The organism is Pseudomonas sp. FW305-3-2-15-C-LB1 (assembly GCF_058787615.1).
In genome coordinates this window covers 1-50,644 of the sequence record NZ_JBYSZX010000025.1, presented here as the reverse complement: position 1 = coordinate 50,644, position 50,644 = coordinate 1, and the positions used below count along the sequence as shown (strand labels likewise).

Annotated in this window: 46 protein-coding genes and 1 pseudogene; 27 read left to right on the top strand and 20 right to left on the bottom strand. The window is 62.0% G+C overall.

Going from position 1 to position 50,644, the window contains the following annotated elements; genetic code table 11:
- From AC3WP7_RS28645 to AC3WP7_RS28635, 3 genes and pseudogenes are all read left to right on the top strand, one after another.
- A pseudogene (locus AC3WP7_RS28645) lies at positions 1–699 on the top strand (amino acid permease); the annotation flags it as partial.
- Between the two features lie 78 nt (positions 700–777).
- Positions 778–2,202 (top strand): aldehyde dehydrogenase family protein, encoded by a 1,425-nt coding sequence (locus tag AC3WP7_RS28640; protein WP_102592165.1) that lies wholly within the window; start codon positions 778–780, stop codon positions 2,200–2,202.
- 3 nt (positions 2,203–2,205) lie between these two features.
- On the top strand, positions 2,206–3,519 hold the full coding sequence (locus tag AC3WP7_RS28635) for an alginate export family protein (RefSeq protein WP_172963323.1): 1,314 nt from the start codon (positions 2,206–2,208) through the stop codon (positions 3,517–3,519).
- A 27-nt stretch (positions 3,520–3,546) separates the two neighbouring features.
- On the opposite strand, the gene AC3WP7_RS28630 is transcribed toward AC3WP7_RS28635, so the two are convergent.
- A complete protein-coding gene (locus AC3WP7_RS28630) occupies positions 3,547–4,305 on the bottom strand; it encodes an IclR family transcriptional regulator (RefSeq protein WP_071491536.1) in 759 nt (252 codons plus the stop codon).
- Positions 4,306–4,517: 212 nt separating this feature from the next.
- Between AC3WP7_RS28630 and AC3WP7_RS28625 the strand changes: the two genes are divergently transcribed.
- The 9 genes from AC3WP7_RS28625 to AC3WP7_RS28585 all read left to right on the top strand — a co-directional run bounded on the left by AC3WP7_RS28625 (position 4,518) and on the right by AC3WP7_RS28585 (position 13,981).
- Positions 4,518–6,059: an acetolactate synthase large subunit gene (locus AC3WP7_RS28625; RefSeq protein WP_093127886.1), complete on the top strand. Its 1,542-nt coding sequence runs from the start codon at positions 4,518–4,520 to the stop codon at positions 6,057–6,059.
- 11 nt (positions 6,060–6,070) lie between these two features.
- Entirely contained in the window at positions 6,071–7,561 is a 1,491-nt protein-coding gene (locus AC3WP7_RS28620; protein ID WP_092246166.1) for an aldehyde dehydrogenase family protein, read from the top strand.
- Between the two features lie 27 nt (positions 7,562–7,588).
- The gene (locus AC3WP7_RS28615) at positions 7,589–8,383 is read left to right on the top strand and encodes an SDR family NAD(P)-dependent oxidoreductase (RefSeq protein ID WP_071491533.1); all 795 of its coding nucleotides are present in this window, start codon (positions 7,589–7,591) and stop codon (positions 8,381–8,383) included.
- A gap of 12 nt (positions 8,384–8,395) precedes the next feature.
- The gene (locus AC3WP7_RS28610; RefSeq protein ID WP_071491532.1) at positions 8,396–9,436 is read left to right on the top strand and encodes a beta propeller repeat protein; all 1,041 of its coding nucleotides are present in this window, start codon (positions 8,396–8,398) and stop codon (positions 9,434–9,436) included.
- 11 nt (positions 9,437–9,447) lie between these two features.
- Positions 9,448–9,906 carry a VOC family protein gene (locus AC3WP7_RS28605; protein ID WP_071491531.1) on the top strand — a complete coding sequence of 153 codons (459 nt, stop codon included), beginning with the start codon at positions 9,448–9,450 and terminating at the stop codon, positions 9,904–9,906.
- Positions 9,907–9,916: 10 nt separating this feature from the next.
- The gene (locus tag AC3WP7_RS28600; protein ID WP_071491530.1) at positions 9,917–10,519 is read left to right on the top strand and encodes an amino acid synthesis family protein; all 603 of its coding nucleotides are present in this window, start codon (positions 9,917–9,919) and stop codon (positions 10,517–10,519) included.
- A gap of 62 nt (positions 10,520–10,581) precedes the next feature.
- Positions 10,582–12,189, top strand: a complete 1,608-nt coding sequence (locus tag AC3WP7_RS28595; protein ID WP_093127892.1) for a bifunctional 3-(3-hydroxy-phenyl)propionate/3-hydroxycinnamic acid hydroxylase — start codon at positions 10,582–10,584, stop codon at positions 12,187–12,189.
- Positions 12,186–12,965, top strand: a complete 780-nt coding sequence (locus AC3WP7_RS28590; protein ID WP_102592166.1) for a 2-keto-4-pentenoate hydratase — start codon at positions 12,186–12,188, stop codon at positions 12,963–12,965. Before AC3WP7_RS28595 ends, AC3WP7_RS28590 begins: the two co-directional genes overlap by 4 nt.
- A gap of 74 nt (positions 12,966–13,039) precedes the next feature.
- The gene (locus AC3WP7_RS28585) at positions 13,040–13,981 is read left to right on the top strand and encodes a helix-turn-helix domain-containing protein (protein WP_102592167.1); all 942 of its coding nucleotides are present in this window, start codon (positions 13,040–13,042) and stop codon (positions 13,979–13,981) included.
- 11 nt (positions 13,982–13,992) lie between these two features.
- Here AC3WP7_RS28585 and AC3WP7_RS28580 read toward each other — a convergent pair whose 3' ends face one another.
- On the bottom strand, positions 13,993–14,808 hold the full coding sequence (locus AC3WP7_RS28580) for a helix-turn-helix domain-containing protein (protein ID WP_071491526.1): 816 nt from the start codon (positions 14,806–14,808) through the stop codon (positions 13,993–13,995).
- A gap of 187 nt (positions 14,809–14,995) precedes the next feature.
- Between AC3WP7_RS28580 and AC3WP7_RS28575 the strand changes: the two genes are divergently transcribed.
- The 4 genes from AC3WP7_RS28575 to AC3WP7_RS28560 are packed head-to-tail and all read left to right on the top strand — an operon-like array spanning position 14,996 to position 18,789.
- On the top strand, positions 14,996–16,135 hold the full coding sequence (locus tag AC3WP7_RS28575) for an ornithine cyclodeaminase family protein (protein WP_092246154.1): 1,140 nt from the start codon (positions 14,996–14,998) through the stop codon (positions 16,133–16,135).
- Positions 16,136–16,169: 34 nt separating this feature from the next.
- Positions 16,170–16,592: a RidA family protein gene (locus AC3WP7_RS28570; RefSeq protein WP_092246152.1), complete on the top strand. Its 423-nt coding sequence runs from the start codon at positions 16,170–16,172 to the stop codon at positions 16,590–16,592.
- 43 nt (positions 16,593–16,635) lie between these two features.
- Positions 16,636–17,928, top strand: a complete 1,293-nt coding sequence (locus tag AC3WP7_RS28565; RefSeq protein ID WP_102592168.1) for an NAD(P)/FAD-dependent oxidoreductase — start codon at positions 16,636–16,638, stop codon at positions 17,926–17,928.
- Between the two features lie 12 nt (positions 17,929–17,940).
- Positions 17,941–18,789: an alpha/beta fold hydrolase gene (locus tag AC3WP7_RS28560; protein WP_093513769.1), complete on the top strand. Its 849-nt coding sequence runs from the start codon at positions 17,941–17,943 to the stop codon at positions 18,787–18,789.
- 68 nt (positions 18,790–18,857) lie between these two features.
- On the opposite strand, the gene AC3WP7_RS28555 is transcribed toward AC3WP7_RS28560, so the two are convergent.
- On the bottom strand, positions 18,858–19,634 hold the full coding sequence (locus AC3WP7_RS28555; protein WP_172963322.1) for a hypothetical protein: 777 nt from the start codon (positions 19,632–19,634) through the stop codon (positions 18,858–18,860).
- 139 nt (positions 19,635–19,773) lie between these two features.
- On the opposite strand from AC3WP7_RS28555, the gene AC3WP7_RS28550 reads away from it, so the two are divergent.
- Positions 19,774–20,445, top strand: a complete 672-nt coding sequence (locus AC3WP7_RS28550; protein WP_093127919.1) for a TetR/AcrR family transcriptional regulator — start codon at positions 19,774–19,776, stop codon at positions 20,443–20,445.
- Here AC3WP7_RS28550 and AC3WP7_RS28545 read toward each other — a convergent pair.
- The 9 genes from AC3WP7_RS28545 to AC3WP7_RS28505 all read right to left on the bottom strand — a co-directional run bounded on the left by AC3WP7_RS28545 (position 20,442) and on the right by AC3WP7_RS28505 (position 28,339).
- Positions 20,442–22,478: an NADH:flavin oxidoreductase gene (locus AC3WP7_RS28545; RefSeq protein WP_102592170.1), complete on the bottom strand. Its 2,037-nt coding sequence runs from the start codon at positions 22,476–22,478 to the stop codon at positions 20,442–20,444. The two genes, AC3WP7_RS28550 and AC3WP7_RS28545, sit on opposite strands and share 4 nt — an antisense overlap.
- A gap of 232 nt (positions 22,479–22,710) precedes the next feature.
- Complete coding sequence (locus tag AC3WP7_RS28540; RefSeq protein ID WP_071491518.1) at positions 22,711–23,013, bottom strand: hypothetical protein; 303 nt, start codon at positions 23,011–23,013, stop codon at positions 22,711–22,713.
- Positions 23,014–23,234: 221 nt separating this feature from the next.
- Complete coding sequence (locus tag AC3WP7_RS28535; protein ID WP_092246130.1) at positions 23,235–24,296, bottom strand: ATP-binding protein; 1,062 nt, start codon at positions 24,294–24,296, stop codon at positions 23,235–23,237.
- Positions 24,293–25,042: a response regulator gene (locus tag AC3WP7_RS28530; protein WP_071491516.1), complete on the bottom strand. Its 750-nt coding sequence runs from the start codon at positions 25,040–25,042 to the stop codon at positions 24,293–24,295. Before AC3WP7_RS28530 ends, AC3WP7_RS28535 begins: the two co-directional genes overlap by 4 nt.
- A 63-nt stretch (positions 25,043–25,105) precedes the next feature.
- On the bottom strand, positions 25,106–25,891 hold the full coding sequence (flgG, locus tag AC3WP7_RS28525; RefSeq protein ID WP_092246122.1) for a flagellar basal-body rod protein FlgG: 786 nt from the start codon (positions 25,889–25,891) through the stop codon (positions 25,106–25,108).
- Between the two features lie 126 nt (positions 25,892–26,017).
- On the bottom strand, positions 26,018–27,121 hold the full coding sequence (locus tag AC3WP7_RS28520) for a serine hydrolase domain-containing protein (protein WP_102592171.1): 1,104 nt from the start codon (positions 27,119–27,121) through the stop codon (positions 26,018–26,020).
- Positions 27,122–27,231: 110 nt separating this feature from the next.
- Positions 27,232–27,675, bottom strand: a complete 444-nt coding sequence (locus AC3WP7_RS28515; RefSeq protein ID WP_071491513.1) for a GNAT family N-acetyltransferase — start codon at positions 27,673–27,675, stop codon at positions 27,232–27,234.
- 4 nt (positions 27,676–27,679) lie between these two features.
- Positions 27,680–28,054 (bottom strand): BrnA antitoxin family protein, encoded by a 375-nt coding sequence (locus AC3WP7_RS28510; protein ID WP_058427066.1) that lies wholly within the window; start codon positions 28,052–28,054, stop codon positions 27,680–27,682.
- A gap of 3 nt (positions 28,055–28,057) precedes the next feature.
- Complete coding sequence (locus tag AC3WP7_RS28505) at positions 28,058–28,339, bottom strand: BrnT family toxin (RefSeq protein WP_058427065.1); 282 nt, start codon at positions 28,337–28,339, stop codon at positions 28,058–28,060.
- A gap of 347 nt (positions 28,340–28,686) precedes the next feature.
- On the opposite strand from AC3WP7_RS28505, the gene gabP reads away from it, so the two are divergent.
- On the top strand, positions 28,687–30,096 hold the full coding sequence (gene gabP / locus AC3WP7_RS28500; RefSeq protein WP_093513763.1) for a GABA permease: 1,410 nt from the start codon (positions 28,687–28,689) through the stop codon (positions 30,094–30,096).
- Entirely contained in the window at positions 30,093–31,169 is a 1,077-nt protein-coding gene (gbdR, locus tag AC3WP7_RS28495; RefSeq protein ID WP_092246113.1) for a choline metabolism transcriptional regulator GbdR, read from the top strand. The genes gabP and gbdR overlap by 4 nt, the downstream gene beginning before the upstream one ends.
- 2 nt (positions 31,170–31,171) lie before the next feature.
- On the opposite strand, the gene AC3WP7_RS28490 is transcribed toward gbdR, so the two are convergent.
- From AC3WP7_RS28490 to AC3WP7_RS28480, 3 genes are read right to left on the bottom strand one after another with little or no spacing between them, the layout of a single operon-like run.
- Positions 31,172–32,515: a c-type cytochrome gene (locus AC3WP7_RS28490; RefSeq protein ID WP_102592172.1), complete on the bottom strand. Its 1,344-nt coding sequence runs from the start codon at positions 32,513–32,515 to the stop codon at positions 31,172–31,174.
- Between the two features lie 16 nt (positions 32,516–32,531).
- On the bottom strand, positions 32,532–34,751 hold the full coding sequence (locus AC3WP7_RS28485) for a xanthine dehydrogenase family protein molybdopterin-binding subunit (protein WP_093127955.1): 2,220 nt from the start codon (positions 34,749–34,751) through the stop codon (positions 32,532–32,534).
- Positions 34,751–35,206 carry a (2Fe-2S)-binding protein gene (locus tag AC3WP7_RS28480; protein ID WP_058427060.1) on the bottom strand — a complete coding sequence of 152 codons (456 nt, stop codon included), beginning with the start codon at positions 35,204–35,206 and terminating at the stop codon, positions 34,751–34,753. Before AC3WP7_RS28480 ends, AC3WP7_RS28485 begins: the two co-directional genes overlap by 1 nt.
- A 315-nt stretch (positions 35,207–35,521) precedes the next feature.
- Here AC3WP7_RS28480 and AC3WP7_RS28475 point away from each other — a divergent pair, with 315 nt between their 5' ends.
- The gene (locus AC3WP7_RS28475) at positions 35,522–37,483 is read left to right on the top strand and encodes a methyl-accepting chemotaxis protein (protein WP_102592173.1); all 1,962 of its coding nucleotides are present in this window, start codon (positions 35,522–35,524) and stop codon (positions 37,481–37,483) included.
- Positions 37,484–37,540: 57 nt separating this feature from the next.
- Here the strand turns inward: AC3WP7_RS28475 and AC3WP7_RS28470 are convergent, their stop codons facing one another.
- Positions 37,541–39,223, bottom strand: coding sequence for an AMP-binding protein (locus AC3WP7_RS28470; protein ID WP_093513758.1), 1,683 nt, complete (start codon positions 39,221–39,223; stop codon positions 37,541–37,543).
- A gap of 262 nt (positions 39,224–39,485) precedes the next feature.
- Here AC3WP7_RS28470 and AC3WP7_RS28465 point away from each other — a divergent pair, with 262 nt between their 5' ends.
- Positions 39,486–40,262 carry an ABC transporter substrate-binding protein gene (locus tag AC3WP7_RS28465; RefSeq protein WP_092246099.1) on the top strand — a complete coding sequence of 259 codons (777 nt, stop codon included), beginning with the start codon at positions 39,486–39,488 and terminating at the stop codon, positions 40,260–40,262.
- A gap of 188 nt (positions 40,263–40,450) precedes the next feature.
- Here the strand turns inward: AC3WP7_RS28465 and AC3WP7_RS28460 are convergent, their stop codons facing one another.
- From AC3WP7_RS28460 to AC3WP7_RS28445, 4 genes are all read right to left on the bottom strand, one after another.
- The gene (locus AC3WP7_RS28460) at positions 40,451–41,077 is read right to left on the bottom strand and encodes a helix-turn-helix transcriptional regulator (protein WP_102630097.1); all 627 of its coding nucleotides are present in this window, start codon (positions 41,075–41,077) and stop codon (positions 40,451–40,453) included.
- Positions 41,077–42,210 (bottom strand): NAD(P)/FAD-dependent oxidoreductase, encoded by a 1,134-nt coding sequence (locus AC3WP7_RS28455; RefSeq protein ID WP_102592175.1) that lies wholly within the window; start codon positions 42,208–42,210, stop codon positions 41,077–41,079. Before AC3WP7_RS28455 ends, AC3WP7_RS28460 begins: the two co-directional genes overlap by 1 nt.
- Positions 42,207–43,151: an ornithine cyclodeaminase family protein gene (locus AC3WP7_RS28450; RefSeq protein ID WP_102592176.1), complete on the bottom strand. Its 945-nt coding sequence runs from the start codon at positions 43,149–43,151 to the stop codon at positions 42,207–42,209. Before AC3WP7_RS28450 ends, AC3WP7_RS28455 begins: the two co-directional genes overlap by 4 nt.
- Positions 43,152–43,219: 68 nt before the next feature.
- Positions 43,220–44,158 carry a LysR family transcriptional regulator gene (locus AC3WP7_RS28445; RefSeq protein ID WP_092246090.1) on the bottom strand — a complete coding sequence of 313 codons (939 nt, stop codon included), beginning with the start codon at positions 44,156–44,158 and terminating at the stop codon, positions 43,220–43,222.
- Between the two features lie 109 nt (positions 44,159–44,267).
- Between AC3WP7_RS28445 and AC3WP7_RS28440 the strand changes: the two genes are divergently transcribed.
- From AC3WP7_RS28440 to AC3WP7_RS28415, 6 genes are all read left to right on the top strand, one after another.
- The gene (locus tag AC3WP7_RS28440) at positions 44,268–45,767 is read left to right on the top strand and encodes a CoA-acylating methylmalonate-semialdehyde dehydrogenase (protein WP_092246087.1); all 1,500 of its coding nucleotides are present in this window, start codon (positions 44,268–44,270) and stop codon (positions 45,765–45,767) included.
- 243 nt (positions 45,768–46,010) lie between these two features.
- Positions 46,011–46,949 carry a pectate lyase family protein gene (locus AC3WP7_RS28435; RefSeq protein ID WP_102592177.1) on the top strand — a complete coding sequence of 313 codons (939 nt, stop codon included), beginning with the start codon at positions 46,011–46,013 and terminating at the stop codon, positions 46,947–46,949.
- Positions 46,950–47,200: 251 nt separating this feature from the next.
- Positions 47,201–48,451 carry a glycoside hydrolase family 68 protein gene (locus AC3WP7_RS28430; protein WP_102592178.1) on the top strand — a complete coding sequence of 417 codons (1,251 nt, stop codon included), beginning with the start codon at positions 47,201–47,203 and terminating at the stop codon, positions 48,449–48,451.
- Between the two features lie 409 nt (positions 48,452–48,860).
- Positions 48,861–49,724, top strand: coding sequence for an iron-containing redox enzyme family protein (locus AC3WP7_RS28425; protein WP_102592179.1), 864 nt, complete (start codon positions 48,861–48,863; stop codon positions 49,722–49,724).
- A gap of 18 nt (positions 49,725–49,742) precedes the next feature.
- Positions 49,743–49,910 (top strand): rubredoxin, encoded by a 168-nt coding sequence (locus AC3WP7_RS28420; RefSeq protein WP_081049337.1) that lies wholly within the window; start codon positions 49,743–49,745, stop codon positions 49,908–49,910.
- Entirely contained in the window at positions 49,911–50,504 is a 594-nt protein-coding gene (locus tag AC3WP7_RS28415; RefSeq protein WP_092246078.1) for a LysE family translocator, read from the top strand.
- Positions 50,505–50,644: the final 140 nt, after the last annotated feature.

Below are 50,644 nucleotides of genomic sequence, written 5' to 3'. Positions count from 1 at the left end.
TACGCGTTGTCGGTATGGTCGATGGTGGTGGGCGTCGGCGCGGACAAGATCGTGCCGCTGTTGCAGTCCTTGCAGGACCCGACGACCTTTATCTACGGCATGTCCGACCATTTTGTCGGCCCGCAGCTGACCCAGGTCATCCGCGTGCTGTTCATGGTGAGTATCTATGCCGGGCTGCTGGCGTTCCACAACGCCGCCGCGCGTTACTTCTATGCGATTGGCCGCGATGGGTTGCTGCACAGCCTGCTGGGCACCACCCATCGCGTACACCAGAGCCCGCACATGGGCTCGGCCTTGCAGAGCCTGATCGCAGCAGTGGTGGTGCTGATTTTTGCCGCCATGGATGCCGATCCGATCCTGCAACTGTTCGCCTGGCTGTCCAACCTGGCGACGCTGTGCGTCATCCTGCTGATGGCGCTGACGTCGGTGGCGGTGTGCGTGTACTTCCAGCGTCATCCCGAACTGAACGTCGGGCTCTGGCGTGGGCGTATCCTCCCCGTTTTCTCCAGCCTGGCCCTGGTGTCGGTGCTGGTGCTGGCGGTGGTGCACTTCGACGTGCTGACCGGGGCCAGCAAGCTCCTGTCCTATGGCCTGTGCGCGATCATCCCCGTGGCCCTGATCATCGGGGTTTACCTCGCCGCACGCTTGCGCAAACTCTCGCCGCAGCGCTTCCACGCGTTGGGCAGCCACAAGCTCTGAGCCACACCCGATCATCCAGATAAAACCGGCCTGCCGTTCTTCGGCCAGGCCCGCCAGCGTGTGAAAGGAAGGTTGCAAATGCACAACTACAAGATGCTTATCAACGGGGCCCTGGTGGCCGGTGAGCAGGGGCGGTTCGAAGTGGTCAACCCGGCCACCGGGGCGGTGTTCGCCCACTGCCCGGCAGGTTCTTTGGGGCAACTCGACCAGGCGGTGGAGGCCGCGCAGGCGGCGTTCAAAAGCTGGCGCCACAGCAGCCACGCCGACCGCAGCGCACGCCTGCTGGCAATTGCGGCGGATATCGAACGGGAGGCCGATGCACTGGCCCGGCTGATCGTGCAGGAACAAGGCAAACCGCTGGAACTGGCGTTTTCCGAAGTCATGGGCGCGGCCGCCTGGACCCGCTACGCGGCGGGGCAAGACATTGCCGTGGAGCTGGTGGAAGACACCCCCACCCAACGCATCGAGTTGCACCGCAAACCCTTGGGCATAGTGGCCTCGATCACGCCGTGGAACTGGCCGTTCATGATCGCCGTGTGGCACATCATGCCGGCATTGCGGGCCGGTAATTGCGTGATCAGCAAACCGTCGAGCCTGACGCCGCTGAGCACCCTGGGCCTGGTCGACATCATCGCCCGCCATGTGCCCCACGGCGTGATCAATTGCGTGACGGGCGAGCAAGGCTTCGGCAGCGCGATCACGGCGCATCCAGGCATCCAGAAGATTGTCTTCACCGGCTCCACCGCCACCGGCCAAAGCGTGATGCGCGGCGCTGCCAGTAACCTCAAGCGCCTGACCCTGGAGCTGGGCGGCAACGACGCGGCGATCATCCTGCCGGGCACGCCGGTGCAAGAGGTGGCCGAGGCGATCTTCCAGGCGGCGTTTCTCAACATGGGGCAGACCTGCGCCGCCCTCAAGCGCCTGTATATCCACGAGTCGCAATACCAGGCCTTCGCCGAGGCGCTGACGCAGATCGCGGCGCGCCAGGTGGTGGGGGATGGCCTGGAGGCCGGGGTCACCTTCGGTCCGGTGCAGAACCTGGAACAGCTGGCGCTGGTGGAAGCCCTGGTCGAGGACGCACGGGCCAACGGCGGGCGGGTGCTGTGCGGCGGCGCACGCCTGGATCACCCCGGTTTTTTCTACCCGCCCACCCTGGTGGCCGACGTCACCGACGGTCAGCGCCTGGTCGACGAAGAACAGTTCGGCCCCGTGCTACCGCTGATCGCCTACCGCGACGTGGAAGACGTGCTGCGGCGCGCCAATGCCGGTGACATGGGCCTGGGCGGCTCGGTGTGGGGGCCGGATGTCAAACAGGCCCAGCTCCTGGCCAGCCGCCTGGAGAGTGGGGTGGCGTGGGTCAACTGCCATGCGCAGATCCAGCCGAACACGCCGTTTGGCGGCAGCAAGATGTCCGGGTTTGGCGTCGAGTTCGGCCTGGAAGGCCTGCTGGAGTTCACCGGTCAGCAATTGCTGTTTGTTCGCAAGCCAGCACAAGGAGCCTGAGCCATGCACCCTCCACTTATCGGCCCCGCGCTGGCGTGCACCCTGGTGCTTTGCGCCTTCCCGTCCGCGCATGCCTATGAGCTGTACAGCGATGACAGTCGTCACCTCAACGCCGACATGACCGCGGTGTTCGGGCAATTCAACAGCCGCAAGAACTACGACGGCACTCCCGGCGGTTCTACCTGGCGCGAGGGTTTTATCAAGTATGGCTTGAGTGGCGACCAGGCCCTCGCCGGCAACGGCACCGCGTACGGTGCCTTTGCACTGCTCAGTTCCGCTACCTGGGGCGATGGCGACCCGGCAGGCAACACCCTGGGCACCGAGCGCACCACCAAGATTGAAGACGCGTACCTCGGCTGGCGGTCCGACGATCTGTTCCCGGCGCTGGGCAAGAACGGCGTGGATATTTCCGCTGGGCGCCAGGTGGTCAAGCTGGGTCGTGGGTTCCTGATCAACGATGACGGGCCGAACCTGGGCAAGGGCCCCGCCGATGGCAAGCTGAACCGCGGGGGGGCGTTCTACCTGGCGGCGCGGCATGCGTTCGACCAGACCGCGTATGTGCGCCTGGGTGGGCAGGACGGCCTGCATGGCAGCCTGCTGTGGTTGAAGTCCGACAACCGCGCCCAGGCCGAAACCGAACTGGCCGCCGGTACGCTGGACTACACCGCCCAGCCGGGGACGATCGGGCTGACCTGGATCCACGGCATCAACGTGAACGATCAATGGGCCAGTGACTTCCAGCGCCAGCGCAAGGGCATGAATGTCTACAGCGTGCGCGGTGAGGGCGATGCGGGCGTCAAGAACGTCAGCCTGGCATTCGAGTACGCCTGGCAGGACAAGGACGCCGGCCCGCAAAACGCCTGGTACGGCGAGGCAGGCTACACCTTTGCCGATAGCGCCTGGTCGCCCAAACTCACGTACCGTTATGCGCGCTACTCACAGAAGTGGGACTCGTTGTTCACCGGCCAGAGCCTGGGGTACGGCACCTGGCTGCAAGGCGAAGTCGCCAGCAACTACTCGGGGCCGTTCAACAGCAATACACGGGTCCAGCATGTCGGGTTGAAGGCGACCCCGCTGGAAACCCTGAGCCTTGGCGCGCTGTTCTTCGATTTCGACACCGTGCGCAAGCGCGATGCAATCAACCTCACTGCCCGGGAACTGGACCTGTATGCCGAATGGGCGGTCAACCCGCACCTGATCGTCACCCCGCTGGTCGGCCTGTACAAGCCCGAGAAGGACGCGACCACGGGCGGTAATCAGGTGGGGGGCAATGGCACCAATGTGTACAGCCAGGTGACCGTGGCCGTACCGTTCTGAGCATGGCTGGGTACGGCGTTGGGATACCTATGCCGTTCTGGTGGTAGGCGGGTTGCGCATGTTGTCGGCGATCCGTCGCGTGGTGTCCATGACCATCTCGATCACGGTTTCCTGGCGCAGCAGCTTGAAGCTTTGCGTGCTGCCGACGGCCGACAGGCTGCCGACCACTTCGTCCAGGTCGGTCTGGATGATGGGCGCGGCGATACCGGTCAGGCCCAGGTTGAGCTCATCGTGGGTCAGGCAGTAGCCGTCCTTGCGGATCTTTTTCGCGGCCTTGTTGAACCCCGCCCAGTCGTAGGGGCTGGCGGGGTCGTTGGCCAGGTGCTCGTCGAACAGGCGTTGCAGGCGACGGCCTTTCTGGTAGGCGATCAACACCTTCGACTGCGCGCCGCGAAAGAACGGCAACGGTTGCCCACGCCCGAACGCAAAGTGATAGGTGTCGGTGGGCTCGGCGATGTAGGTGTTGATGATGCGCCCGTCATAAAACACGCTGGCAAACACCGCCAGGCCCGTTTGCGCGGACAACTCGTGCATCAGCTCGCGCCCGGCGAGCAGGATCGGGTCGTACTGGCGCATCTTCCAGTCCAGCTCGATCACCCGTGGGCCCAGGCCGTAGCTGCCGGCATCCACGCGGGTCAGCAGGCCGGCATCGCACAAGTCCTTGACGTAGCGGTACACGGTGGCCCGTGACAGGCCCATGCGCTCGGCGATGGTGTCGGGGTCGATCTTCAATGTCTGTGGGCCGAACAGGTCCAGGACGCTCAGCAATTTGCTCAGGCTGCTCATTTCGTTCCTAAAAAGGGGAGGGGCACGTGCTGCGTTCCGCTGGCGCAACACTACCGCAGTGAAAGAAAAACGCAATCTTTTGTGCTTTTTAGGTCGCAAGAAAATCACATAAATCTCACTAAATGAGACAAATCAAAATAAAATGCTTGTTGATTGAATTTTTGTGTGTGATAAATCTCATCACTGCAAACGCTCAAGCAAGAGGGCTGAAAATGAATGGTGCGCAACTGATAGTGAATGCGGCTGCGGCAAGCGGTATCGAGTACTGCTTCGCCAATCCCGGAACCACCGAAATTCCATTGGTGGCGGCGATGGCCAGCGCACCTGCACTCAAGCCGGTGTTGTCGTTGTTTGAAGGGGTCTGCACCGGCGCGGCGGACGGCTATGGCCGGATTGCCGGCAAACCGGCCATGACCCTGACCCATCTGGGGCCCGGGTTCGCCAACGGCATCGCCAACCTGCACAACGCACGGCGCGCCAACACTCCCATCGTCAACGTGATCGGCGATCACGCCTCCTGGCACGTCAACTACGACCCGCCGCTGGCCAGTGACATCCAGGCCCTGGCAGGCGCGGTCTCCGGCTGGGTGCGCACCTCGCGCACGGCGTCGGGGGTGGGCGAGGATCTGCAGGAAGCCATGCGCGCGGCCTGGCAGGCCAAGGGGCAGATCGCCAGTTTGATCCTGCCCATGGACCTGCAAGCCCATGCCGTGACCCACAGCGGTGTATTCGCCCCGATCCGCCCGCCGGTCCGGCGCTTTGCCGGCGACCGCATCGAGAGCGTGGCCAAGGCCCTGCGTGACGGCCTGCGCCTGGTGTTTATCGTCGGCGACGAAGGCTTGTCGGTTGCCGGCCTGGAAGCGGCGGGGCGCCTGGCGCAACTGCCGGGCGTGCGTCTGTTCGCCGAGACCTTTCCACGCCTGAGCTACCGTGGCGGTGGCCTGCCGGACCTGGACCGCCTGCCGTACTTCCCGGAAGTGGCGATTGAAATCCTCGAACAATACGACCTGGTGGTGTGCGCCGGCGTGCCGGAGCCCATCAGCTACTTCGGCTACGAAGGCATCCCGTCGCGCCTGGCCGAACGTGAGCGCCTGCTGGCGTTGGCCGATGTCGGTGACGATGTGGCCGGCGCGCTGACGGCATTGGCCGACGCCCTGGATGCACCCGCTTATGTGCCGACGCCCCAGGGCATCGAACTGCCGCCCGGTCACGCCGAGCTGACCCCACAGTCGGTGGGCCAGTTGCTGGCTGCCGCCCTGCCGGACGACAGCATTGTCTCCGTGGAAGGCGGCACCTGCGGCTATCCGTTCTTCACCGCTTCGGCCCGCGCCGCTCGGCACCGGGTACTGACCAACACCGGTGGCGCGATCGGCCAGGGTATCCCGGTGGGCTTCGGCGCCGCCCTGGCCGAGCGCGGCAACCGCGTGTACTGCCTGCAATCGGACGGCAGTGCCCAGTACACCATTCAAACCCTGTGGAGCATTGCCCGCGAGCAACTGCCAGTGGTGATCCTGATTGCCGCCAACCACCGCTACGCGATTCTGCAGAACGAGTTGCGTCGTTTCGGCATGACCGAACTGGGACCCGAAGCCCTGAAGCTGACGGTGCTCGACAGCCCGCGCATTGACTGGAAAGCCCTGGCCAAAGGCTACGGCGTGCCAGCCAGCACGGTGCACACCAATGCCGAACTGCAACGGGCGCTGGCCAATGCAAATGCCGACGGCGGGCCTTGCCTGATCGAAATGGCGCTGTGAAGGAGTCGACCATGAAGCTGTTTGAAGTACTACCCGCCGTCCAGGCTTTTCTGTCCCAGCCGGGACGCCTGTTTATCGGTGGCAGTTGGCAGGATGCTGCCGATGGCCGCCGTTTTGCGGTGGAAAACCCGGCCACCGAAGACACCCTGACCGAAGTGGCCCAGGGCGGTGCACGGGACGTGGACGCCGCCGTCGCCGCCGCACGTTCGGCGTTCAACGGCGCCTGGTCGTTGCAGTCACCGGCCCAGCGCGGCCTGCTGCTGTTCCGCCTGGCGGACCTGTTGGACCAGCACCGCGAAGAACTGGCGCAGCTGATCACCCTGGAAAACGGCAAGCCGATTGCTGCGGCGCGCGGTGAAGCGGCCAGCGCCGCCACCATCCTGCGCTACTTCGCCGGCTGGCCGACCAAGATCGAAGGCAGCACCTTGCCCGTTTCACCGGCCAGCGGCGCGCCGATGCTCAACTACACCCTGCGTGAACCGGTGGGGGTCTGCGCGCTGATCGTGCCGTGGAACTTCCCGCTGAACATGTGCGTGTGGAAGCTCGGCCCGGCGCTGGCCACCGGTTGCGTCGCGGTGCTCAAGCCTGCCGAACAAACGCCGCTGGTTGCGATCCGCCTGGTGCAGTTGATCGAGGCGGCGGGGTTCCCGGCCGGCGTGGTCAACCTGGTCACCGGCCTTGGCGCCGAAACCGGTGCGCCGCTGGCGGAGCATCCCGATGTGGACAAGATCGCCTTTACCGGCTCGACCCAGGTCGGCCGGCTGATCGCGCAAGCGGCCACGCGCAACATGAAAAAGGTCTCGCTGGAACTGGGCGGCAAGTCGCCGAACATCATCCTGCCCGACGCCGATATCGTGCGCGCCGCCAAAGGCGCCGCCGATGGCATTTTCTACAACCAGGGCCAGGTGTGCACCGCCGCTTCGCGGTTGTACGTGCACGCCAGCGTGCTGGACCAGGTCCTCGAAGAACTCGAACGGCACGCCGCCGCCCATGTCCTCGGCAATGGCCTGGACCCGGCCAGCAGCATGGGCCCGCTGGTTTCCGGGCGCCAGCTGGCGACGGTCAAGGGCTACCTGCAACGCGGCCAGGAAGAGGGCGCCGAACTGATCTGCGGTGGCGGGCGTCCGGCCCACCTGGAGCGTGGCCACTTCATTGCGCCCAGTGTGTTCCTAGATCGCGCCGAGGCGGCCTGCGTCGCCCGCGAAGAAATCTTCGGCCCGGTGCTGACGGTAATGAGCTGGACCGAAATCGATGACCTGGTGCTGCGCGCCAACGATTCGCCCTATGGCCTTGCGGCCGGCCTGTGGACCCGCGACCTGCGCTCGGCGCACCGCGTGGCGGCGCAACTCAAGGCGGGCTCGGTGTGGGTCAACTGCTGGAACGTGGTCGATGCGGCCTCGCCATTCGGCGGCTACAAGCAATCCGGCTGGGGCCGGGAAATGGGTAAGAACGTGATCGATGCCTACACCGAGACCAAAAGCGTGTTTGTCGATCTGGCCTGAACTGAATAATCACACGAGGTAATTGTTATGGATCTGGAATTGAAAGGCCGCGTGGCCATCGTTACCGGTGGCGGCATGGGCATCGGCAAGGAAGTCGCACGTTTTCTCTCCGAAGAAGGCTGCAAGGTGGTGATCTGCGCGCGCCGCATGGCGTTCCTGCAACTGGCCGCCGAAGAGATCAGCGCCCAGACCGGCAACGAAGTGCTGCCGCTGTTCTGCGACACCAATGAGATGTCCGCCGTGTCGGAAATGGTCGAAGCCGCCTACAAGCACTTCGGCCGCATCGACATCCTGGTCAACGGTGCCGCTGCGCCGTCTGGCGTAGTGCGCAATGACATCGAACACGCCGGTGACGATGAGCTGCTGTCGGACCTCAACACCAAAGTGATCGGCTACTTCCGTTGCGCCAAGGCCGTGACCCCGCACATGAAGGCCGCCGGCTTCGGTCGCATCATCAACATCGGTGGCCTCACCGGACGCAGTAGCAAGGTGCTGTCGGGCATGCGCAACCTGGCCATCGCCCACATGACCAAGACTCTGTCCGACCAGCTTGGCCCCTCGGGCATCACGGTCAACCTGATTCACCCAGGCGTTGTGGATACCCCGCATATCCAGGAGCTGTATGACCGCGAAGCGGTCAAGCAAGGCAAGACCGCGGAGCAGGTCGAGCAGGCTTACATCGACGCGACGCCGATTCGCCGCACCCTCGCCCCGATTGAAATGGGCTGGCTGATTGGTTTCCTGGCGTCGCCCAAGGCTGGCGCGGTGACCGGCGAGTCCATCGGCATCGACGGCGGTTTGACCCGTGGTATCTATATCTGAGGAGCATCTGTGATGAGTAACGGAACCCTTTTGGTGGCCACCGTCGGGCAAGCGGTGATCCGCAGTGCCGACGATGGCCGTACCTGGCATCGCCTGGGCCTGGGGCAGGACCTGGAATTCGATGCGATCACTCGCTCACTGAGCCTGCACCCCGACGCGCCCGAGGTGATTTATGCCGGCACCGACGTGGGCTTGTGCGTCAGCCGTGACACCGGCGGCCATTGGCAGCGCGTCGATTCGCCGTTCAACGGGCAGACGGTGTGGAAAGTCGCGGTGGACCCACGGAACGCACAACGGATTTTCGTCGGCACCGGTGCACCTTCCCGCGCTGTGTTGTGGCGCACCCTGGACGGTGGGCTGAGCTGGGATCGGGCACCGGTGGAAATTCCGGAGTTTTGCGACGGCGTCAGTCGCCCACGCCTGCTGGCGTTTGCCTACGACCCGACCGACCCCGACCAGCTGTGGTTCGGCCTTGAAGAGGGTGGGTTGTTCCACTCCCGCGACGGCGGCGACAGCTGGACCCGCGTCGATGACCGCCTGTTGTGGGAGTTCAACTCGGACGTGCACAACATCCTGGTACTGCCCAACCATGGCCAGAAAGTCATCGTGGTGGTCTGCGTCAACGCGGTCTACCGCAGCCTGGACGAAGGGCTGACCTGGACTGGCATCATCGGCCGCGAAGCCTTCGGCCTGTATTACATCCGCGCCATGAACGCGCCGTTGGGCTCGCAAAGCGACCTGTACCTGAGCATTTCCGATGGCACGCCGGGCACCACCAGCAAGATCCTGGTGTCCCGCGATGCGGCGCTCAGCTGGGAAGTGCTGCCGCTTTCCCAGCAGCCCAATTCCTGCGTGTGGGCGATTGCCTTCAACCCGGCCAACCCCCGGCAGATCGTGGCGGGCACCAAGTACGGGCATCTGTTCACCTCCGACAACGGCGGTGACGGCTGGCAGAAACAGTGGCGCGACTTCAGCGAGATCGCCGATGTGCTGTGGACGCCGGCCGTGGCGCAGATCAAGGCCGGGCATCAATCCATCGTCAAGAAGCACTGAGGTATATCGCCATGAAAGTCGAGATCCTGCGTACTCACTTATCGCTCTGGGTCAGTGACCCGGACGTGTCGGCGCGCTGGTACGCCGACATTCTGGGCATGCACGAAAGTGCCCGGGGCGAGAGCTGGGTCATGATGGCGTTTGGCGGCAAGCACCACGACATCGCCTTGATCCGCGCCGACCCTGGCGCCCATCAGGGTGGGCTGGGGTTGCAACACTACGGCCTGGAAATCGACGGAGACATGACCACCCTGCGCCAGCTCTACGGCATGTTGCTGGGCAAGGGTGTCGAGGTGGTCAAGATCACCGACCACGAAATCGGCCATGGCGTGTACTTCAACGACCCCGACGGCAACCGCATGGAATTCTTCCTCGAGACCGAGCATGACGATGCGCGCGGCAAGGCCCGGTTCAAGGCCGCTGGCGCACCGAGCCGACATTTCAACCTGGACCCACTGGACCCACTTTGAGGCAACCCCGATGAAAACCGCGAATTTTGCTAGCTATCACATCCGCAAATGGTACAGCTTTGTCGAAGAAACCCTGGCCAACGAAACCGGCCAACTGGCCGATGGCGAGCCACTGTTCAAATATGCGATTGCCGCCGTGATCGCCAACCCTTATGCCGGTCGCTACAGCGAGTCGCTCGCCGAACTGGTCGACCCTTCGCCGCTGCTGGGCGAAGAGTTTGGCCGGCGCATCCAGGCATTGGCCGGCGCCCGTGAGATTGTCAGCTATGGCAAGGCGATCCTGGTGGGCAGCGAGGGCGAGTACGAGCACGGTAATGCATTCCTGACCAACCCGGCAGCCGACCCGATCCGCGTCGCGCTGGGCGGCGGCAAATCCTGGGTACCGTCCACCGGCAAGCGTGGCGGGCCGGGGTCGACCATCGACGTACCGCTGGCGCACAAGGATGCCCTGTACGTCCGTTCCCACTACGACAGCATATCGCTGATGTTTGGCGACGGGCCTGCGCCCGACGAGGTCGTGATCATCTGGGCCTTCGCCACGCGTGGACGCTTGCATGCGCGCCTGGGCGGCCTGCAGGCTAAAGACGTCAAAGGCCTGGATGGGCTGCACTGACAGCAGGCGTGCGCCTTGAGCTGTACCGGATTACAACCACAACAAGAAAGCGGTGATGAGCGATGAAGCAGGAGAAGACCCAAGTTGTCATTGTCGGCGGCGGTCCCAATGGGATCACGGCCGCACACTATATGGGGATGTACGGTGTCGACTGCGTCGTCCTTGAACTGGCTGATTGCATCCTGCCTTACCCGCGTGCGGTGGGCATGGACGATGAAGCGCTGCGGGTGTTGCAGGGCATCGGCGTTGCCGAACTGGCCGCGCGGGACATGATCTGCGACGTGCCGTTGCGCTATTACAACGCACGTGGCGTGTGTTTCGCCGAGGTCAAGCCGAGCACCGCCCACTACGGCTGGCCGATGCGCAACATCTTCATGCAGCAGTTGCTCGAAGGCACGCTGCGCGAAACCCTCGGCCGGCATGCCGGCGTCGAGTTGCGCCAAGGCCACGAAATGCTCGAATTGGAGCAGGACGGCGAGGGCGTGACCTTGCAGGTGCGCGATGCCCGGGGCGAGGTCTATGAATTGCGCGCCGATTATGTGATCGGTGCCGACGGCGGCCGCTCCACCGTGCGTAAAAAACTCGGGGTCGAGTTGCTGGGGCTGACCCATGCGCGCAAGTGGGTGGTGGTCGACACCGCCAATGACACGCTGGACGCGCCTTACACTGCCTTGCATGCCGACCCGCAGCGACCGTTCGTGTGCATCTATTTGCCTTACCAGCAGCGGCGTTGGGAGTTCATGCTGATGGAGGGCGAGGACGAGGCGAAGATGTGCGACGAAAGCACCATCCGCGACTTGATCCGTGGGCATATCGGCGATGCGGTCGACCAGTTGGACATCATCCGTATCCGCGCCTACACCCACCATTCACGGGTCGCGGCGCGCTTTGTCCAGGGCCGCGTGGCGCTGGTGGGCGACGCGGCGCACATCTCGCCGCCCTGGGCCGGGCAAGGGCTCAACTCCGGACTGCGCGACGTGGCCAACGTGGCCTGGAAACTCGCGGCGATCATCCAGGGGCGTGCCGCCCATGGGATTCTCGTGAGCTACGACCAAGAGCGTCGCGGGCACGCCACCGAGCTGGTGGCGCTGGCCGACAACATGGGCGCGGTATTGGGCTTGACCAACCCCTTGATGGCCGGCGTGCGCGACTGGTTGTTCCAGGCAGTGAACAGCGTCGACAACCTGCGCTCGCACCTGTTGGAGTTCAAGTTCAAACCCAAGGCCACCATCACCAAGGGCCTGGTCTATCACGAACGTGCCGAACTGCGTGAGGACGACCTGGTCGGCCAGCTGTTTGTGCAGCCCTATATCGAAGACGCCAAGGGTCAGCGTCGGCGCCTGGATGACGTGTTGGGGCATTCCTATGCGGTGTTGGGTTACCGGGTCAACCCGCGCGAGCAACTCAGTGACGAGATGGCGACATTCTGGGCGCGCTGGGACACACGCTTCATCCAGGTCAATCGTTCGCGCAGCGGCCTGGGCCGTCACCAGCCGTTGACGGCGATGGACGCCATCAGCGTGGAAGACGTGGATAACCGTCTGGGCGAGTGGTTCTCCAAGGTGCGCGATTGCATCGTAGTGGTGCGGCCGGACCGTTTTGTCGCCGCGATCACCACGCCCGAGCGACTGGATGGGGTACTGCGCAAACTGGCGGAGCAACTGTCATGAGCCACAACAACGAACTGCTCAACCGCTTGCACCAGGCCACCCTGACCCGGCAGGCCCTGCCGCCGCTGCCCGCCGAGACGCTGGACCCGTATTCCGGTTACGCGCTGCAACGCCTGGGGCTGGACGCCCGCCTGGCGGCCGGCGAGCGCCTGAGCGGGTGGAAGATCGCCTTCGCCGGCAGCGCCGCGCAACAGCGTTTTGGCCTCGATCAGCCGGTGTACGGCGCGTTGACCGAGAACATGAGCGTCAAGCCGGGCACGGCGGTGGCCCTGTCACGGTTGATCCAGCCCAAGCTGGAGATTGAAGTGGCGGTGGTCATCGGGCGCACCCTGGCGCCCGGTGACTACAGCGACGAGGACATCCTGGCGGCCATCCGTGACGTCGCGCCTGCCTTCGAAATCGCCGACTGCCGCTGGCAAGCCTGGACCTTTGGCGCCGGCGCGTTCCTGGCCGACAACGCCGCGGCGGGGCTTTATTGCATCGGGCCACGGACGCCGTTTGATCCAGCCCTGCACCTCAATGCAACCTACCGCCTGGAGTGCGCCGGTGCGCTGTACGGCGACGGCAATACCCTGGAGCGCGAAGACACACCGCTGGCCAACCTGTGCTGGCTGATCCGGCGCCTGCTGGCCGACGGTCAACCGGTGGAGGCGGGACAGGTCGTGCTGTCCGGGGCGTTGCTGGCGCCCATGAGCATCCAGCCGACCACCTATCGCCTGCAGATGTTTGGCACGGAACTGGCTTTGGTTTTCACCGCTGACACCGTGCCGGTGTAAACCCACGTGCGGTCAAGGATGACAGCGTCCCTTTCAGGTCGATGAAGACACCAGGCCACCGAGGAACGACAACCATGCTCGCTGAAGCGCGAACCTTCAATGACCCTCAACAACACGCCGGGTCTATCCACGGCTGGCGCCAAGTGTATGACCAGCTTGGCCGTGGTTGCCTGACGAGTGAGCTGCGGCAATTGTCCGCCGATCGCTTCCAGGTGTTCCAGGAGGTGTTGGACAAACGCGTGGTCCAGCGCGGTTACGCCCCGAAAGGGCGGCTGTGCGCAGCCATGTCGCTGGGCCCCGCGCCGGTGGTGCAAGGCCAACAGGTGGGCACCCACAGCGTGGTGCTGTTGCGCGATGGCGAGGAGTTTGTGTTGCATGCGCCCGAGGGCACGCACTTTTTTGCGTTCAATATCGACGCGGTGCGCTTCGCCAAACTGGCGGCCTTCGAATTGTCCAACGAGCAGCTCAAGCGGCTGAAGACCACTTCTCAGTTGAGCGTGGACGATGCGTTACTCTTGCGCATTCGCCAGCGTATCCATCCCCTGTTCTGTCACCTGGTGGAACAGTCCGGGGCGGTCAGCCCAGCGGCTGAAAAAATGCTTGAAGACGAATTGCTCAGCGCCTTCCTCGATCTGTTCAGCAACGCCACCGATGAGGTGCGTTGCCGGCGTGGCAATGTCACTGTCAGTGCTTACCTGGTCAAGCGTTGCCAGGAGTTGATCGACGCCAGTGGCGACACGCCCCTGAGCATTCTTGATCTGTGCGAACACCTGCGGGTGAGCCGGCGCACCCTGCAGAACAGTTTCCAGGCCGTGACCGGCATGCGCCCGGTCGAATACTTGCGCAACCTGCGTCTGAATGCCGTGCGCCGCCGCTTGAACAGCACCTCTGCCTGCTCCCAGAACGTTGGCGAAATTGCCGTGGCGATGGGCTTTTTTCATCTGAGCCATTTTGCCGGGCATTACCGGGAACTGTTTGGCGAGTCACCCTCCGAAACCCTCAGGGCGACCCGCTAGGGCGCCCATTCTCAGGCGTAGCTGATCCGCTCGGCGTAGGCGTTCTGCAGCATTTTGCGCTGGTAGTCGCAGGGCGTGGTGCTGACCAGTTGCTTGAAGTCGCGCAGGAAGTGCGACTGGTCGGCAAAACCCAGGTCGAGCGCCAACGCCGAGAACGACACGTCCCGGCAGGTATTGAGGGTGTCCAGGGCGGCCTGGCAGCGGATGATCCGGCAAAAGGCCTTGGGCGACATGCCGGTGTCCTGGCTGAACTGGCGGTGCAGCGTGCGGCTGGTGTAACCGCTGAGGTCTTCAAGCTGGTGGATGCGAATAGACCCGCGATGCCGCATGGCTTGTTGAATGACCAGGGCGGTCAGCGGTGATGCCTTGCCCATCAGGCGGGGTGCAAGATAGTCATTGAACAGGCGCATTTGCTCGCTCAACTGCGGCGCCTGCACGATGTTGTCGAAGATGCGCCGGGCAAACGTCGAAACTTCCAGCAAGTCGAGCTCCCGCTCGGTCAATTCCTCCGCCAGCACATTGATGAAACCGGGAATGACGCCGGGTGAAAAACGCACGCCGAAGTAATGGTGGTTCGGGTTCAATTCGACCGCCTTGGCGGCGAGCGGCGTCCCGCAGATCTTGGCGCTCGGACGCACGGCATCACAGTCGAAGACGATGTCCACGCACCCATCCGGAACGGCCAGTACCTGAGTCGATTGAGCCGCATCGAACGCATAGAAATGCGAGATCGCCGGGTGGTCGGAGGGCATGACCGAATACCGTGAAGAATTGAGAACGAACCAGGGTTGTTCGTTTGCCGTGTGGTGCCGTGGAGTCGAGATCATAGGTGCACTGTCGAGAGGCTCAGAGGCGCGATTTTTCACGCAGGATTCGCGCCAACTCTGGCGGTAACACAAGGCCTGGCGTGTCCGAAAACTACAATACGACCCGGCCCCGCGCCCTCGATACTCGACCTCGACAGCGTGGCGCTGCGCCTACCGCAGCGGTATCACCTTCGACCCGAGAATAACTATGTCTACGACTACAAAAATCGACTTTATCTACCTCTCCGAGCCGGACATGATCCGCGCGGGCGTGACCGACATGCTGGCGTGCGTGAATACCATGGAAGAGATGTTCAGCCTGCTGTACGCCGGCGACTACCGCATGGCCGGGCCGAACAATGATTCCCATGGTGCGATGGTGATTTTCCCCAAGGATTCGCCGTTCCCGAACATGCCCAAGCCCACGGCCGACCGGCGCATGATGGCCATGCCGGCCTACCTGGGCGGCAGCTTCTGCACCGCTGGCGTGAAGTGGTACGGCTCCAATATCGCCAACCGCGAAAAGGGTCTGCCGCGCTCGATCCTGATGTTCACCCTGAATGATCCCGACACCGGTGCGCCGTTGGCACACATGTCGGCCAACCTGCTGTCGGCGTATCGCACCGGGGCCATTCCCGGTGTGGGCGCACGCCACCTGGCGCGCAAGGACTCGAAAGTCGTGGGCCTGCTGGGGCCGGGCGTGATGGGCAAGACCACCTTGGCGGCGTTCATCGCGGTCTGCCCGCACATCGATACGCTGAAAATCAAAGGCCGTGGCCAGAAGAGCCTGACCGATTTTATTGCGTGGGTTGAAGCGACCTATCCGCAAATCACCACGATAAAGGTGGTGGACACCCTGGAAGAGGTGGTCCGCGATTCGGACCTTGTTACTTATTGTAGCTCCGGCGAAACGGGCGACCCCTCGAACTACCCAATTGTGCGGCGTGAATGGGTCAAGCCGGGCGCATTTCTGGCGATGCCGGCGGCCTGCTCGCTCGATGAAGGCATGGAGCAGGCGGACGTGCGCAAGGTGCTGGATAACACCGGTCTTTACCAGGCCTGGTTTGAAGAGTTGCCCAAGCCTGCGCATCACTGCGTGCCGGTGATTGGCGTGCGCTTCATGGACATGATTGCCGAAGGCACCTTGCGCCTGGAAGACGTCGAGGACATCGGCAAGATCATCGCCGGCGCCGCCCCTGGCCGCAGGACCGATGAGGAAATCATCATCATGTCGGTCGGCGGCATGCCCGTGGAAGACGTGGCCTGGGGCACGGTGGTGTACCGCAATGCGATCAGGCGAGGCATCGGCGTCAGCCTGAACCTGTGGGAAACCCCGGTACTGCGTTAAGTCACTCAACCCCTATTCTGACGAGGCATTCGACATGACAAACATCATCAAGCTCAAGACCGGCTCGCCGTTCGAAGACCAGGCCAGCTATTCGCGCCTGGTGGTCGTCGACAACTGGATCTACGTGTCCAACACCGCAGGTCGCAACCCACAGACCAAACTGATCCCGGAAGACGTCCTGGAGCAGGCCCACCAGGTCTTCGCCAACATCGAAACCGCCCTGGCGGCGGTGGATGCAAGCCTGGCCGATGTGGTGTGTTCGCGGGTGTTCATCCAGGACCCCAAAGACGTGCCGGCGGTGATGGGCCTGATCGGCGAGAAGTTTCGCGGCGTCGACCCGGCCAGCACCGTCACGTGCCCGCCACTGGGGTCGACGGTCTACAAGGTGGAGCTGGAAGTGACGGCCTATCGCAACGCATCCAAGGCGCAGGTCGAAGTCATTCGTCTGTCGCAGTGACCGCCAGCGGTTGCTCCTATTTGCCCATCAGCGAGTCTTGATCATGGCACCGACTATTGCGCCCGTGAACACATCCGCCGCGTTTCCTGCCGCCACCAGCGTTGTCATCATTGGTGGCGGGATTATTGGCTTGACGGCGGCATTGACCCTGGCCGAACGCAACATCGCGGTGGTGGTGCTGGAAAAAGGCCGCATCGCCGCCGAGCAGTCGTCGCGCAACCTGGGCTGGGTACGCAAGACCAGCCGCCACGCCGCCGATATTCCCCTGGCCCTCGCGGCCGACCGGTTATGGGCCAAGATGCCCGAGCGGGTTGGCGCGGATGTCGGCTATCGCCAGGAAGGCATTATGTTTGTCGGCCGCACCCCGGCGCAGATGGCGATGCATGAAGGCTGGCTCAAGTCCGTGGAGCATCTGTCCCTGGATTCACGGCTGCTCAGCAAGCGTGAGATCGATGGGTTGGTGCCCGGCGGCGTGGGCGATTGGGCGGGTGGCATCTTCACGCCGTCTGACGCACGTGCCGAACCGACCCTGGCCAGCAGCGCCATCGCCAAGGCGGCCATGGCGCTGGGTGTGGTGATTGTCGAGCAGTGTGCGGTGCGTACGTTGCAAATGTCTGCCGGGGCCGTGAGTGGCGTGGTGACCGAGCGAGGTGAAATCCGCTGCGACCACGTATTGCTGGCGGGTGGCATGTGGTCGCGGCGCTTCCTGGGTAACCTGGGGGTGTCGTTGCCGACCCTGCCGTTGACCTGCTCGGTACTGCGCACCCACCCCATGGAAGGGCCGACGCAGATTGCCGTCGGCGCGCCGGACTTTTCGTTCCGCAAGCACAAGGACGGCGGTTTCATCGTCACCCAGCGCGGCAAGCTGGACGCCTTCCTGACCCTTGATCACCTGTTGCTCGCCAAGCAGTACATGCCGCAGTTCCGGGCGCAGCGTCATGTGCTCGATGTATCGCTGGGCAAGCCGTTCCTGCACGACCTGAAGCTTGCACGGCGTTGGCACTCCAGCAGTGTGAGCCCGTTCGAGCGCGTCCGGGTGCAGGACCCTCCGGTCAACCCACGGCTGAACGGCGATGCGATGAACAACCTCATCGCCGCCTGGCCGGTGTTCGAGCAGGCGCGCATCGCCCAGGCCTGGGCCGGTACGATTGATGTCACGCCGGATTCGAACCCGGTGATCGGGCCGGTTGCGCAGATCCCCGGGCTGACCGTGGCCACGGGTTTCTCCGGGCATGGCTTTGGTACGTCCCCTGCAGCGGGTCATCTCGCGGCAGACCTGGTCAGCGGGCATACACCGATCATCGACCCAAGCCCTTATCGCTTCGATCGTTTCTAGAGGAACACACCGATGCTTGCTGACAGTTGTTTCTTCACCAACCGTTGCGGCCTGCGCCTGCATTTTTTGCGCTGGGGCAAGCCGGGTGGCGTGCCGCTGGTGCTGCTGCATGGTTTGCGCGCTTATGCGCAAACCTGGGATTCGCTGGTGCAGTCCCTGGGCGCAGGCTATTGCATCTATGCCCTGGACCAACGCGGGCGGGGCCTGAGTGATTGGGCCGCGCCCGACACCTACCACACGCAGTCCTATGTCGAAGACCTCGCTGACTTCGTCGCCCATGTGGGCTTGCAGCGGTTTGTCTTGCTGGGGCATTCATTGGGCGGTGCCAACGCCCTTGAATATGCGCGGCAGCACCCGGGGCGGCTGATGGGGCTGATGATTGAAGACATCGGCCCCGGTTCTTCAAGCCAGGGCGATGGCGCTGCGCGTATCCGTCGCGAGATGAGCCAGACACCGTTGCAGTTCGAGAACTGGGAGCTGGCCCGTGCCTTCTGGCAGGCGTCACGCCCCGGTCTGTCGGAGCAGGGCCTGAACTCCAGGCTGGCGCATTCGATGAAAGAAAACGACGCAGGGATCACCTGGCGCCATGATCAGCAGGGGATTGCCCAGGCGCGCCTGAGCATCGAGCCGACGGATTTGTGGCCGGCGGTGCGTGCATTGGATTGCCCGACCCTGTTTATTCGCGGCGGCCGCTCGGACTTCCTGCCGGCAGCAACGTTGGAAGCAATGACCGCGAGCAACCCGCATATTCGGACCGTAGAGGTGGCCGACGCGAGTCACTATGTGCATGACGACCAGGGCGAGGTGTTCAACGCATTGGTTTGGGCATTCCTCAGGGAACTTGCGCCTGAGTGTTCCTAGGGAACTCGTTGGCCGCGTTGATCTTCAAGGCTGCTTGCTGCCGAATGCCCGGGGCCTGGCCTGCTACCTCAGGCTGCCGGCCTCACCCGGAAGGCCAGGAACACCGGGCCGCCTGGAAACGTGCTGAGTTCCAGCTCATCCAGGGGGCTCAGCGTGCGTGTACGGCTTCCCGCATTACTGTAGAGCGTGTGGTTGCCCAATGCGACGATGTTGATCTTGCCTGCCGCCGCCTGGATCAACGTGGCCCTGAACCCTTCCGTCACATCATCACCCAGCGTCAGGGTCACGTCCGTGTTGCTCAGGACCAGAATCGACTTGCCTGAATCCGCCATGCTCAGGGCCCTGCTGCCGGTGATCGAGATATTGGTGTGTACATGGCCCCCGGCGTGATAACTGACCATCCTGGGGTCGGCGAAGACACGGGCGAAGGCCCCGACGTAGTTGACGCTGGCACGCATGTCATCGAACTGTTCCACGACGTAGGTGCCGATGCTGCCGGTATTCGCTGTGTCGGCGTCCATTGCCCATTTGCGTCCTACCATCAGCCCTATCTGGGTATTGGCGCCTACGCCGGCACGCACCTCTTCGAGAAACAGCGTGCCGATCTGACCACCCCCATTCCCCTGGACGTAGGTCAGCCGTGCAATGGAGTGGCTGTCACCGGTGGGGCTGCCCCGGGAGGTATCGACCCGATAGTCGACACAATCCGCCGAGACGATGGTGTTCGTCGTGTTGGCGTCAGGCGCCCAGGTGAAATCCAGTGCTCGACCGGTCTTAGCCTGCTCGAATGAGGTGGTCGGCTGTGCGGTGGTGGTAGAACCTGCCTGCTTCAAATCTTCATTCATGATGCTCATCCTCAACTACGTTGCTGTATGTATGTACAGTAGTCTGGATTTTTTCTTTGTGCGGTTTTACCGACGAACTGCACGCAGGGAAGGGGGCGTGTAAAGTGACCGGCATTTCCCAGGCAAAGGTGACCCCCGGATGGCTCAATCGGCAAAACCGCGAGGCAAGAACCAGGACACGGGCTGGCGAGGCTCGGTCGATGTGTGGCTGGACGCCGCCTACGCGGCGTTGAAAGAGTCCGGCATCGACGCCGTGCGCGTGATGCCGCTGGCCAAGCAGCTGGGCTTGTCGCGTACCAGTTTCTATTGGTTTTTCGAGGACCGCGAGCAACTGCTCGCCGCCTTGCTGGCCCGCTGGCGCGACAAGAACACCGGCAACCTGGTGTTCCAGTGCGAGCGTTACGCCGAAAGCATTTCCGAGGCGATTCTGAACGTCTTTGAATGCTGGCTGAACCCGGAGCTGTTCGACTCGCAGTTCGAATTTGCCGTGCGCAGTTGGGCCATGCAGTCGGCAGAAGTCAGCGCGGAAATCGCCCTGGCCGATGACACCCGTATCAACGCCCTGACCGGCATGTTCCGGCGCTTTGGCTACGATGAGGAGGCTGCCGATGTGCGCGCGCGGACCATCTACCTGACGCAGATCGGCTACATCTCGATGAACACCAGCGAGGACGTGGTGGTGCGCTTCCGGCGCATTCCTCAGTACGTCAGCGTGTTCACCGGCAAGGCCTTGAAGCGGCGCGAACTGGACCGCTTCTTTGGGGCGTTTGGCTACGCCGAGACCGCACCGGGGGTGTTCGAGCCGCTTTAGAGATCCTTGACCAACCGCAGCGCGTCGTAGATCGCCGCATGGGTGTTGCGTGCGGCCACCGCATCGCCGATGCGGAACAGTTGGAAGCGGCCCTCGGGGTTGGTCACCAGGTGCTGCGCGTTGCCGGCGATCAAGTCGTGCTGCTCGACCGCGCCGCCGTTGCTGGAATGCCCCCGCAGGTCGAAGTACAGGTCATCCAGGGGCAGGGTGCCGTGGTTGACCACCACCTGGTCCACCACCCGCTGCTTGTGCACCGCACCGTAGTCACTGCCGAAAGTGACCAGCAGCCGACCGTCGCGTTTCTCCACCGTTTCGACCCGATAGGTCACGGTAAAGGTCACGTCCAGGTCCTGCAGGCTGCGCATGTAGGGCACCAGGTTCATGGCCATGACTTCCGGCGCGAACGAGCGGTCCGGCGTGACGATTTCCACGCTGGCACCACTTTGCGCAATCACCTCGGCCGCTTGCAGGGCGGCGTGGTCTCCGGCGTCGTCGAAGATCAGCACATGGCGCCCCGGCTTGACGTCGCCGGAAATGATGTCCCAGGTCGACACCACCAGCTCATTGCCCTGGGCCAGCACCTCGGTATGCGGCAGGCCGCCGGTCGCCACGATCACCACATCCGGCTCCAGCGCCAGCACGGCCTCGGCCTCGGCCCAGGTGTTGAAGTGGAACTTGACACCCAGGCGTTCGCACTGGCTCATGCGCCAGTCGATGATGCCGATCATTTCGCGGCGCCGCTCGCTCAGGGCGGTCAGGCGGATCTGCCCACCGGGCCGGTCCGCCGCTTCCAGCACCGTTACATCATGCCCGCGCTCACCGGCGACCCGCGCCGCTTCCAGCCCGGCAGGTCCCGTGCCGACAATCAGCACTTTGCGCGGCACCGCTGCCTTGGGAATGTCATGGGGCATGCTGGTTTCGCGACCGGTGGCGGGGTTGTGGATGCAGTACGCCGCACCGCCCTGGTAGATGCGGTCCAGGCAGTAATTGGCGCCGACGCAGGGCCGAATGTCTTCTTCACGCCGCTCGATGATCTTGCGCACGATATGCGGGTCGGTCATATGGGCGCGGGTCATGCCGACCATGTCCACCTTGCCTGATGCGATGGCGTAGCGCGCCGTGGCGACATCGGGGATTTTTGCCGCATGGAAGGTGGGGAACCCGGTAGACGCACGGATCTCACCGGCAAACTCCAGGTGCGGCGAGTTGCGCATGCCCTGGATCGGGATCACATCGGTGAGGCCCGCATCCGTATCGATATGCCCGCGCACCACGTTGAGGAAGTCCACCAGGCCGCTGTCCTTGAGCAGGTGCGACACCTGCAAACCTTCGCTGGCATTGAACCCGCCCGGCAGCGCCTCGTCGCCGGTGTAGCGCACGCCCAGCAGGAAGTCTTCACCGACCCGCTGGCGAATGCCGCGCAGGACATCGAAGGTAAAGCGCATGCGGTTTTCCAGCGGGCCGCCGTACGGGCCATCCAACGCGTTGGTGAGCGGCGACCAGAATTGGTCCATCAAATGCCCGTAGGCTTGCAGCTCCAGGCCATCCAGCCCGGCGGCCTGCATGCGCTCGGCCGCGTCGACGTAGTCTTTGATGATCCGCTCGATGTCCCAGTCTTCCAGCTTCTTCGGGAAGGAGCGGTGCGAGGCCTCGCGCCGGTGTGAAGGCGACACCACTGGCAGCCAGTCGGCCTTGTCCCAGCGTGTGCGACGGCCCAGGTGCGTCAACTGGATCATCACCGCCGCGCCATGTTCGTGGCACTCGTCGGTCAAATCCTTCAGCCAGCCGACCACTTCATCCTTGTACGCCAGCACATTGTTGAACACCGGCGGGCTGTCCCGCGACACCGCGGCGGAGCCTGCGGTCATGGTCAAGGCCACACCAGCCTTGGCGCGTTCGACGTGGTAGGCGCGGTACAGCGCCTGCGGCATGCCGTCCACCGGGTAGGCCGGTTCGTGGGCCGTGGTCATGATCCGATTGCGCAGGGTCAGGTGCTTGATCTTATAGGGCTGCAGCAGGGGATCGTTGGACATCAGAGTGTGCTCCCTCGTGGGCATCATCAGGCTTGGCGATTTGAAATTAGGATAAATGTACATGTGCGTCAATAAATCTAGACATACATGTACATTTTAATTTCGACCTGCCGATGCTCTCCAAATGATGCAGGCGCGCGGGAGCACGGTGGACAACACGCGGTTTGAGGGAATGTTCAGGTTGTAGTGAGCGGGCTTGTGGTGCTGAGTGGACGTGCTGTGGTGAGCAGGCTCAGAAGCAGCGACCACGGGCTGTATTCAATAAATCGCGCACGGCATCGGTGCGCAACAGCAGGGTCATCTGCGCCTCGTCGATCACGATTTCCGCGATGATCAACGCGCAGATCAGCGGCGCGGTCACGAACCAATGGCACCAGCATTGAGTCGCCAGCGACACGGCTACGCCGATAATCCACAGCGCCAATACCCATTTGGGCGCGCGCTGTTGCAACGGCACCCAGTAACGCTGCAGCCGTTTCAGCCGGGCAGTGTGCAGTTTCAACGACTCTTCAAGGGGTGATAAGGACGAATTCATTTCTCACGCTCGCTGAGCTATCCGGGCGCGGCTGGGAAAGGGGTTGCCCAGCCACGACAAGTTGATGCATTCAACTTCGATCCAGTGCCCGTTTCCGGGCAGTGCTGCACAGCTTTTGAATGCAACGCACGTACCCTCGGCGTCCAATAAGACAAAGCATCGATAGCGCCGGGTTGTTCTGAACATCATGGAAAAGATGCGCATGGTGGGGCCTGGGTTACTTAAAGATTCCAACTGAGTTCAAACAGCGTTCCGCCGTTTTCCATTTTCCGGCACGTCACCGCACCGCCGTGGGCGAGGGCAATCGCGCGCACCACCGCCAGGCCCAGGCCGCTGCCGCCCTGGGCGCGGGAACGTGAGTTTTCGCCGCGCTGGAAGGCATCGAACAGGTGCGTGGCCAGGTCCTCATCGATACCGGGGCCGTCGTCGCGTACCCTCAGGTAATGCATGCCATCGCGGGTGCTCAGGTGCACATTGACGTTGCCGGGCGTGGCGTGCCGACGCACGTTGTCGAGCAGGGCCAGCAGGGCCTGGCGTATCCGGGCGGGGTCGCAGCGCAGGGTCCGGCGTTGCAGGTCCAGTTGCAGGGTAAAACCGGCGGCGACCAGGCTCGGTTCGAACAGCCGCACATCCTCTTCAATGCCGGCGGCCAGGTCGGCGTCCTGCACATTGAGTTCGAGGTAGCCGCTGTCGCCCAGGCCGACTACCCGCAGGTCCTCGATCATCCGCGCCAGCCCTTCGACCTGACCGAGCAGGCTGTAGAACTGCGCCGTGTCCGGTTCGAATACACCCTCGGCCAAGCCTTGCAGGCGGCCGCGCAGGATGGTCAGCGGCGTGCGCAGTTCATGGGCAATCGCCGCATTCCAGAATGCCTGCTCCTGTGCCATGCGCTTCAAGCGCTGGGCCATGCTGTTGAAATCATCCACCAGGATCGCCGCTTCGCCGATGGACTGGTCACCGGCGACGGCTTGCACATCGAGGTCGCCATCCGCCAGTTTGCGCAGGTTCTCGGCCACCGAGTTCAGCGGCATCAGGATCCGCCGCGACAGCCGCGTGGCCACGAAGGCACCCACCGCCAGGCTGACGCAGGTGGTCAAGGCCATCCACGCCCACTCGACATTGGCCGGCAGCCAGGCATCGGCCTGCTCGTCCGAGAGCGGCCAATAGGTCCATAACAGCGCATAAAACACGTAGGAGCCGATCACGGCCAGGGCGATCACGCAGAGCACCACCGCCGACATGGCGGCAATGATCTGGCGGCTCAAGCCATTGAGCTTCTTCACACGCCACTCCCGAACCGGTAGCCCACGCCGCGAATGCTCGCCGGCACGCCTTGCAGCCCCAGGTCTTCGATCTTGCGGCGCAACTTGCTGATATGGCTGTCGACCGTGCGTTCCAGGCTGTCGCTTTCCGGTGAGCACAGCGCCAGCAATTCGGCGCGGCTGAACACGCGTTTCGGAGCCCGGGCCAATTGCGCGAGCAGTTTGAATTCGGTGACGGTCAGCAGCAGCGGCAGGACCTTGCCCTCGATATTCACCGTGACCTGATGGCTTTCGATGTCGATTTCAAAACCATCGACCCGCAACACATTGGCGCCGGCGGCATATGTGTAGGCGATGGAGCGTCGCAGCACGGCCTGGGTACGCGCCACCACCTCGGCCGGGTTGAACGGCTTGACGATATAGTCGTCGGCACCGATGCGCAGGCCCATCAGTTTGTCCATGTCCTGGTCCTGGGCGGTCAGCATGATCACCGGCGTATTGCCGCGATGACGCACCTCGGCCAGGACTTTCCAGCCATCGACCTGGGGCATCAGTACATCCAGCAGCATCAGGTCGGGCTTGAGGGCCTGGTGCAATTCCAGGGCGCGCCGGCCGTCGAGGGCGTGGGCGGTACGAAAGCCGCTGCGCTTGAGATAGGCAATCAGGATGTCGGCGATCTCGGGCTCGTCTTCGGCGATCAGGATCAGCGCCTGGGTGTCTCGGACGCTGTTCGGAAGGGGCGAGGATGCAACGGGAAAATCGTTCATAGTCTGCTCGGTGAATAAGCCTTGTCGTGTTTGCCGCTCCCTGGCCACGCTTGCAAGTGTTGATCATAGCTTCTGGGTGAGGGCGCCCAACATCTGGTTGGCGGTGGAAATCACTTTGGAGTTCATTTCATAGGCCCGTTGCGTGGTGATCATGTTGACCATCTCTTCAACGGTGCTCACGTTGGAGGTCTCCAGGGACCGTTGCAGGGTGGTGCCAAACCCGTTGAGCCCCGGCGTGCCGACCTGGGGCGCGCCGCTGGAGGCGGTTTCCAGGAACAGGTTGTTGCCGATTGCCTGCAAGCCGACGGGGTTGATGAAGTCGGCGGTTTGCAGGTTGCCGATCACTTGCGCAGCAGGGTTGCCGGCCACGGTGATCGACACCGTGCCATCCTGGCCCACGGTAAAGGTCTTGGCGTTATCCGGCACCACGATGGCCGGTTCCAGTGCAAAGCCGCTGGCCGTCACCACCTGGCCATTGGCGTTCAGGTGAAAGGTGCCGTCGCGGGTATAGCCGGTGGTGCCGTCCGGCTGCAACACCTGGAAAAAACCGCGCCCGTTCACCGCCAGGTCCAGCGGTTGCCCGGTGGTTTGCAGGCTGCCGGCGCTGAAGTTTTTCTGGGTGCCGACGATCTGTACGCCGGTGCCCAGTTGCAACCCCGACGGCAACGCACTGTCCTGTGTCGACTGTGCGCCCGGCTGGCGCTTGATCTGGTAGAGCAAGTCCTGGAACTCGGCGCGATCACGTTTGAAACCGGTGGTCGAGACGTTCGCCAGGTTGTTGGAAATTGTCGTCAGCTGCGTGTCCTGCGCCGACAAGCCGGTTTTTGCGACGTACAGGGCTGGAATCATGCCGTTCTCCGTGTGAACCCGGTCGACCGGGCACTCTGATGAAAGCCATTGTGCGCAACGAACGTGCGCATTCAGGGGAGGTTTTGTGGAGGAATGATGGAGAGCGGCATTTTTTGTTGGCCCTGATCACTTCAATCCGGGTTCGATCAGGCCGGCTACGCCACGTCCGATGACTTCCGGGTAGCTGTGTTCGGCATCCAGGTTGGTCAGCACCACCACCGTCAACCGGTCGTCTAGGTAGCGCGAGATGGACGAGGTAAAGCCTTGCCAGGAGCCGCCGTGCTCGATCACGGGGTGGCCGTTGACTGTGCGGATTTCCCAGCCGAACCCGTAGCCTTGCGCCCGATGTTTGCCGGCGTAGGGGTAGGGCGTCCACATCCGTTGCAGCGAGGCTTGTGTCAGCAGGGTTTCATCGTAGAGGGCGCGGTCCCAGCGCTCCAGGTCGCGGACGCTGAAATAGAGCGTGCCGTCGGCCGTGGCATTGAAGGTCGGCGACACCCATTCCTGGTTCCTCAGCTCACCGTCGACCCTTTCGTAGCCCGACGCCCGGTTGGGCACAATCGCGAGGTCCGAGATGACCCGTGTCGAGCGCATGCCCAGCGGTGTGAAGATACGCTGCTGGAGAAACTCGCCATAAGGTATCCCGCTGACACGCTGGATCAGGATGCCGAGCAGCACGAAATTGGTGTTTTCGTAGGCCCAGTTCTGCCCGGCCTTGAAGTCCAGCGGCAGCTTGGCAATCGCCTTGGCCAGCTGCGCTTCGGTGAAGTCGCGGCGTATATCCAATGGGCCACCAGGCTTTTGCAGCGCTGGCGTGTCGTAGGCCGACAAGCCAGACGTGTGGGACAACAGATGGGCGACCGTGATCGGCGCCCAACTTGCCGGCGCCTCGGGGAAGTACTGGCGGATGCTGTCGTCCAGGCCGATCTTGCCTTGCTCCACCAGCATCATGACGGCCGTTGCGGTAAAGGATTTACCCACCGAGCCGGACTGCAACACGCTGTCGGCGCTCATGGGCACGTTGAGTTCCACATTCGCCAGGCCATAGCCCTTGGCGAGCACGGCCTGGCCGTTTCGGAAGATACCGAGGGCCAGGCCCGGCAACTGCTGACGGGTTATTTCTGCGTTGACATAGCGGTCGATGGCCGAGCGTTGTTCGTCCGTGAGCGGGGTGGCTATCGCCAGGGGCGCGGACATCAGCAGGACACTCGCCGCAAGGATTCGGAACATGGGCACCTCTGAAGCGTTTTTGCGGTTTCAGGAGGTGCCAGTGTGCGCGAGGGGGGTGGATGTTTGCGGGAGGTTCGATGGAGGCGGCGTGGAGCTGATGAGGCCAGCACTCACAGGGGTTGGATGAATTTCACATACACCCGCTCAGGGTCGTGATCGTCAAGGTTTTCGATGTGCCCGCTCGGCACGAACCCGGCCTTTGCAAACAGCGCCTGGGCGGCGGTGTTCGACGCATTGGTTGAAGTAAACAGCTTGGGCGTCTTGCACGCTGCTTGTGCCGCCGTCAGCAACCGCAGCGCAACACCTTGGTGCTGATAAACCGGCGACACAACCACCAGTGCCACGAAGCCATGATCGAAAAAATCATGGGTCAGCACCAGGTATCCCACACACCGGCCAGCGCTATCGACGGCGACGAGGCAGTGTTGGCGAACCACCGCATCATGGATGAATACGCGGCGGTGGGTATGGGCCGTGGCGTAAGCATCCAGTTCGATCAGGGCGTGCACGTCGTCGGGCGTGGCCTGGCGGATGTTTATCGAGCGTGTAGGCAAGTGATTACCTCAGCGGAGTGGGTTTAGCCTTTGGTTTGGTCGGTTTTGGTGTGACTAATACTCGATTCAACTCTCCGGCGAGCGCGATCAGCTGCTGTTCCAGCGCTTCGACTTCGCAAAGGCTGATTCCCTCCTTGATGACTTGCAGGGTTTTGGCTTTTCTCGTCAGTGCGGATCCGAGGTTATGCGCGTCTTGGGAAACCAACACTTGGCGCAGTAGGTTGTTGATCACGGTTTGATAACCGGTACCTGCATTTTCCGCTCGCTCGCGGGCGGCTGCAATCACCGCATCATCCAGCATGATAGTGATTCGGGTTTTGCCTTTGTTGCTGGCGACTGCACCGCGCTTGCCGGAGCTGAAGTCGTATTCGTCTTTCATGGTTCAAGCCTCCAAGTACTGGCGCCGTTCATTTTTGGATGCGCGCCTGGCACTGATAATCCGTACAAAATTTGGATCGCGGTAGGTGTAGGCCACTACCAATACGCGTCCCTTTGCGTCCGTACCCATGATTATCCAACGCTCTTCGTCGTGATCATTGTCTTGTATGGTTAGAGCGGTCTCGTCGTAAAACACCGGTTCTGCATCGGCAAGGCTCACGCCCTTGTGCTTTTGCTGATTAGTGATGCTTTTTGCTTTGTCGTATTGAATCCTGAAAGTTCTCATTATGCATATTTTATATGTATATAAAAGCAATTGGACAAAGCGACAGTCAGGGCATTGGTTCAGCGTCTGCGGGTCCCGATTTGGGTACGCACATCCCTACCTATCAGTGAGGGATCGATTTTGAGGAGGGTGCCCGCGTATGTCCGTGCGTAACCGGTGATCCGTTAAGTAGTCAGATTCCGATTCCATAGCCAGATAAGGTCTTATGTCGATATCAGACCAACCCCCGCCGTTTCCAGGCTATTTTCGCGCCAGTCAGCCCGCGTAAGGTGACCCATCATTCAAAAATGACGATCGCCTGACCCTCCAGTCAGTCCTCACGCCGGTCACCGAGAACAACAAAAACAATGAATAGCCTCAATTCCAACGACTCGAACGGCCAGTTGGCGCAAGGCTTCAAGCCGCGCCATGTCACCATGCTTTCCATTGCGGGGATTATCGGCGCGGGGTTGTTTGTCGGGTCCGGGCATGCGATTGCGGCGGCGGGGCCGGCGGTGCTGCTGGCCTATCTGTTTTCCGGCCTGCTGGTGGTGCTGGTCATGCGCATGCTGGGGGAGATGGCGGTGGCCAACCCGGACACCGGCTCATTCTCGACCTACGCCGACCAAGCCATCGGCCGCTGGGCCGGCTTTACCATCGGCTGGCTGTACTGGTGGTTCTGGGTGCTGGTGATCCCCATCGAGGCCCTGGCCGCCGGGCATATCCTCAACCAGTGGTTCCCGCAGATCGACGCTTGGCTGTTTGCCTTGTTGTCGATCTTTTTGTTGGTGGTCACCAACCTGTTCAGCGTGTCCAAGTACGGCGAGTTCGAGTTCTGGTTCGCCATGGCCAAGGTGATCGCGATCATCGGTTTTATCGGCGTGGGCTTTGCGGTGCTGATGGGCTGGGTGCCGGAACGCGAGGCCAGTGGGCTTGGCCAGTTGATGCAGGACCATGGCGGGTTTGCGCCCAACGGGCTGTCGGCGGTGGTCGGTGCCTTTATCACCATCATGTTCAGTTTTATCGGCACGGAGGCCGTCACCATTGCGGCGGCCGAGTCCAGCAACCCGGCGCAGAACATCGCCCGGGCCACGCGCTCGGTGATGTGGCGCATCGGGGTGTTCTACCTGCTTTCGATCTTCGTGGTGATCTCCGTGGTGCCATGGGATGACCCGTTGCTGGCCTCGGTCGGCTCTTATCAGCGTGCACTGGAATTGATGAACATTCCCCACGCCAAGCTGCTGGTGGATGGGGTGGTACTGATCGCCGTGGCCAGTTGCATGAACTCTTCGATCTACATTGCCTCGCGCATGCTGTTTTCCCTCGGCAAGCGTGGAGATGCACCCGCACTGATGAAAAAGACCTCGGCGGCGAGTGTGCCGAGGGCGGCGGTGATCGCCAGTACCATCCTGGGCGCGGGCGTGACCCTGCTCAGCTACTTCATGCCGGCCGGGCTGTTCCAGTTCCTGCTGGCCAGTTCGGGGGCCATCGCCTTGCTGGTGTATCTGGTGATCGCGGTTTCGCAGTTGCGCATGCGCAAGACCCTGCGCCAGCGCAAGGTCACGCTGAGCTTCCAGATGTGGCTGTTTCCGTGGCTGACCTGGCTGGTCATCGCGTTCATCTGCGCGGCCTTGACGGTGATGCTGGTCACGCCCGAACACCGTTTCGAAGTCTCTTCGACCCTCGTCCTGGCCCTGATGATTTCCTTGATCGGCTTGCTCACCGCCCGGCACCCGGAACCCACGCAAAAACCGGTGGCCGCAGTTTCGCAATCATGAGTGGCCGCCCGGTCGGCAGTATTGTTTTCCTGCTGCTGGACCAGTTCACCCTGATGTCGCTGGCGGCAGCGGTCGAGCCGTTGCGCATGGCCAACCAGTTGTCGGGCCAGGAGCTTTACAAGTGGCACACGGCAAGCCCGGACGGCAACCCGGTGTGGGCCAGCGACGGTGTGCCGATCACGCCCGACGGTTCGATCCTCAGCGTGCCGCCCGCCGACATTGTGATGGTGTGCGGCGGCATCGGCATCCAGGGCACCGTGACCGGCGAACTGGTCAAGTGGCTGCGCAGCCAGGCGCGTTATGCCAAGCGACTGGGTGGGATTTGCACCGGCAGCGTTGTGTTGGCGCGGGCCGGCTTGCTCGACGGATATGAATGCAGCGTGCATTGGGAATGGTTGGCGGCGATGCAGGAGGCGTTTCCACGGGTGACCGTCAGTTCCAGCCTGTTCACCCTCGACCGCGACCGGCTCACCAGTTCAGGCGGCACGGCGCCCCTGGACATGATGCTGCACCTGATCGGCCGTGAGCACGGGCACGAATTGTCGGCGGCCATCTCGGACATGTTTGTCTACGAGCGCATCCGCAACGAGCAGGACCACCAGCGCGTACCGCTCAAGCACATGCTCGGCACCCAGCAGCCCAAGCTGCAGGAAGTCGTGGCATTGATGGAGGCCAACCTGGAAGAGCCGATCAACCTGGATGAACTGGCGGCGTATGTCGCGCTGTCGCGTCGCCAGCTTGAGCGCATGTTCCAGAAGTACCTGCACTGTTCGCCCTCGCGCTACTACCTGCGGCTGCGGCTGATCCGCGCGCGGCAGTTGCTCAAGCAGACACCCATTTCAATCGTCGAATTGGCCGTGCTCTGCGGCTTTGTGTCCACGCCGCATTTCTCCAAATGCTATCGCGAGTACTTCGGCGTGCCCCCCAGTGACGAGCGTTCCGTCACGGACAGCGAGCGGTCCATCATGCTCAAGCCAGCGTTGCACACATTGCCGGCGCCCGCACCAATGAATGTATTGGAGCAGGCGCGGGGCGAGGCAACATTTGCCAGTGTGAAAAACCTGAAGTCCTGAACTCAGCGCATATGCAAGATGATCGGACTGCTGCTCGCCGGGTCGGTATGCCCGCGCAACTTGCCCACCGCCTCCACATCCACCGCACCGCCGTTGTTACCCCAGGTGCCGCGCACGTAGCTGAGCACCTCGGCGATTTGCTGGTCGGTCAGTTGCTCGCGGAACGCCGGCATGCGATAGGCGTCCGGCACGCCGGCGGCTACCACGCGTTGCGAACCGTTGAGGGTGATGTTGATCGCCGAGGCGCTTTCCTTGGCCAGGGCCGAGGTGGCGCCGGCCAGGGGCGGCATCCAGTCGGGCTGGCCCTTGCCGTCGAGGCCATGGCAGGAGGCGCAGCGGGTGGCGTAGGTGTGGGCGCCGGGGGCGTCCGGGTTGGTGGCGGCCGCCTGATACTGCCAGGAAGTGCCGTCGCGCTGCGGATCGCCGGGCAGTGACTTGAGGTAGCGGGCGATGGCGGCCAGGTCGTCGTCCTGCATGAACTGCGTGGAGTTGTTGAACGCTTCGGTCATCGAGCCGTAGACCACCGCATGGGCATTGCGCCCGGTCTTGAGGAACTGCACGATCTGCGCCTCGTCCCAGCGGCCCAGCCCGGTGTTGGGGTCCTGGCGCAGGCTCGGTGCATACCAGCCGTCGAGCAGGGCACCGGCGAGGAACGGCGCACCGGATTCGTCCAGCGCCTTCTCGTTGAAGGCCAGCCCGCGCGGCGTGTGGCAACTGCCGCAGTGGCCGGGGCCTTGGACGATGTAGGCGCCGCGGTTCCACAGCGCGTCCTGGTTGGGTTTGGCTGCATAAGTTGCAGTGGGCGCGAACACGCCGTTCCACAGCGCGATGGGCCAGCGCATATTCAGCGGCCAGGGAATATCACTGGGGATATTCGCCTGGTTGGCCGGTTGCACGCCCTGCATGAAGAACGCGTACAGCGCTTTCACGTCATCGTCGCTGAGCTTGACGTAGGACGGGTAGGGCATCGCCGGGTACAGCCGTCGACCACCAGGCGCCACGCCGTGGCGTACCGCACGGTCGAAGTCGGCCAGGCTGTAGCTGCCGATCCCGGTGGTTTTGTCCGGCGTGATGTTGGTGGCATGGATTGCCCCCAACGGCGTGGCCATTTCCAGGCCACCGGCGAACGGCGCCTTGCCCGGCAGACTGTGGCAGGCCACGCAGTCGCTGAGACGCGCGACATATTCGCCGCGGCTGACCAGGGCCGGCTCGAAGGTGGCGGTGGCCGGCGCTTGTGCAAACGGTGTGGCGGGCTCACGGGTGACGTACCAGGCCAGCAGGCCTGCCGCGACCAGGCAGGGCAGCGCCAGCCAGCCTGCGGTTCTTGCGAATCGACGGTTGTTCATGGGCATTTCCTGAAAGTCAGCTGAAGGTGTGTCGGCTCAAGGGCAGGCTGCGAACACGCTGGCCGGTCAATTGCGCCACCGCATTCGCCACGGCCGGTGCCACGGCAGGCAACGGCGGCTCGCCGATACCACCCATCTTTTCGCCACTCTCGACGACCCGCACATGCACCCGCGCCATCTGCGCCGGCGCCAGGATCGGGTACAGGTCGTAGTTGCGCGCCCGTGGCTTGCCGTCCACGTACACCGCTTCTTCCAGCAAGGTCTGTGACAAGCCCAGCGCCACCGCGCCATTCACCTGAGCCTCGACAATCGCCGGGTTGACGATGCTGCCCGGGTCGATGGCCTGCCAGATATCGTGCACCCTGACCTTGCCATTCTCGATGGACACCTCGGCAATCGCCGCCGTGTGGGAACCGAACGGCGAGGCCATGGCCACGCCGCGTGCACGCCGGCTGCCGTCTTCGGCGGTGAAGGGGCCGCGCTTCCAGCCGCCGGACAGTTCAACCGCCGCTTGCAGCAAGGTGGTCAGCCTCGGGTTGTCGCGCAGCAGGTGCAGGCGCAGTTCATAGGGGTCGTGTTTGCCCTTGTCCGCCAGTTCGTCGAGGAACGACTCGTAGAAAAAGTCATTCAGCGAATTGCCCACCGAACGCCAGTAACCGAGCATGGGCGCGCCTTTGACGTAGATCTGTGCGATGCGTTTGTTGGGGATGGCGTAGGACTTGCCCGACAATCCTTCCAGTGCCGTAGGGTCGATCTTGTCGCCCTGTTTGCCGGCGAGGGCTTCGGTCGGGCCTTCGGTGGCGCTTACCGCTTCGATGGCCACCGGCAGGCCTTTGTCATCCAGTGCGGCGCGGAACTTGACCACGGCCACCGGGCGCAATACATCGCGCAGGAACTCTTCTTCTCGGCTCCAGATCAGCTTGACCGGACGACCCACCGCCTTGGCGAGCGCGATGGCCTGCGGGTAGGGGTTGGCTGAGTCATACAGGAAATGCCGGCCGAAAAAACCGCCGAGCAACGGTGAATGCAGGTTGATCTGCGCAGGGTCCAGGCCGGTGCGCTTGGCGATATCGGCGCGGAACATGTCCGGCGCCTGGTTGGGCAGCCAGATATCCAGGGTGCCATCCGGGTTGAAGCGGGCCAGGGCGGAGGGCGGCTCCAACTGGCCGTGGTTGAGGTACTGGTTGTGATACGTCGCTTCGACCTGGGTCTTGGCGCCTTTCAGCGCGGCGGCCACGTCGCCTTCGTTTTCGTCATCACGGGCCGGGCCCTGCTGGGCGGCGAGGAACTCGAAATGCTTGTCGCTGGAGAAGTCCGCCGGCATCACGCGCAGCGTCGAGCCGGCCGCCGCTTCCTGCCAGTCGACCTGGACCGCTTCCACCGCACGCTTGGCGTGCCACCAGCGTTCAGCCACCACCGCCACCGCGCCCGGCAGCACGTGTACCGAATGCACGCCCTTCATGCCTTCGACCTGCGCCTGGTTGCGCAGGCTGCCCACAGTCATGCCCAGACGTGGCGCATGCTGGACGGCGGCGTGGAGCATGGTGTCGACTTTCAGGTCGATGCTGTAGAGCGCCTTGCCGGTGGATTTGTCGTAGGCGTCCAGGCGCTTGACCGGCTTGCCGATCCAGCGGAACTGGCTCGGGTCGCGCAGGGTGATGCTGGCAGGATCGGGCACTGGCATGTCGAGGGCGCTGCTGGCCAGTTCGCCATACCCCAGCGAACGGCCGGATGCCGCGTGCACGACTCGGCCAGGTTGGGTGGTCAGTTCGCCCACCGGCACGCCCAATTGTTTGGCGCCGGCCTGCAGCAACATGGCGCGGCCGAGGGCACCGAGACGGCGCATGGTCGGGTAGCTCATGCGCACCGACATGCTGCCGCCGGTGATGCGCATACCGTTTTCCATCACCACATAGGCTTCGCCAGGCGGGGCGGCCTCGACGATGAAGGTGGCGGGGTCGGCATCCAGCTCTTCGCCGACGATCTGCGCCATGGCGGTATGGGTGCCTTGCCCGCCTTCCATGAACGGGCTGAGCAGGCGCACCGTGCCGTCCGGGCGAATCTCCAGAAACGCCGGCACCTGGGTGCCGCGTTCAGCGGTAGTGGCGGCTTGTACCCGGCCCGAGCCCAATGGCAGGCCGAAACCGATGACCAGCGCACCTACGGCGGTACTCGCCAGAAAGCGGCGGCGTGACAGGTTGACCGGTGCGTCGAGCAGTTCGTCGAGGATGTTCATCACGCGCCCTCCTGCTTGGCCAGGGCGTCGACGGCCGCATGGATGGCGTTGTAGGTGCCGCAGCGGCACAGGTTGACCATGGCGGCGTCGATCTGCGCCTTGCTCGGCGCGGGGGTGTGCTTGAGCAGCGCAGTGGCCGCCATCACCTGCCCGGACTGGCAGTAGCCGCATTGCGCCACCTGTTGCTCGACCCAGGTCGCGACCACACGCTTGCCGACCTCGTCGTCTTCAATCGCCTCGATGGTGGTGATTTCACGCCCGACCACCCCGGCCACCGGCGTGACGCAGGAGCGCACCACATTGCCGTCCACCAGCACCGAACAGGCGCCGCACTGGGCCAGGCCGCAGCCGTACTTGGTGCCGGTCAGGCCCAGGTCATCGCGGATCACCCACAGCAATGGTGTGTCCGCGTCGGCATCGACCTGATAGGCCTTTTGGTTGATTCGTAATTCCATGGCTCACCTGCTGATCATCGGTAGGTGCGGCCTGTTTTAGATGTGAACGCAGTGGCCGCTTATTGTCGAACTCTAGACCAGCGCGCAAGGGCTATCTATCCGTTAATCGATAAGTCGGAGGATCAGGCAAGTATTCAAGAGAAATGAGCCAGTCTGGCGTTATCGAAGCGGCGATTGATCCAGGTCAATACAAGCTCGAATCGGGGGCCACGAATGGGCATGGCGAGCGTAGAGCGGTGTGCAGCGGTGATATCATGGCGCCACTATTCTGGCGCGGTGCGTCATTGCGATCCATGGAAATGAGGCTTTAGGCAAATGCTCAAGAATGCACCACTGCGTCTGAAACTGTTGTTGATCCTGCTGCTGCCCATGCTCGGGTTCCTGACATTGGCCGGCGTGTTCGTGGTGGACAACTACAAGACGCTGCGCGACATGGACGCCACGGTGACGGCCAGCGCCACCGCGCAGAAGCTGAGCCGACTCATCACCACGCTACAACGTGAGCGTGGTGCCAGCGGGGTTTTCCTGGGCAGTGGTGGCCAGTCGATGGGCGACAGGATGTTGCAGATGCGCCAGGACTCCAGCGCGGCGGCCGAGGTGGTACGCGGCTTGAGGGCGTCGGGTGGTGCGAGCCTGGATGGCGTGCAGCGTGCCTTGGACCAACTGCCGGCGACCCGTGCACAGATCGACAAGCTGGGCATCAATAGCACCGAATCCGGCGCCCGCTACACCGAGATCATCCAGGCCCTGGTGGGGTATACCCATTCCCTGGAGGCCAGCGTCAACAACGCAACCCTGGTCTATGCCCTCGGCGCGTTGAACCAATTCATCGAAATGAAAGAGCGCGCCGGACGCGAGCGCGTGATACTGGGGCTGGTATTCAATCAGGATCGCTTTGATGCGACGCTGCTGTCACGCTTCAGCCGTAACCTGGGTGAGTTCAATGCCTACTACGATGCGTTCCGCCGCAAGGCACCGGTAGCCACGCTTCAACAGTTCGATGAGCAGATGCAAAACCCCGCCGCCGTGGAAGTCGGCAAACTGCAACGCCTGGCATTTGAGGTGCCGATGGGGCAGGCGCTGGGCATCAAGCCAGAGGCGTGGTTTGAAACCTCCACTCGACGCATCGACCTGATGAGCCAAGTGGAAGAAACCCTGGGCCAAAGTGTCAGCGACCTGGCCAAGCATGAACGCGATGCCGCCAGTCGTGCCCTGTGGTTGACCCTGTGCGCGGTGGTGGTGGCGCTGTTGGCGGTTGTGATGTTGTCCTGGCTGATTATCCGCATGATCGGCTCGGCGGTGCGCGACCTGAACCGGGTGCTGAACGACCTGGCGCAGCGCGACCTCACGGCACGGGCGACGTACCAGAGCCGCGACGAATTCGGCCAGATCTCACACAACCTCAACCGCATGGCGCAAGAGATCAGTGGCGTCGTGCAGGAAATCGGCAACGCCACCGCCCAAGTGGCGACGGCGGCGGAGGAGTCCTCCACGGTCACGATCCAGACCAGCCAGAGCGTCGAGCAGCAACGCCAGAGCACCGAGCTGGTGGCGACGGCGATCAACCAGATGAGTGCCACCGTGCGCGAAGTGGCGCACAGCACCAACGATGCGGCGCAGATGTCGCAACGGGTCAATACCAGCACCGCACAAGGGCGTGCCGAAATAGAAAGCACCATCGCACTGATCCGCCAGCTCTCGGGGCAGGCCGAGGAAACCGCGCTGATCATTGGCGATCTCAAGCAGGAAAGCGACGGCATTTCCACTGTGCTTGACGTTATTCGGGGCATCGCCGAGCAAACCAATCTGCTGGCCTTGAATGCGGCGATCGAAGCGGCGCGGGCCGGGGATCACGGGCGTGGGTTCGCGGTGGTGGCGTCCGAAGTCCGTGTGCTTGCGCAGAAGACCCAGGAGTCCACGGGCAGTATTCAACAGATGATCAGCAACCTGCAGACCGGCTCCGACCGTGCGGCCACGTCCATGCAAGAAACCCTGGGCAAGGCGCAGGACGGTGCGAGCAAGGTGGAACGAGCGGGTGAGTTGCTGCAAGAGATCGCCGAAGGGGTGTCGGGGATCAGTGATCGCAACATGCAGATCGCATCGGCCGCCGAAGAGCAGAGTGCGGTCTCGGAGGACATCAACCGCAACGTCAACGAGATCAATGACCTGGTGATCCAGGTCAGTGCCGGGGCTGAACAGACGGCCGCTACCAGCCAGGAGCTGGCGCGCCTGGCCGAGCAGCAGCAACGCCTGGTCAATCGTTTCAAGGTGGCCTGATCGACTGGCGTGCAGCGCGCCCCGCCGAGTGCAGCCACCTGCATCACGGGGCTTTGGTTAAGCGAAATCTTCCTCGAAGTGTTCCCGCTCGCCACGCGTATCGCCCTGGCGCCGCACCACCTCCATCTGGCGCAACTCCACGCGGCGGATCTTGCCGGAGATGGTCTTGGGCAGTTCGCTGACGAACTCGATACGCCGCACCCGTTTGTACGGCGCCAGGTGCTCGCGGGCAAAAGCCAGGATGTGCCGGGCCAGCTCGGCGTCGCCCGCAGCATCGTGGGCCAGGATCAGGAACGCCTTGGGCACCGCCAGGCGCAGCGGGTCGGGGCTGGGCACCACGGCCACTTCCATGACCGCCGGGTGTTCGATCAAGGCGCTTTCCAGCTCGAACGGGCTGATGCGGTAGTCGGAGGCCTTGAACACATCGTCGGCGCGACCGACGAAGGTGATGTAGCCGTCGGCGTCGACCTGCGCGGTGTCGCCGGTGCGGTAGTAGCCGTCACGCATGACCTCGGCGGTTTTCTCCGGGCTGTCTTCGTAGCAGAGCATCAGCCCGAGAGGGCGCACGTCCAGGGGCAGGGCGACTTCGCCTTCGCTGCCGGGATTGCCATCCGGGTCGAGCAAGGCCACCTTGTAGCCCGGCAGCGGACGGCCCATGGAACCGGGCTTGAGCACCTGACCTGGGGTATTGCCCACCAGCGCGGTGGTTTCCGATTGGCCGAAACCGTCGCGCAACGGCAGGCCCCAGGCGTGCTGGATCTGCTCGATGATTTCCGGGTTCAGCGGCTCACCGGCGCCTACCAATTCGCGCAGGCTCAGGCGCGATTTATAGCTGGCAAGATCCTCCTGGATCAGCATGCGCCATACCGTGGGCGGCGCACACAGGCTGGTCACGCCGTAGCGTTCCAAGGCACTGAGCAGGGCCGGCGCACTGAACCGCGCGACGTTATGGATAAAGATGCACGCACCGGCATTCCAGGGGGCGAACAGGCAACTCCAGGCATGCTTGGCCCAACCGGGCGAGGAGATATTCAGGTGCAGATCGCCCGGCTGCAGGCCAATCCAGTACATGGTCGACAGGTGGCCCACCGGGTAACTCTGGTGGCTGTGCAGCACCATCTTCGGTTTGGACGTGGTGCCGGAGGTGAAATAGAGCAGCATCGGGTCGGTGGCCAGGGTGCGGCCTTCGGCCTCGAACTGATCGGGGTATTCAAAGGCGGCGTTGTGGGCGACCCAACCCTGCGGTGCCGCGCCCACACAGATGCGGTTGCAACCGTCTGCCAGCCCGTCGAATTTAGGTACGTGGGCCTCGCCGACCACCAGATGGCGCACCTGCCCGCGCTCGATGCGGTCGCGCAGGTCGTCGGGGTTCAGCAGGGCGGTGGCGGGAATGACCACGGCGCCGAGCTTGAACGCGGCGAGCATGGTGTCCCACAGCGCCACATCGTTGCCGAGCATCAATAGCACCCGGTCACCGCGACGTACACCGAGTGCGCGCAAGTGATTGGCCACCTGGTTGGAGCGCGTGGCCAGTTGCTGGAAGCTGTAGCGTTGCTCACTGCCGTCTTCCTCGACGATCCACAGCGCATGCGCCGCATTGCCCTCGGCCATCGTGTCGAAATAGTCCAAGGCCCAGTTGAATGCATCCAGTTGCGGCCAACGGAAGTCCCGGACGGCAGTGGCGTAGTCGGTGCGGTGAGCGAGCAGAAAATCCCGAGCGGCCAGGAAGGGCTGGGTCATGGTGGCTGTCCTTAATTATTGTTGTGGGGACTGACCCTCGGTTTAGCCGAGAGGCTGGACCGAGTATAGGCACGCATAAATCAGAGCAGAACGCCCAAAAACACCGGTGCGTTATGCAAAAAAGTCATGGGTGTCGCGCCAGGCAGCAGTGAGATTGACGATTGAGACGTAAAAGTCCAAGATGGAATTATAAGTACAAAAGTGCACGATTCATCTCTTTCTCACTCTTGCCAAACCAACAACAACTTGCGAGACCACGATCATGCAGAAACGCTCCCTCATTACCGCCCTGGCCTTGAGCCTGCTTGCATCCGGCCCCTTGGTCGCCGCCGAGAAAACCCTGCGCATCGGTATCGAGGCGGCTTACCCACCGTTCGCCTCCAAGACCCAGGAAGGCAAGATCGTCGGGTTCGACTACGACATCGGCAATGCGCTGTGCACGCAGATGAAGGTCAAGTGCGTGTGGGTCGAAGGTGAGTTCGACGGTCTGATTCCGTCCCTCAAGGTCAAGAAAATCGACATGGCGCTGTCGTCCATGACCATCAACGAAGACCGCAAGAAGTCGGTGGATTTCACCCACAAGTACTACTTCACCTCATCACGCCTGGTGATGAAGGAGGGGGCGGTGGTGGATGACCAGTACGCCAGCCTCAAGGGCAAGACCGTGGGGGTGCAGCGTGCGACCACCACGGATCGCTACGCCACCGAGGTGTTCGAGCCCAAGGGCATCAACGTCAAGCGCTATGGCAATAACGAAGAGATCTACATGGACCTGGCTGCCGGGCGGCTGGATGCGATCTTTGCCGACACCATCCCCTTGAATGATTTCCTGCAGATGCCCCGTGGCAAGGGCTACGCGTTTGTCGGCCCGGAACTCAAGGACCCGAAATACGTGGGCGAGGGCGCGGGCATCGCGGTACGCAAGGGCAATACTGAATTGGTCAGCCAGTTGAATGCGGCCATTGACGGCATTCGCGCCAGTGGCGAGTACCAGAAGATTTCGCAGCAGTACTTCAAGGCCGATATCTACGGCGATTGAGAGGTACACGCGCGCTGTCGCGTGGCCAATTAGAACCCCTGAGGCCAACGGACTTGTTGTGGCGAGCGGGCTTGCTGTGGCGAGCGGGCTTGCCCCGCGTTGGGTTGCGAAGCGACCCCAAAGATGGGCCTGCTACGCAGTCCAACGCGGGGCAAGCCCGCTCGCCACAAAATGCGGTCGTGCGCACCTCAGCCCTTCAGTTCCTTGAGATGCTTGTAGACCGTCGCCCGCCCCATGCCCAGCACATTGGCCACATAGTTCGACGCGCTCTTGCCCTTGAACGCCCCCTCGGCGTGCAGGGCCAGCACCAGCTCACGCTTGTGGTCGCGGGTCAGCCCATTCAGGCTCAACTGCCGCTCGCGCATCCAGGCATGCAAAAACGTGTTGATGCGCTCCTGCCAGTCATCACGAAACAACGAGTCCGGCTGCGGGATCAGCTTGCTCGGCGACAGGAACAGGTCCAGCGCCGCCTTGGCGTTTTCAAACAGTGAAATATTCAGGTTGATGCACAGCACCGCCAGGCGTCGGCCCTTGTGGTCGTGCAGCACGGTGCTCAGGCTGCGGATTTTCTGGCCATCCCAGTTGAGCTTTTCGTACGGGCCGATATTGACCTCGCTGACGTCGGCGTCGAGCATGTCCTCCAGCGCCGAGTCATCGCCGATGCTGCGCTTGGACAGGTTATTGGCGATGTAATCGACTTTTTGCGAGCGCAGGTCATGCAGCACCGCTTCGGCGTGGGGGAAGAACAGCGTGGCGATGGCTTCGGCCATCGCGCGGAAGTTCTGCATGACGGTGTCTTGTTCAGCGGTGTTCATCAATGGGGCTCCAGGCGTGCAGGGGAGAGCATACCAGCGTCGAGGCCGAAGCGTGTCAGCGCCTCCGGCAGCGCTGCGCCGCGCACCAGTGCGGCACTGGCCTGGCCCATGGCCGGTGAGGTCTGGATGCCATAACCGCCCTGTGCCGCGACCCAGAACAGCCCCGGTACCACCGGATCAAAACCCGCGAGCAGATCACCGTCGTGCACGAAGCTGCGCAGGCCGGCCCAGGTGCGGGTCGTGCGGCGGATGGTCAGGGTGGTGGCTTCTTCGATCTGGTAGATGCCCATGGCGATATCCAGCTCTTCGGGCTGAATATCCTGAGGCGCCACCGGGTCGGCATTGGCTGGGGAGCCGAGGAACATGCCGGCGTCGGGTTTCATGTAGAAGGATTCGTCCAGCGCCACCAGCATCGGCCAGCGGTGGCTGTCGACGCCGTCGGGGCCGGCGAAGATGAACGCCGAACGCCGCTTGGGCTGCAAGCCGATGGACGCGGCCCCGGCGAGACCGCCGATGTGGTCGGCCCAGGCGCCAGCGGCGTTGATGATGACCGGCGCGGTGTAGGTTGTGTCCTGGGTTTGCACCTGCCAGACGCCGTCGCTGTCGCGGCTCAAGCCAAGTACGTGGCTATCGGTATGCACCTGGCCACCGTTGCGGCGGATACCGCGCAGGTAGCCCTGGTGCAGGGCGTCGGTGTCGATGTCGCTGGCGGTGGGGTCATACAGTGCACCGTGGACTTTTTCCCGGCGCAGGATCGGCAACTTCGCACAGGCCTCGTCGGCGCTGAGCAATTCGACCTCGGCCACGGTGGCCTTGGCGCTCTGGTACTGGGTGTTCAACTCGGCCGCATCGCCGATGAAGTCCACGGTCATTTCGCCCCGGGGCGTGAGCAACGGGTGTTCGCAGAAACCGGGCGGCGGGTTGTCGAAAAACGCCCGGCTGGCCAGGGTCAGCGCCCGCACCTGCGGGGTGCCGTAGGCGGCGGTAAACAGTGCCGCCGAACGTCCGGTGGAGTGATAGGCCGGGTGGCTTTCGCGCTCAAGCACTCGCACCTTGCCGTGCTGCGACAACCAGAACCCCGTGGAGGCGCCGGCAATACCGCCGCCGATGATGATGAAATCTGCGTGGTTCATAGCTCTCTCCAGAGGGCATTGGCCAGGGCGGTGTCTTCCAGGCCCAGGCCGATGGAGCGGAAGAATACATGACGGTCGTAGGTCGGAGGTTGCACCCATTCGCTGAGCAGTTCGGGCAAGTCCCCCACGATGGCACGCGGGTCCCACCCGTGTTGCTCGGCGGCGATCAGCATGTCACCCGCCGCGCCCGGGGTGGTCTGGCGATAGTCGCAGAACACCTGCATCGCGTTGAGGCTGTGGGGCGGCACTTCATGGGCGCGGGGCGCATTGGTGCTGATCGAGGTGATCAGCGCCGGTTTGCTCAAGCGGGCAGGGTCGAGCACCGGCCCGGCCGACGAGGTGCACAGCAGGATCACATCGGCGTCGTCCACGGCCGCCTCGCAGCTGTCGGCGATGACCACCCGTGGGTCCAGGTTTTTGAGGTGGGCGATAGCCTCGGCGCTGGCGTGGGCCAGGCTGGGGGAAAACAGGCTGATGTGCTGCCAGTCACGCAGTTGCTTGATGTAGTGCAAATGCGCCTGCGCCACCTTGCCGCTGCCAATGATCGCCAGGCGCCTTGCTGATAAAGGCGCCAATGCTTCCACCGCCAGCGCTGTGGTGGCCGCAGTGCGCGCCGTGGTCAGTTCGGCCGCATCGCACAGCAGCAGGGGTTGGCCGGTCTGCATCGACATCAACAAGGTCCACGCGGTCACCAGTGGCCCTTGCTCACCCACGATATAGGGCGAGGTCTTGACCCCGTACACCCCATCCTCGGCCAGCACGCCCAGGTAGTTGATAAAGTCGCCGGCGGCGTGCGGGAACTCCACCAGTTGCTGCGCTGGCTGCACGGCTTGCCCGGCCGCCAGGTCCTGGAACAGCTTGCGCAGGATCTGCGGCACATCGACTTTTCCGAGCAATTCGCGGGCCTGGGCCTGGTGGATCACATGGGGTGTGCTGGACATGGGGTTCTCCGCAAGTAAACTAATTTGTCTATTATGGACTTTTAGTTTCGTTGGGCAAGCGTAAAAGATCACCCCGTAAAGCGAAACCCACCCGACAATTCAGTTTTCAGAAACCCCACCAACGCACTCACCGCCTTAGGCACATGGGGCGAATACGGTCGGATCAGGTAGATCTCGTTGGCGAATGCGCCCTTGAGCGTCCAGCCCTTGAGCACCTGCACCAGCTTGCCGCCGGCCAGGGCGGCGTGGGCGCTGAAGTCGGGGAGCAGGGCGATGCCCAGGTGATTGAGGGCCGCATCGCGCAGGGCTTCGCTGTTGTTGGTGGCGAAGCTGCCGGCGATGGGCACGGTGAGGCGTTCGACGTTTTTAGTGCCACGCTCGAAGGTCCAGGCCGGCTGGTCGGCGCCGCGAGGGTAGAACAGGCAGTTATGGGCGCACAGGTCATTGGGTTCGCGAGGCTCGCCGTGGCGTTGCAGGTATTCCCGGGTGGCGACCAGCACCGAGCCGGTGTCGCACAGCTTCCAGGCCACATGGGTTTCCGGCACCTGGAAGCCGTGGCGCACGGCCAGGTCGTAGCCTTCGGCGGCCAGTGAACTCAGGGCGTCGGACACGTCCAGTTGAATGCGCACCTGCGGGTACTGTTGCAGGAATTCCGACAAGTGCGGCACCAATTGCTGACGGGCGAACGCCACCGGCGCGGTCAGCCGTACCAGCCCGCGAATCTCGCCAACCGAGTCGCGTACCGAGGAAAAGCTGCGGGCGATCTGCTCATAGGCGCTGCGCACTTCACGGGTCAACGACAGCCCCGCATCGGTCAGCCTGACGCTGCGCGTGGTGCGGGTGACCAGCCGCGTGCCGGTGGCTTTTTCCAGGTCGGAAATACGCTGGCTCACCGCCGACTTGCTCACGCCCAGGCGTGCGGCGGCGGCGGTGTAGGTGCCTTGTTCCTCCAGCACCGACAGCCAGTGGATATGGGTCCACAGCCCTTCGATCTCGGATTTTTCCATGGGTGGATTGTTCGCTATGCTGGACAATAAGTTCTGGATTCTGCTCTGGTTTGGAACAAATCGAAAGCCTATCGTGGTCCCCAACGCTATCCACCTGGGATCTACTGCCATGACCACCACCATCGAGCACTACATCAACGACCAGCGCGTGTCCCGCGACGATCGCTATCAGGACGTCTACAACCCGGCCACCGGCGAAAAGACCGGCCGCGTCGCCTTGGCCAGCCGCCAGACCGTGTCCGAAGCCGTCGCCGCCGCCCAGGCCGCGTTCGCCGGTTGGGCCGACACCCCGCCGATCCGCCGTGCCCGCGTGCTGTTCGAATACCTGCACCTGCTGCGTGAGCGCAAGGACGACCTGGCGCGCATCATCGTCGCCGAACACGGCAAGGTCTTCACCGACGCCCAGGGTGAAGTGGATCGTGGCATCGATATCCTGGAGTTCGCCTGCGGCATCCCCAACCTGCTCAAAGGCGAGCATTCCGACCAGGTATCCCGTGGCATGGACAACTGGACGATGCGCCAACCGCTGGGCGTGGTGGCGGGTGTGACGCCGTTCAACTTCCCGGTGATGGTGCCGATGTGGATGTACCCGATCGCCATCGCGGCGGGCAACACCTTCATCCTCAAGCCAAGCCCCACCGACCCGAGCGCCTCGCTGTTCATGGCCGAACTGCTGCGCGAAGCCGGCCTGCCCAAAGGCGTGTTCAACGTGGTGCAGGGCGACAAGGAATCGGTGGATGCGCTGATCGAGCACCCGGACGTCAAGGCTGTGAGCTTTGTTGGCTCCACGCCGATTGCCCAGTACATCTACGAGACCGGTGCGCGCAACGGCAAGCGCGTGCAAGGCCTGGGCGGCGCAAAAAACCACATGGTGGTAATGCCCGACGCCGATCTCGACAAAACCGTCGACGCCTTGATGGGCGCCGCCTACGGCAGTGCCGGCGAACGCTGTATGGCCATCTCCGTGGCGGTGCTGGTGGGCGATGTGGGCGACAAAGTCATCGCGGCGCTGACCGAGCGCGCCAGACACCTGCGCATCACCGACGGCCGCGACCTCAAGGCCGAGATGGGCCCGATTGTGTCCCGCGCCGCCCTGGAGCGCATCAGCGGCTACATCGAACAAGGCGTGCAGGCCGGCGCGCAGTTGCTGCTCGATGGGCGCGACTATGTGCCCACCGAGGCCGGCCTGGAAAATGGCTTCTGGCTCGGCGCGACCCTGTTCGACCACGTGACCCAAGAGATGAGCATCTACCGCGAAGAGATCTTCGGCCCGGTACTGGCGTGCGTGCGCGTGAATGACTTTGCCGAGGCGATCAAGCTGGTCAACGACCACGAATTCGGCAACGGCGTCAGCTGCTTTACCCGCGACGGCCACATCGCCCGCGAATTTGCACGGCGCATTGAAGTGGGCATGGTCGGCATCAATGTGCCGATCCCGGTGCCGATGGCCTGGCATGGCTTTGGTGGTTGGAAGAAGAGTCTGTTCGGCGACATGCACGCCTATGGCACCGAGGGCGTGCGCTTCTATACCAAGCAAAAGTCGATCATGCAGCGCTGGTCGGAAAGCATCGAGCAGGGCGCGGAGTTTGCGATGCCGGTGTCCAAATAACGGCCAAAAGAACACAGCAGGGCAAATGTGGGAGGGGCTTGCCCCCTCCCACTTTCGATTGTTTTCCACTTGAGGGTTGACGGTCGTGCGAATGCATAATACTGTATATAAACACAGTGTTTAAGCGCTGATCGACCAACACCGGCAACCTCAGTCCTGCCAGACACTGTGTGCAAGTTAACGGATTAACTTGATGCACAGGCTCGTCTTACCGAGCCATTTTTATTGATAGAGAGGGAACTCATGTCCTACCCAGAAAGCAGACTCACCGGTCTGATCGGTTTCGCCCAAGCGGCAAAAGTGACAGGTGGCTGGTCCGGCCCCGTGGTCAGTATCACCACGCTCGATCAACTCAAGGCCAATATCGGCGACACCACCCCACGGGTACTGGTGATCAACAGTAATATCTCGGCGTCGAGCCTGACCAAAGTCAACATGGGCGCCAACAAGACCCTGATTGGCTCGTTCCAGAACCGCACCCTGGAGAATATTCACCTGCGTGCAACGGCGCAGTCGCAGAACATCATTCTGCAGAATCTTATCTTCAAGCACTCGGCAAGTATCAAGGCCAATGACGATATCCAGGTCTACTTGAACTACGGCAGCAAGTATTGGATTGACCATTGCTCTTTCGTCGGGCACAGCTGGTCCACCACTGACGGTAGCGAAGATAAACTGCTGTATATCGGGGAAAAGGCCGATTATGCCACCATCAGTCACTGCTTCTTTGGCAGTCATAAGTATGGTCTGATCTTCGGTCACCCGGCGGATGATAATAATACCGCGTTCAATGGCTACCCACGCCTGACACTGTGCCATAACCGCTTCGACAACATGGAAGTGCGTGCGCCTGGCTTGATGCGTTACGGTTATTTTCATGTGTACAACAACTACATCAATAACTTCCACCTCGGTTTTACCCTGGCACAAAATGCCAACATCCTTTCTGAAAGTAATTACTTTGGCGAAGGCAGCCAGAATAAAGGCATGTTGGATGACAAGGGCACCGGGACGTTCACCGACATCAACAGTGTGCCGCCAATCACTAATCAGAAGTCGCCCAAGGCGCAGTGGACGGCCTCATCCAACTATGGCTATACCTTGAAGACCGCCGCACAAGCCAAGGATTTTACCCAGAAGAATGCCGGCGCCCAGTCGGTTGCACTGGTCTTTGGTAGTTGATTAGCTAGCTTTCTACTTAGTGATCAATTAATGCGAGTGCCACTGTATTTATATCAAGGATATAAATACAGTGATGGCCTTTCTAATCTAAATAATTCTTCATGTTGCGACAGGCAGGCTTCCATGTTAAACCTTGTTTCGCACTTGCAGAGCCAACTATCCCTTGCTCTTTCAGCCACTATCAAGTTGTTGGCTGTCATGTGCTATTTAATCTTCGCTTGTCACTTAAGCGTCAGCAAAAGGACATCATCATGAAACATGCGAATCACACACCCACTCGCTGGACACGGGCCGATGCGCTGAAAGTTAATGAGAATGACCCGACGACGACACAGCCGTTAGTGAGTCCTGACTTTCCTGTCATGAGTGACACGGTCTTTATCTGGGACACCATGCCCTTGCGTGAACTGGATGGTACGGTGGTATCGGTCGATGGCTGGTCAGTGATCTTCACCCTGACGGCTGATCGTCGCCCCCATGATCCACAATTCATCAACGCCGATGGCCGTTACGACATCAAGCGCGACTGGGAAGACCGCCATGGCCATGCGCGTATCTGCTACTGGTATTCGCGCACCGGCAAGGACTGGATCTTCGGCGGCCGTGTCATGGCCGAAGGGGTTTCGCCGACCACGCGGGAATGGGCAGGTACACCGATCCTGCTGAATAACAACGGCGATATCGACCTGTATTACACCTGCGTCACACCGGGCGCCACCATTGCCAAAGTCAGGGGCCAGGTGGTCACCTCGGATACCGGCGTGACCCTGCGGGGCTTTGATCAGGTCAAATCGTTGTTTGATGCCGACGGTATCTATTACCAAACCGAAGCGCAAAATTCGACTTGGAACTTTCGCGATCCCAGCCCCTTTATCGATCCAAAAGATGGCAGGTTGTACATGGTGTTCGAAGGCAACGTTGCCGGCGAGCGCGGGACGCACGAAGTAGGCCCGAATGAAATAGGCCTGGTGCCGCCCGGGCATGAAGATGTCGGCGGTGCGCGTTATCAGGTCGGCTGCATCGGCATTGCGGTGGCCAAAGACCTCAACGGTGACGAGTGGGAGATTTTGCCACCGCTGGTGACCGCCGTTGGTGTGAACGACCAGACCGAACGGCCGCACTATGTGTTCCAGGACAACAAGTACTACCTGTTCACCATCAGTCACAAGTTCACCTACGCGGACGGCGTGACGGGCCCGGATGGCGTGTATGGTTTCGTCAGCGACCGGCTGTTCGGCCCTTACACACCGATGAACGCCTCCGGCCTGGTGCTCGGCAATCCGCCTTCGCAGCCCTTCCAGACATACTCCCACTGTGTAATGCCCAACGGCCTCGTGACATCGTTTATCGACAGTGTGCCCACCACCGGCGATGACTACCGTATCGGCGGCACCGAAGCGCCGACGGTCAGGATTGTGTTGAAGGGCGATCGTTCGTTTGTGCAGGAGGCTTATGACTATGGCTACATCCCGGCGATGCGCGATGTAGTGTTGAGCCAGTGACTGCCGTGCAATCGTCAGCCTGATCATCTGGTGTAAACCGATGCAAAAGTGGGAGGGGGCTTGCCTCCTCCCACTTTTTTAACCGCAATCCAGTTCGGTGGCCGAAGCACTGTCGAGCAAGCTGGCGGTGTAGAGCAGGGTGTGTCAGTGCGAGCATGTTTAATTGATGAATAAATAAACTAATGGATGGTTTAATTGGTGATGGGAATTTCCTTCGGATGGTATTCGTCTTACAAACGCAGCCTACAGTATTATCGGTAGGACTTAGTTGCTGGTTTGCTGGCGGTTTTTTTATCGTGCAGGAACGCTCTACAGTGAGCGTTTAAGATGTGTGATACAAAATCATGAGGTGTTTTGGCTTGACAAATTTATGTGCGGATAAATAATTTAATCGCTTGCTTTAAAAGGTGTGAAATCATTTTTTTATAAAAACAAGGATGAAAATGATGGATGCTCAAGATTCAGTAAAAACAGATCAAATGAAAGGCTCTCTAAGAATGAGATTTATAGAGTGTGCGAGGCCGGTTACAACGAGGTGGCTAATGCAATTGTCCGGCATGCCGCGCTTAGGGAACTTGAAAAATTCGGCGAGATTATCTCTGCTCGTCCTCTGACGCATCAGGGTATGGCCTTGTTTTTTGGCACCCTTTGGGCTTTTTTTAAAGACGTGCCTGCGGGAATCGTTGCGTTGGCTGCACGTGTTACGGATGAATGGATCAAGGAGGATATGTGGAATGGCACAGCCAAGGCTGCGCATATTCTTTATGCTTCGGTTGATGAGTATGGTCTGCACCAGCATAGTAAACATATGCTGCCTACCCATCATCAGATGTTTAAACAACTGACGACTCATCTGGGGCTTTCCGATGCTGATCTGTTTAATCCGTCTAACGTACTCCCAGAGGGTACTGCGATGGGGAATAACACGCATAGGATGTACCGCTCCGAGTTTTTGGGCGAAGCGTTGGGTTTTCATTTGGCTTCGGAAATGACCTCGTCCAGAGAGTTTCAGTACTTTCTTGAAGGGTTTAAAAAATACGCCCGTGAGTATGGCTTGGTGGATGAGGAAGACCCGGTCTTGGCGTTCTTCGCTATCCACTGCGAAGTCGAACCCATGCACGTAGCGACCGGGCGGGAGATCGTAATTTCATACTTGGAGAAAAACCCAGGTATCGCTCCACAAGCCATGCGCGGTGCGATGGCATTCATGGACGGTTTTGAACATATGTTTTCGGCACTTAATCGTCGCCTTGCCGACCCGCAGAGTCTTTGAATTCTGGAGATTGTCTACATGTATAAGTCTTATGAGTGTCAGATCTGTCACTACGTTTATTCCGAGGCATTGGGTGAGCTTCTAGTCGACGTTGAGGCAGGAACAAGGTGGGGCGAGCTAGACGACAATTTTCAGTGTCCGCACTGTCGGGCAAAGAAAAAAATGTTCAGAGAGATTGTGAGGTAAATGCACGACTTTCTGAGTGCAATGCTATTTTCGACACTGCTTTCAATAAGCGTTGGACCGATAGCCTTGATCATTCTAAGGCAGTCCATCGTCTTTGGCTTTCGCAGTGCATTGCCCGCAGCCCTGGGGGCGGCAGTTGCCGACGCGGTATTTGCAGCTGTCGCCTTTACAGGCTTGAAGGTGGTCGAAGCATTTTGGGTCGACAATCATCAGCTATTGACGTGGGGAGCGATTGCCTACCTCCTTTATCTTGGTGTTACCACATTCAAGAACGCTGCTGGCACGATGCAGATAACGTGCACCGCAGGATTTGTACCGGTCTTTTTACTGACGTTGACTAGCCCGTTCACCATTGCGGCGATTTCTTCCTATGCCATCGCCAGCGGCGCCCAGCTTCAGGGGCAGGGAATCTACTGGAATTTGCTGGGTGTTCTAGTGGGCTCGTTTCTCGGGCAAATGTTGTATGCAGCAGGGGGTGGGGGGATGAAGAAGCTGTTTGCTGAACGTTCAGGTTTTGGTGTGCTCAATCGAGCGAGCGGGGTGTGTCTGATTGGATTTGCGGGCTGGCAGATGGCTTGTGCTCTATCGCTATAGGCTCGCCCCCGATGGCGGTGGATGAGTCAGCTAGAGGTAAGCTGACTCATCCACCGCCATCGGGGGACTGTCAGAAATTTTGTGTTCGGGCATAACATGAGTAAGAGGTGCATGTATGCCAACCAAAAAGAAACCGCTTC

Coding starts and splice junctions, on each gene's coding strand:
- AC3WP7_RS28460 (WP_102630097.1), bottom strand. CDS start 41,077: ATGAACACCGCTGAACAAGACACCGTCATGCAGAACTTCCGCGCGATG.
- AC3WP7_RS28570 (WP_092246152.1), top strand. CDS start 16,170: ATGACAAACATCATCAAGCTCAAGACCGGCTCGCCGTTCGAAGACCAG.
- AC3WP7_RS28555 (WP_172963322.1), bottom strand. CDS start 19,634: ATGAATGAAGATTTGAAGCAGGCAGGTTCTACCACCACCGCACAGCCG.
- AC3WP7_RS28545 (WP_102592170.1), bottom strand. CDS start 22,478: ATGTCCAACGATCCCCTGCTGCAGCCCTATAAGATCAAGCACCTGACC.
- AC3WP7_RS28585 (WP_102592167.1), top strand. CDS start 13,040: ATGCTCGCTGAAGCGCGAACCTTCAATGACCCTCAACAACACGCCGGG.
- AC3WP7_RS28625 (WP_093127886.1), top strand. CDS start 4,518: ATGAATGGTGCGCAACTGATAGTGAATGCGGCTGCGGCAAGCGGTATC.
- AC3WP7_RS28605 (WP_071491531.1), top strand. CDS start 9,448: ATGAAAGTCGAGATCCTGCGTACTCACTTATCGCTCTGGGTCAGTGAC.
- AC3WP7_RS28580 (WP_071491526.1), bottom strand. CDS start 14,808: ATGATCTCGACTCCACGGCACCACACGGCAAACGAACAACCCTGGTTC.
- AC3WP7_RS28455 (WP_102592175.1), bottom strand. CDS start 42,210: ATGAACCACGCAGATTTCATCATCATCGGCGGCGGTATTGCCGGCGCC.
- AC3WP7_RS28415 (WP_092246078.1), top strand. CDS start 49,911: ATGCACGACTTTCTGAGTGCAATGCTATTTTCGACACTGCTTTCAATA.
- AC3WP7_RS28430 (WP_102592178.1), top strand. CDS start 47,201: ATGAAACATGCGAATCACACACCCACTCGCTGGACACGGGCCGATGCG.
- AC3WP7_RS28480 (WP_058427060.1), bottom strand. CDS start 35,206: ATGGAATTACGAATCAACCAAAAGGCCTATCAGGTCGATGCCGACGCG.
- AC3WP7_RS28530 (WP_071491516.1), bottom strand. CDS start 25,042: ATGAACGATTTTCCCGTTGCATCCTCGCCCCTTCCGAACAGCGTCCGA.
- AC3WP7_RS28590 (WP_102592166.1), top strand. CDS start 12,186: ATGAGCCACAACAACGAACTGCTCAACCGCTTGCACCAGGCCACCCTG.
- gbdR (WP_092246113.1), top strand. CDS start 30,093: ATGAGTGGCCGCCCGGTCGGCAGTATTGTTTTCCTGCTGCTGGACCAG.
- AC3WP7_RS28435 (WP_102592177.1), top strand. CDS start 46,011: ATGTCCTACCCAGAAAGCAGACTCACCGGTCTGATCGGTTTCGCCCAA.
- AC3WP7_RS28450 (WP_102592176.1), bottom strand. CDS start 43,151: ATGTCCAGCACACCCCATGTGATCCACCAGGCCCAGGCCCGCGAATTG.
- AC3WP7_RS28475 (WP_102592173.1), top strand. CDS start 35,522: ATGCTCAAGAATGCACCACTGCGTCTGAAACTGTTGTTGATCCTGCTG.
- AC3WP7_RS28550 (WP_093127919.1), top strand. CDS start 19,774: ATGGCTCAATCGGCAAAACCGCGAGGCAAGAACCAGGACACGGGCTGG.
- AC3WP7_RS28520 (WP_102592171.1), bottom strand. CDS start 27,121: ATGTTCCGAATCCTTGCGGCGAGTGTCCTGCTGATGTCCGCGCCCCTG.
- AC3WP7_RS28610 (WP_071491532.1), top strand. CDS start 8,396: ATGAGTAACGGAACCCTTTTGGTGGCCACCGTCGGGCAAGCGGTGATC.
- AC3WP7_RS28465 (WP_092246099.1), top strand. CDS start 39,486: ATGCAGAAACGCTCCCTCATTACCGCCCTGGCCTTGAGCCTGCTTGCA.
- AC3WP7_RS28640 (WP_102592165.1), top strand. CDS start 778: ATGCACAACTACAAGATGCTTATCAACGGGGCCCTGGTGGCCGGTGAG.
- AC3WP7_RS28440 (WP_092246087.1), top strand. CDS start 44,268: ATGACCACCACCATCGAGCACTACATCAACGACCAGCGCGTGTCCCGC.
- AC3WP7_RS28445 (WP_092246090.1), bottom strand. CDS start 44,158: ATGGAAAAATCCGAGATCGAAGGGCTGTGGACCCATATCCACTGGCTG.
- AC3WP7_RS28490 (WP_102592172.1), bottom strand. CDS start 32,515: ATGAACAACCGTCGATTCGCAAGAACCGCAGGCTGGCTGGCGCTGCCC.
- AC3WP7_RS28620 (WP_092246166.1), top strand. CDS start 6,071: ATGAAGCTGTTTGAAGTACTACCCGCCGTCCAGGCTTTTCTGTCCCAG.
- AC3WP7_RS28510 (WP_058427066.1), bottom strand. CDS start 28,054: ATGAAAGACGAATACGACTTCAGCTCCGGCAAGCGCGGTGCAGTCGCC.
- AC3WP7_RS28470 (WP_093513758.1), bottom strand. CDS start 39,223: ATGACCCAGCCCTTCCTGGCCGCTCGGGATTTTCTGCTCGCTCACCGC.
- AC3WP7_RS28485 (WP_093127955.1), bottom strand. CDS start 34,751: ATGAACATCCTCGACGAACTGCTCGACGCACCGGTCAACCTGTCACGC.
- AC3WP7_RS28615 (WP_071491533.1), top strand. CDS start 7,589: ATGGATCTGGAATTGAAAGGCCGCGTGGCCATCGTTACCGGTGGCGGC.
- gabP (WP_093513763.1), top strand. CDS start 28,687: ATGAATAGCCTCAATTCCAACGACTCGAACGGCCAGTTGGCGCAAGGC.
- AC3WP7_RS28600 (WP_071491530.1), top strand. CDS start 9,917: ATGAAAACCGCGAATTTTGCTAGCTATCACATCCGCAAATGGTACAGC.
- AC3WP7_RS28560 (WP_093513769.1), top strand. CDS start 17,941: ATGCTTGCTGACAGTTGTTTCTTCACCAACCGTTGCGGCCTGCGCCTG.
- AC3WP7_RS28595 (WP_093127892.1), top strand. CDS start 10,582: ATGAAGCAGGAGAAGACCCAAGTTGTCATTGTCGGCGGCGGTCCCAAT.
- AC3WP7_RS28565 (WP_102592168.1), top strand. CDS start 16,636: ATGGCACCGACTATTGCGCCCGTGAACACATCCGCCGCGTTTCCTGCC.
- AC3WP7_RS28575 (WP_092246154.1), top strand. CDS start 14,996: ATGTCTACGACTACAAAAATCGACTTTATCTACCTCTCCGAGCCGGAC.
- AC3WP7_RS28540 (WP_071491518.1), bottom strand. CDS start 23,013: ATGAATTCGTCCTTATCACCCCTTGAAGAGTCGTTGAAACTGCACACT.
- AC3WP7_RS28420 (WP_081049337.1), top strand. CDS start 49,743: ATGTATAAGTCTTATGAGTGTCAGATCTGTCACTACGTTTATTCCGAG.
- AC3WP7_RS28505 (WP_058427065.1), bottom strand. CDS start 28,339: ATGAGAACTTTCAGGATTCAATACGACAAAGCAAAAAGCATCACTAAT.
- AC3WP7_RS28635 (WP_172963323.1), top strand. CDS start 2,206: ATGCACCCTCCACTTATCGGCCCCGCGCTGGCGTGCACCCTGGTGCTT.
- flgG (WP_092246122.1), bottom strand. CDS start 25,891: ATGATTCCAGCCCTGTACGTCGCAAAAACCGGCTTGTCGGCGCAGGAC.
- AC3WP7_RS28630 (WP_071491536.1), bottom strand. CDS start 4,305: ATGAGCAGCCTGAGCAAATTGCTGAGCGTCCTGGACCTGTTCGGCCCA.